The sequence below is a fragment of the uncultured Devosia sp. genome (assembly GCF_964244875.1).
GTDB lineage: Bacteria > Pseudomonadota > Alphaproteobacteria > Rhizobiales > Devosiaceae > Devosia.
This window is the reverse complement of record NZ_CAXTKA010000014.1, coordinates 55,175-108,927: the sequence shown is the minus strand read 5'-3', so window position 1 is coordinate 108,927 and position 53,753 is coordinate 55,175. Positions and strand designations below refer to the sequence as shown.

The window sequence follows — 53,753 nt, the reverse complement described above, 5'->3', positions numbered from 1 at the left end:
TCTTTGACGGCACCGCGCCGGGACATACGCTGGGCATCGATCTGCGCAATGCCACCCAGGTCGTGCTGTCCATCGCGCCCGATGCTGTGGGCGATCCCGCCCTGGTTCAACACCGCGCCGACCTCGACGCCGCGACCAACCTGTCCTGGCTCTGCTATTATTCCACCATCGGCGTCTATGGCGATTTCGGTGGCGCCTGGATCGACGAGACGGCGCCCCTGGTGCCGCGCAACGCCCGGTCCGACCGCCGCGTCGTGGCCGAACAGGCCTGGCGCGACTATGCCGCCGAGCGCGGCGTTCCCCTGGCCATTTTGCGCCTGGCGGGGATTTACGGGCCTCGCCGCTCCGCCTTCGACAAGCTCGCCGATGCCACCGCGCGCCGCATCGACAAGCCCGGCCAGGTGTTCAACCGCATCCATGTCGCCGATATCGGCCGCGTCACCGCACTGGCTGCCGCTGCGCGCCTGGACGGCATCTTCAACCTGGCCGATGATGAGCCGGCCCCGCCCCAGGACGTGATTGCCCATGCCGCCGGCCTGCAGGGCGTACCGCTGCCGCCCGAGCTGGCGTTCGAGACGGCCGATCTCACGCCCATGCAGCGCTCGTTTTATGCCGATAACAAGCGCGTCTCCAATGCCCGCATCAAGAGCGCGCTGGGCATCGATCTGTTGTATCCAACCTATCGCGACGGGCTGGCCGCAATTGCCCGGGAGCAGCGCCCATGACGGCGCCGCAACCTGCCAGATCGGCGCCCCAGCCCGTCGTGCTGGACGGGCACTATGCGCGGCTGGAGCCGATCGGGCCGCAACACGCCGCCGATCTTTTTGCCGCCTCGGTGCCCGAACGCTATCGCTGGCTGTTCAGCCATGCCCCCCAAAGCATCGGCGAACTGCAGGCGCGGATCGCGGCGGACGCGGCGGGACCCAACCGCTATGTCGCGGTGATCGACAAGACGACGGGCCGGGCGGAGGGCCAGCAGGCCTGGATGCGCATCTTTCCCGAACATGCCTCGATCGAAATTGGCGGGGTCTATTGGGGCCCCGCAATTGCCCGCACCCGTGTGGCGAGCGAAGCGTTGTTCCTCTTTGCCCGCCACGCTTTCGATGATTTGGGCTATCGGCGCTTCGAGTGGAAATGCAACAATCGCAACGCGCCCTCCAAGGCCGCCGCCTTACGCTTCGGCTTCCAGTTCGAGGGGGTGTTCCGCCAGGACCTCATCATCAAGGGCGAAAGCCGCGACACCGCCTGGTTCTCGATCATCGACGGCGAGTGGCCGGCTTTGCGAGCCGAATATGAGCGCTGGCTGAGCCCGGATAATTTTGACGCCGATGGGCTGCAGAGGACCAGGCTCGACGCGGGCTCCCGCCCTACCTGAACGTCAGCGGCGCGGCCGCTGCATAGGCGGTGTCGGCCAGGCGATCCACCCTGGCCTGGTCCTTGCCATAGACCTTGACCACCAGTTGCTGGCCATCGCTCCACAATTGATAGCTTGTCGAATAGTCGCCTGCCGCCGTGAGCGCGCGCGTCTTGAAGCCCACTGCCGACGCAAAGTCCACCGCCTCGGTGCCATAATAGGCCGCACCATGGCCCATCTGCTTGGCATTGGCCTGACCGATATCGGTGTAGGTCTGCGCGCTCGTCTGGCCCGAGCGCACCCGCTCGCCCGTACCGTCGTCGGCAACGGTCTGCACCTGCAGCATCAAATTGCCATCGCAGGACGTACACAGCCCGATATAGGAGCCCTCCCGCACGCCGGCGATCCAGTCGGGTGCCGCAACCCCCTTGATGCGCAGGCTCGACCAGTCCGGCGCCAGGAACTCCGCCGCGGCGGGCAGGGGAGCCAATGCGGCAAGGGCGGCGAATGCGGCGGCAAGCTGAGTCATACGTTTGGTCATGAATGTTCCAGATCTGTGTGTGGTCGGGGCAAGACAATAAGCGGGCAATGGCGGCCTTCCTGTGTTCGGGCTTCAAGTCGGCTGGCCTTCCACCAGCCCCAGCACTGCCGCTCGCAGCTTCACCAGATCGTCCGGTCGGCTGAGGCGATGGTCGCCATCGGGGATCAGCGTCAAGGTGACCGGATCGTGCAGGATATGCGTCACCAGCCGGATCGCCGCTGCCTGGGGCACGTCGACATCCTTGCCCCCTTGCAGGATCACCACCGGGCATCCCGTTTCGATGACGCCGCCGAACAGCAGATGGTTCGCCCCATCTTCGATCAGCGCGCGCGTGATGCGGTATGGTGTGCTGGAATAGTACGATGGCCGGTCGACATGGCCCAGGCTCTGCAGGGCGTCGCGCTGGTCGGGGGTAAAGCCTGCCAGCATCAGCTCGTGGGTCATATCCACGCCCGGCGCGATCAGCACCAGCCCCTGGGCGCGCTGTGTGCCCGTCGCCAGCATCGCCTTGACCAAAAGCAGCGCGATCCAGCCACCCATCGAGGAGCCCACGATCACCTGCGGCCCGCTGGTGCCGGCAAAGACCGCCTGCGCTTCCTCCAGCCACCGGCTGATGGTGCCCGCATCGAAATCTCCACCCGACAGGCCATGCCCCGAATAGTCGAACCGGGTCACCGCCAGCCCCTTTTCGGCCCCCAGTGCATCGAGCGCCATGGCCTTGGCGCCGACCATGTCGGAGCGGAACCCGCCCAGCCAGAACAGTCCCGGCGCGGATCCGGCGCGCGCCTGGATGGCGATCGATCGCGCCGCCGGGCCGTTTCCCACCTGCAGGGTTCGCCGTTCGATATCGGGCATGGGTCCCTCCAACTGTTTCGGGCGGAATTTTGTCGGTGTTTGCCTGTTGACTTATGCCCGCGCTAACACGATTTTATGGCCTCTTTCACCATTTGCTTTGTCGATACAAGGAACGTTTGCCATTCGTCGTCCCATGAGACCAGTTGCGCCCCAGAAAGATGGGCCGCCCTCGAACGAAGATATCACCAGCCCCGATGTCCAGCTCATCGATGCTGAAGGCGAGAACCGGGGGATCGTCAATACCCGGGCTGCGCTCGCCGAGGCCCAGGAACAGGGTCTCGATCTGGTTTTGATCTCTCCCAATGCCGTGCCGCCGGTCGCCAAGATGCTCGACCTCGGCCGCTTCAAATATGCCGCGCAGAAAAAAGCTGCCGAGGCACGCAAGAAGCAGAAGGTGATCGAGGTCAAGGAAGTCCAGCTCCGTCCTAATATTGATACCCACGATTACGAGACCAAGATGAAGGCCGTCGAGCGCTTTCTCGACGATGGCGATCGCGTCAAGGTCACCATGCGCTTCCGTGGCCGCGAAATGGCCCACCAGGATTTGGGCATGCAGCTGCTGGTCAAGGTCAAGGAACAGATGGACCCCATTGCCAAGGTCGAGTCCCAGCCGCGCTCCGAGGGCCGCCAGATGGTCATGGTGCTGGCGCCCAAATAATCGCCGTTGACTGGAATGGAAAAGGCAGGCCGCGGGGCCTGCCTTGTTGTTTGCGCCAGGCGCATCGCTCAACTGGCCACCGTGGTCCAGACCGGGGCGATGTCCGTGCCCCGGCCGAACCTGAAGGCCAGGCGGATGCCGAGCATGGCGAGCGGCTCGAGCAGGCGCGCGCCATCGAGCCCCCCGGTGCGTTCCACCGCAAAGCCCGACAGCGTCACCAAAGCCGCGACGGCCTCTACCGCGCCCTCGTCATCGCCGGCGAGATATACCGGCACGCGCGCCGTCTGCTCGGCGGGCAGGTCGAGCAGGCTGGCAAAGATGGTGTTGTAGCCCTTGACGACCAGCGCTTCAGGCGCCGTCGCCTGCAATTGCTCCGCTGCCGAACTGGTGTGGCCGACGCTGAGGCCGGACAGATCGCTGTTGAGCGGATTGACGATATCAAGCAGGATTTTGCCCTTGAGGGCGCGATTGGCACCCGCTTCCAGCGCCGCGGCAAACGGCATTGCCAAAATCACCACATCGGCCTTGGCGATGGCGGCATCCTGGTCGAGCACCGTGACGCCGGGGGGCAGGGTGGCGGCAAAGGCCGTGGCGGTGGCGCCGTCGCGGCCGGCAAGAATCAGGTCGGTCTTGCCCGCAAAGCGCTTGGCCAGCGCCTTGCCCATGCTGCCCAGGCCGATGATGGCGAGTATGGTCATTTGAGGTCTCCTTGGTGCGATAGTGGATGACCCCAAGATGAGCCGTCCTCATTGCCAAGAAAATTGCATGGATTGTGCGATCTTAATTGCATAGAAGTATCGAATGACCGATCTCGAAGCGCTGGGCACCTTTGCTGCCGTCGTGCGCAGCGGCAGTTTCACCGCCGCTGCCCGCCAGCTCAACGTATCGCCCGCCATGGTCGGCCGCCGTATCCAGGCATTGGAGCAGCGCCACGGCATCAAGCTGATCGAGCGCACCACCCGCAGCCAGCGCCTGACCGAGCTCGGCCATGAATTCCTGGCGCGGAGCGATGCCGTGATCCTGGCCGCCCAGGCGCTGGACGAGATCACCCAGACCGGCCCGCTCAGCGGTCGCGTCCGCCTCAGCGCCCCGGCGACCTTGGGCACGCGGCGGCTGCCCTCGGCCATGGCGCAGTTTACCGCCGCCCATCCGGGCATTGTTCTGGAAATGAGCCTAAGTGATCGGCGCGTGGACCTGGTGGCCGAAGGCTATGACGTGGCGGTGCGCGTCGGCGTCCTGCCGCCCTCGAGCCTGATGGCACGACGGATCGGCACCTATCGCTTCGCCTGTTGCGCCGCGCCCGCTTTCCTGGCGCGCCACGGCACGCCGCGCCATCCAAGCGAGCTCGAGCGTGCGCGGTGCCTGCTCAATCTGAACCTGCGGCCGCGCAATCGCTGGATTTTTCACGACGCCGACGACGTGCCGCTGACCGTCGAGGTGGGTGGCGGCATCGAGATCGACAATGGCGAGGCCCAGCGCGCCATGGCTGTCGACGGCGCCGGCATCGTCTATCTGCCGCGTGACCTGGTGGCGCCCGATCTGGAGCGGGGCGCACTGGTCGAAATCCTGACCGCGTGGTCGCTGCCCACAAGGCCGGTCTATGCCGTGCATCCCTCGCGCCATCTAGTGCCGCGCCGGGTTACCGCCTTGATCGACGCGCTGGCGGACGCGTTTCGCGGCAGCTAGGGCAAAGCGATAGAACAGAGGTTCTGCCGCCTCAGCCCAGCCAGCCCTGGGCCGTATCGACCTCGGCAGCAAGGGGAATTGCCGGTTGTGCGCCGGGCTTGAGGCAGGCCAGGCTTGCCGCCACTGCCGCCCGCTTCATCGCCGCCTTGAGGTCCAGCCCGGCGTCCAGCCCGGCCGCCAGGTAGCCGCAGAACGTATCGCCGGCGCCCACCGTATCGATCGGCGTGATCGGCAGCGCCGGCACGCGGATCGTTTCGGATTGCGTCGCGGCCCGCGCCCCGTCCCCGCCCAAGGTGACGATGACGGTCTGCTCGTGCCGGGTCGCCCAATCGCGCATCGCCGCATCGAGGTCGTCGATCCCACGCCCGCTGAGCAGGGCGAACTCGGTTTCGTTCGCCACCAGGATCGAGGCCTTGTGGGCCAGGTTTGGCGTCGTATCGAGATAGGGGGCGGTATTGAGAATGGTGACCAGGCCACGCTCCCGAGCCAGGTCCAGCGCCCGCTCCGTGGCGGCCTGCGCAATCTCCTGCTGCAGCATCACCACGCTCCCCTTGGGCAAGGTGTCGAGCGCCTGCTCCGCATCCTGGGCCGTGACCGTGCCATTGGCGCCCGGCAGCACGGCAATGCAGTTCTCGCCCCTGGCATCCACGAAGATCATGGCCACGGCGGTGGCCCCCGGTGAAACCTTGAGGCCCGAAAGATCCACCCCGCCGGCGCGCAGCAGCGCCAGCGCACCGTCGGCAAAGGCATCGTCGCCCACCGCCGAGACATGGCGTACCTCCGATCCCGCCCGTCGCGCCGCCAAGGCCTGGTTGGACCCCTTGCCGCCCGGCGCAGTGGCAAAGACACCGCCCAGAACGGTCTCGCCGGGCTGGGGCAGGCGTGGCACAGTCCCGATCTGGTCGAGACCCGTTGAGCCGAAAACAGTAATCATCTGGTCGCTTTCAAAACCGAGTTATCCATCCTGCCTGGGCGCATGGTCGAGCACGCGTTCCAGCGCCGGATCGAGCAGGGCTGCATCGGGCAGGTCGATGCCGAAGATGGTGACCAGCGTTTCGCGCAATGCCGCGACGGTTTCGAGCCTGCGCACGACCGGCGCCTCGTCCTTGTTGCGCACCGTCAGCCGGTTGCCCGCCAGCGTGATCCGCTGCCCGCCGGGCGACAAGGCGACCCCGAGTTCCCGGGTGAACTTGGACGACGGATCGCCGGACACCAAAGCATTGGCCGCCGCGTAATCGGCATCCTGCTGTTCATCGAGCGTGAACACGTAAAGGGCTTGCCAATCCTCGTCGAGCTTGACTTCCAATTGCCAGTCGGGCGCCCCCCCGGTCAGCCGGAAAGTTTCGTGCGGCGTTGCCTGCTCGATATCGGCGCGCAGCTTGAGCGGCGCGGTCAGGCTGAGGCCACCAAAGCCGACATCGGCCAGATACGTGGTGCCACCGATATCGACCGCCAGCACCATGTGCGTTGCCGGCCGTGCGATCGCCTCGGGGTCCATCCGGACCACCCGTGCCGCAAGGCCCCGTACCGAAAAATCCAGCTCCCGCAAGACGCTCATCAACAACGTGTTGTGCTCAAAGCAATAGCCCCCGCGCCGCCCGGCCAGCAATTTGCGCTCGAGGCTGTCCTGGTCCAGCCGCACCGGCAGGCCGAGCAGCGGATCGAGATTTTCGAAGGGAATGGTTGCCGGATGCAGCGCATGCAGCAGTTCCAGTGTCGGCAAGGTCGCCGCGATCGAGCCGGCAAAACCGATCCGCTCGAAATAAGCGTTGAGATTGACCTTCCGACTCATCGACAACCTTTGCCGCTTCTGGCGTGTGGCGCGCAATATGGTGCAAGGCGAAGGGCTTTGTCACCGTCCGACGCGCATTTGGGACGTTAAACGGGACGGCAGGCGGCCTGTTGGCTTGATCCACCTGCGGCAGGCCAGGCGCTCACCCCTGCTGCCGGCGCACCCGGATCACCACGTCGACATGGCTCATCACCATCCCCTGGGGCACTTCGGGCAGCGCCTTGAATTCGACGGCCGTGGCCGGGATGTCGATCATCCGCTGTTCGTCTTCGACGTAAAAATGATGATGATCGGAGGTATCGGTATCGAAGTAGGAGCGCGAGGCATCCACGGCCACTTCGCGCAACAGGCCCGCTTCGTGAAACTGATGCAGCGTATTGTAGATCGTGGCTAGCGAGACATTGACGCTGGCCTGGTTGGCTTCGCCATGCAACTGCTCGGCGCTGACATGGCGGTGCGGGCCCCCGAACAGCAGCTCGGCCAGCGCCACGCGCTGGCGGGTCGGGCGCAGGCCGGCCATGCGCAACACCGCTGTCAGGCAGGGCTTGCGCGAAGGCAGGGACCGCATGGTCTGGTTACGATCTGGCATTGGGTCCTTTGGTGCACGAAAAGGGCCGGAAACAAGCCTTCCTTATAGTCACCGGTCACGCCGTGTACAAGCGGCGCGCTGCCGCATTGCGCCGCCCCTGGCGCGCGGCGCCTCTAGCCGGCGTTACTTGACCCCCCGGTGTGGCCCCTCTACTAGGATCGCCAAGGTTAATCGGGAGCTTTGGATGGCGGATCGCGCGAACGCATTCGGGTATGAAGAACTGCTGGCCCATGGTCGCGGCGAATTGCCGGGCCAGATGGATGCTCGCCTGCCCGCGCCCCCCATGCTGATGTTCGATCGGATCACCAGCATTGCGGCCGATGGCGGCGCCTATGGCAAGGGCTATGTGGTTGCCGAACTCGATCTGCATCCCGACCTGTGGTTCTTCAACTGCCACTTCATCGGCGATCCGGTGATGCCGGGATGCCTGGGGCTCGATGCGCTCTGGCAAATGACGGGCTTCTTTCTGGGCTGGTCGGGCTCGCGCGGCCGCGGTCGCGCCCTCGGTGGCGAGATCAAGTTCACCGGCCAGGCGACCATCGACAAAAAGCTTCTGGAATACCGCATCGACATCAAGCGGCATATGCGTTCGCCCCTGCCCTTCGGCATCGCCACGGGCACCGTCAAGGCGGATGGCGAGGTCATCTATGTCGCCGAAAATCTCCGGGTCGGGCTTATTCCTGTCGCATGAATATACAAAAGCACCTGCTAAGGGGTGCAATGACCAAATTCGTTACAAGATAATAAGAGACGCCTGCCAAGGCGCCCGACAAAGCGACGGAGCTAGGCCAAGATGAGACGTGTCGTCGTCACCGGCATGGGTATTGTGTCCTCGATCGGCAATTCGCTGGCCGAGGTCACCGAAAGCCTGCGGACCGCCAAACCCGGCATCATCTTCGCCCAGGACTATGCCGACCTGGGCTTCCGCAGCCAGGTCAAGGGCGACCCGCGGCTCGATCCATTCGCGATTCTCGATCGCCGCGTCACCCGCTTCATGGGGCGTGGCGCCGCCTGGAACTACCTCGCCATGCAGCAGGCCATCGCCGATGCGGGCCTTGAGCCAAGCGACATTTCCGATCCCATGACCGGCATCGTCATGGGATCGGGCGGCACCTCGACCCGCACCATTGTCGAGGCCGCCGACGTCACTCGCGAAAAGCTGTCGCCCAAGCGTATTGGCCCCCTGGCCGTGCCCAAGGCCATGGGCTCGACCGCATCGGCCACGCTCGCCACCGCCTTCGGGATCAAGGGCGTCAACTATTCCATCACCGCCGCTTGTGCCACGTCCAAGCATTGCATCGGCAATGGCATGGAACAGATCATGCTGGGCAAGCAGGATATCGTTTTTGCCGGTGGCCATGAGGACCTGGACTGGACCTTGTCGAACCTGTTCGACGCCATGGGCGCCATGAGCTCCACTTTTAACGACACGCCGGAAAAGGCCTCGCGCTGCTACGATGTCAACCGCGACGGCTTTGTCATTTCGGGGGGCGCCGGCGTGCTGGTGCTGGAAGAATTCGAGCATGCCAAGGCGCGCGGCGCCACCATCCATGCCGAGTTGATCGGCTATGGCGCCACCTCCGACGGGCTCGACATGGTCGCTCCCTCGGGCGAAGGGGCCGAGCGCTGCATGCGCATGGCGCTCAGGAATGTCCGCGACAAGGTCGACTACATCAATCCCCACGCCACCTCGACCCCGGTGGGTGACGCCAAGGAAATGGAAGCCATTCGCGCCATTTTCGGCAATGAGGACAAGTGCCCCCCCATTTCCGGGACCAAGTCGCTGACCGGTCATTCCCAGGGCGCCACCGGCGTGCACGAGGCGATCTATTCCATCCTGATGATGCGCCAGCGCTTCATCTGCGAAAGCGCCAATATCGAGGACCTCGATCCTGCCTTTGCCGACATGCCCATCCTGCGCCAGCGCCGCGACGATGCCGATCTGGGCGTGGTGCTGTCCAATTCCTTCGGCTTTGGCGGCACCAATGCGGCCCTGGTGTTCAAGCACCCGGATGCCTGAGCGGATCTCTCTTAGTAATTGAATTCGGAAAACCGCGCGGCCTTGCCGTTATAGACCAGCACCCGCCCGATCAGCGGCTCGCCGATGGCGCAGATCAGCTTGATGGCCTCCATGGCCATCAGCGTGCCGATCACCCCGGTCAGTGGCCCCAGCACGCCATTGGCTTCGCATGAGGGCAGATCGCCGTCCTCTGCCTCGGGCGGATACAGCGCCTCAAAGCGCGGCCCGCCCAGATGGGGCGCAAAAATCGTCAATTGCCCATCGAACATGGTGACCGCCCCGGCGACCAGCGGTTTTGCCAACGCTGCGCACGCCGCCGCCACCACGCGCCTCGTGGCCAGACTGTCCGAGCCGTCCAGCACCAGGTGATACTCGGCGATTAATGCCTTGGCCGTGTCGGCATCGACGCGCGCGGTGTGGGCGATCACCGCCACATGGGGGTTGAGCGCCGTGGCGAAACCCGCCGCGCTTTGTGCCTTGTTGAGGCCGATGCCGGCCGTGCTATGTACGATCTGACGCTGCAGATTGGACACCGCCACCGCGTCATTGTCGGCAATGCCCAGCGTTCCAACGCCCGCTGCCGCCAGATAGGCGATCCCCGGACTGCCCAGCCCGCCCGCGCCGATGACCAGAACCTTGGCCTGCGCCAAAGCCTGTTGCCCGCCCCCGCCCATGCCCTTGAGCACCAGGTGGCGCGCATAGCGCCGGCTTTCCTGCGCACTGAACGCCATGCCGCTACGCCGCGCCCGTCGAGCCGAACCCGCCAGCCCCGCGCAGGGTCTCGTCCAACGTTTCCTGCAGCCTGAAGACGGGGGCGCTGACCGGGGCCACCACCAGCTGCGCAATGCGCTCGCCCCGCCGCACCACGAAGTCCTCATTGCCCAGATTGATCAGGATCACCTTGATCTCGCCGCGATAATCCGCGTCGATCGTGCCGGGCGCGTTGAGCACCGTCACCCCATGCCGGGCTGCCAGTCCCGAGCGCGGCCGAACCTGCGCCTCGTAGCCCTGCGGCAGCGCCATGCAGAACCCGCAGGGGATCATCGCGCGCTGGCCCGGCGCCAGCACCACGGCGTCTCCGTCCCCCAGGGCCGCGGCCAGGTCGGCACCCGCAGCGCTCACGCTTTGTGGCGCGGGCAGCGGGAGCCCATGCCCATGCGCGAGCCAGACCAGGCCGATCGAAACGCCGTTGCCGACCATTATTGTACCCGCACCACGGCATAAAGTTCGTCGGGCAGGGCCACCGTGCCGTTGATCAGATCGAGAAAGGGAATGACCTGTTCGGCCGCTGTCCGGTCGGGCGACAGCGCCATATTGGTGTCGGTGACCTCACGGCCCGAAAAGCGCAGCGTGATGGCATGGCCGGTAAAGATCGCCTCGATCATTTGCCGTGTCTCTTCGTCCATGGCGTCATCGACCCCGATTTCCCCTTTCATCTCCACGGTGGGAAGCGCCACGCGCACCAGCCCCGGTCCAGCCGGGGTAAAGGTCACGGTCTTTTTCTCATTGCCCAGGGTCAGCTCGGCAAAAGGGCCGTTCTCGATGATGACGCAGGTGGCGCTGCCATCGGCATTTTCGGTCAGTGTGCCGGTGGCGCAAAACTCGCCGTCCGCAGCCGTATCGCTTTTGGCTTCGGCGGCATTGGTCTTGATCATGGCATAAAAATCGGCGCCCATCTCCTGCGTCATCACCGCCCTGGCGGTGGTTGGGCTGGTCACGGCAATGTCCACCTTGGCGTCAAGACACCCGGCAAGCCCGGCAGCCAGCACGAGAATGCCGGCCAGCCGGCCGGCAGATTGCAAACCCATTCCACGCCTCCGCGATCGGCCCCATGCCATCGGCCACGCCCGGCGCGCAATCTAGGAGCAAGGGCCGGGGGCGGCAAGGCGCTGACGATTGATTGTAGCGGCGCCTCGAGCCTCAGGACGTCGCCACCCGCCAGATGATCACCGCGACCAGCGCCATCGCCAGCCAGCCCAGCGCCAGCACCATCGGACGCGGCAACATCGCGCCATTCGGCTTTTCGGCCTGGTAGTCGGCCAGTATCGCCTCGGTCTGCGCCAGAATGACCGGCACCCGCCGCGCCGCATCGGCAAAGACCCGCAACCCGTCCTTGACGTCCTCGATCTTGCCCACCGGGCCTTCCTCGCGGCGCAGCCAGTCGCCCACCACCGGCTCGGCGATGGTCCAGATATCCAGGTTGGGATCGAGCGCACGTGCCACCCCTTCCACCAGCACCATGGATTTTTGCAGCAGCACCAGTTCGGGCCGGGTCTGCATGTCGAACAGGTCGGTAATGACGAACAATTGCCCCAAGACGCGCGCCATCGAAATGTCCTGCGCCGTGCGTCCATGCAGCGGCTCGCCGATCGAGCGGATCGCCAGCGAGAAATCATCCACCGATTGCGCCGCCGGCACATAGCCGATGTCGAAATGGCGCTGCGCCACCAGCCGGTAATCGCGCGTGATGAAGCCGAACAGGATATCGGCAAGGAACCGCCGTTCCCCCCGGTTGATCCGGCCCATGATGCCGAAATCCACCGCCACTATCGCATTGGTGCGCGGATCGGCGAACAGATTGCCCGGATGCATGTCGGCGTGGAAAAATCCGTCGCGGATCGCATGCCGTAAAAAGTTCTGTAGCAGGCTCCTGGCCAGAGCCTTGCGATCCACCCCCGCAGCGTCCAGCGCTGCCGTGTCGCGGATGGGGATGCCGTCGACCCAGGTGGTGGTCAAGACGTTTTGCGCGGTATGATCCCAACTGACGCTGGGAATGACGAAGCCTTCGTCGTCCTTGATGTTCTGGGCAAATTCGCTGATCGCCGCCGCTTCCAGCCGCAGATCGAGCTCCAGCCGCGCCGAGCGGTCGAGCGTTTCCACCACCTGTGTCGGCTTGAGCCGCCGCGTCGAGCGCACCAGCCGCTCGGCCAGCCTGGCGCCGGCATAAAAGCTTTCAATATCGGCCATGAAGCGTTGCGCCACGCCGGGCCGCAGGATCTTGACGGCCACGACTTGGCGCAGCCCGCTCGCCGCAACCAGCCTGGCGCGATGCACCTGCGCGATCGAGGCCGCGGCAATGGGCGCGGACAATTCCGTCAGCTCAGCCGCCTTGGCGCCCAGCGCGTCCAGCAGGATGGTGGGTACCAGATCCGCGTCGAACGGCTCCATCTTGTCCTGCAGCCCGGCCAGATCCGCCGCCACCTGGGGACCCACCACGTCGGGCCGCGTCGCCAGCGTCTGGCCGAACTTCACGTAAGTGGGCCCCAAAAGGTTGAGCGCCCGGTTCAGCCGCTCCACATGGCCCGTGCGCCGCACCGATCCGCGCTCGATTGCCCGGCCCAGCCCGATTCCCAGGCGCAGCGGCATGGGCAGGTCTCGCGCCACGATGATGGACAGCGCGCCTTCGCGGGCCAGCACATAGCCAGCCCGAACCAGCCGGAAATAGGCGGAAATCAGCATCTGAACCTAGATCTTCCAGCCGGAAAACAGCGCCGCGATATTGCCGCTGAATGGGGTATGCCTGGCCCGTTTGAACCCGGCGCCCGTCAGCATGCCGGTAAAGGCCTCAGGCGTCGGGAACTTGCGGATCGAGTCCACCAGATACTGGTAGGGCTGGCTGTCCCCGGTCACGAGCCTGCCCATGGGCGGGATCACCCGATCGGAAAAGGCCTGGTAAACACTGTCCAGTCCTGGCACGTCGACCTGGGAAAATTCTAGCACCAGGATGCGCCCGCCACGCTTGAGCACGCGATGAGCCTCCCCCAGCGCCTTTTGGATGCGCGGCACGTTGCGGATGCCGAAGGCGATCGTATAGGCATCAAAGCTGTTGTCGGGAAACGGCAGCTCTTCGGCATTGGCTTCGGTAAAGCTCGCCTGCGCCCGATAGCGCCAGCCTTTGGCACGCTCGGTGCCCACGCGCAGCATGTCCGCATTGATGTCGGCGATGACCACTTCGGCATAACCCATCGAGGCGTTGATGATGCGCTCGGCGATGTCGCCGGTGCCCCCCGCCATGTCCAGCACGCGATAGGGCCGCGCACCCGCCTTGGGCGGGGCCAGATCGGCGACCATGGCGGTCTTCCAGACCCGGTGAATGCCCCCGCTCATCAGATCGTTCATCAGGTCGTACCGGTCGGCGACCCCGTGGAACACCGCGTTGACAAGCCCCTGCTTGTCCTCTAGCGCCACCATCTGCTCGCCGAAATGGGTCGTCTCGCTGACCTGTGTCATTGGCTCTCGCCTTTGTCCGTTTGCGTTGGCCGCACCATAGCGAAGCCCCATGGCGTTTGCCATGGCGCAAAGCCGCACAGGTGGAGGACGTCTGCAATGCCGGAATTGCCCGAAGTCGAAACCGTCCGCCGGGGCCTCGAACCCTGGCTTGTCGGTGCCACCATCGAAAAAGTGCGCCTGCATCGGGCCAATCTGCGCTTTCCATTTCCCGAGGGCCTGGCGGCGGCACTTGCAGGCCAAACCATCACCAGCGTCGGCCGTCGCGCCAAATATCTGCTGATCGGCTTGTCCAACGGCAAGACCGTCCTCAGCCATCTGGGTATGACCGGCTCCTGGCGGTTTGCCGAACACGCCATCGACAAGCCCCCGCGCTACTACGAAATCGAGCCGGTGCCCAGGCACGACCATATGGTTTGGGCCCTGTCCCATCCCAGCCACGGGCCGTCCCACCTGATCTATGCCGATCCGCGCCGCTTCGGCTTTGTCGATCTCTATGACGATCTGGCCGACAGCCCCTATCTGACGGGCCTGGGTCCCGAACCCCTGTCCAACAGCTTCAATGCCGATGCACTGATCGCGGCGTTCCGGGGCAAGAAGTCCCCCATCAAGGCAGCGCTGCTCGACCAGCGCGTGGTTGCCGGCCTGGGCAATATCTACGTTGCCGAAGCGCTGCACCGCGCCCACATCCTGCCCACCATCCATGCCGGCACCATGCTGACGGCCAGGGGCAAGGCCAAGCCGGCCGTCGAGCACCTGGTTTCTGCCGTTCGCCAGGTGCTGATCGAGGCCATCGAAGTGGGCGGCTCGACGCTGCGCGATTTCCGCAACGCCGATGGTGGCTCGGGCTATTTCCAGCATCGTTTCGCCGTCTATGATCGCGAGGGCGAACCCTGCCCGACCCCGCTTTGCACCGGCACCGTGGCCCGTATCGTCCAGTCCGGCCGTTCGACGTTTTACTGCCCGGTGTGCCAGCACAAGCCTTAGGGAATCCGGTTGACGAGCAGGGGGCTTTCCCCTATAGACCGCCCGAATGGCGGCCGTTCTGATGCCGCCGCTTTCATTTTCACCCCGGACGTGTGTCGCCTGATCGCGATTTCGGCCGGAGGAACGCGCCCAAGAGGACCACGATGGCCAACACTCCTTCAGCCAAGAAGGCCACCCGCAAGATCGAAGCCCGCACCGCGGTCAACAAGTCGCGCCGTTCGCGCGTGCGCACCTTCATCCGCAAGGTCGAGGAAGCCATCGTCGCCGGCGATCACAGCCTGGCCGTGGAGGCGCTGCGCGCCGCCGAACCCGAGATCAACCGCGCCGCCACCAAGGGCATTGTTCACGCCAATCTTGCGGCCCGCAAGGTCAGCCGCCTCAATAGCCGCGTCAAGGCTTTGAGCGCCTGATCCGACGCGACGACAAGGGAGCGGACCACTGGGTCCGTAACTGGACAAAGGGCTCCGCAAGGGGCCCTTTTTGTTTATCGGCAACACGGAAGTGTTTTTCGCTGCTGGCTGTCATATGACATTGCGGTGACGGCGACGCCGACTCACCCCATGCATGGGTGCTATGCAGGTTTTTGCTGTAATACCAATGGCTTAACAGTCAAAATGTTGCCTTCGTACACAATGCCGGCCCGGCCCACCCGGATAATTTTACCCGCTTCCAAAATAAATTTCCTGCCACCTTCCACAGCATTCCGCACCGAATCTGCGTTGAGTCACAGAGCCTTGCTTTGGCCTCTTTTTGACCAGCGCCGAATGGATTTTATCAGGCTCCAGAGTCAACCCCCCCACGAAAGATTCATCTGTTGCAGCCCTAAAATCCAGCCTTTAAGGTAATCTCGTCAGCTTGAGAAAAGACGGCTTCAAAGTACGTTTTACCAAAGCTGGCAGGGTCTGTTGTGGGGCATTGAAGTGAGTTGGGGCGGCGGCAGCGATGTCTCGCCAATGGTGCCGATAACGGTTGCATGACAGCATCATGGTGCGGTGTGGGTCAATCCGGTCGGGCATTTATCGAGTAACCGCTGGCCGGCTCCGGTCAGGTTCAAGTGATAGTGCAAGCAGGTTGAACGGCGGCTGACCGCCGGAAAGAATTTTCGTCCCCAGTTTGGGGGCAGGCGAAGCTTTGGCTGGCCGCTTGGAGCGCCGGCGTGACGAACAGGGCGCCGGCTGGTTTTTGCGGACCGCGGCGAAGCAGCAATGGGGCACACCGATATGATCACTGCACAGACCAGCGCCGGGGGCGAGGATTGGGGCCGCACGGATCGGGCCTCCTCGACACCAGCAACCAAAGGCGATGCGTCCGTGATGAACTCAACCGATTGTCTGTCCGAAGCCCAGCGCGACCTCTGGAACCGGGTTCGGGCGCGGCTCAAGGCTGGTGTCGGCGAGGATGTGTTCACCTCCTGGTTCGCCCGGCTGGAACTGGAAGAGGTCGTGGACGATCTCGCCCATCTTTCGGCGCCCACCCGGTTCTTGTGCTCCTGGGTACAGTCCAACTATGCGGACCGCATTCTGCAGGCTTTCCAGCAGGATTCCGCGGTTATTGCCCGTCTGCAGGTCACCTTGCGTGTCAACGGCCAAGCCCGTCCGCGCCTGGCACCCCAGCCGGTCGAGGCCGCCAGCCCCGAGGTGCCGCCTGCTGTTGCCCCGCAGGTCACCGCCATGCCGCGCCTCGTGCGCGACAACACCGCGCAAAAGGGCGACGCCCTGTCCGGCAGCGCCATCGACGCGCGCATGACCTTTGACAGCTTCGTGCCCGGCGGGCCCAACGAAATGGCGCTCGGCGTCGCCCGCCAGATCGCCCAGGCGGCGGCCAATAACAGCGTGACCTTCAATCCGGTCTATATTCATTCCACCGTCGGCCTGGGCAAGTCCCATCTGCTCAACGCCATCGCCCACGCTACCCAGCAGGCCGACCCGTCCAAGAACATCGTTTATCTGACCGCCGACCACTTCATGTACCATTTCATCACGGCCGTGCAGCGCCAGTCGGCGCTCGGCTTCAAGGAATGGCTGCGCCGGGTCGATCTGCTCTTGATCGATGACATGCAGTTCCTGCAGGGCAAGTCCGCCACCGAGTTCGGCCATACCCTGGGCACCCTGCTGACCGGCGCCAAGCAGGTCGTAGTCGCGGGCGACGCGCCGCCGCGCGATCTGGAAATGCTCGACGAACGCGTCCGCTCGCGCCTGTCGGGCGGGCTGGTGGTGCCCATTTCCACCTTCGATATCGAGCTGCGCCGCGCCATCGTGCAGCGCCGGGCCGACCAGGCCACCGCCCGCTTCGGCATGCATTTCCCCACCCCGGTGATCGACTATATCTCGCGCGTCGTGGTCAGCCATGGCCGCGATCTCGACGGCGCCGTCAATCGCCTCGTCGCCGCCAACCAGCTGACCGGCGAGTTGATCACCGTGCCGCTGGCCGAAAAGACCTTGGGCGATCTGATCCGTTCGCACGAAGCGCGCCGCGTACGCATCGAGGACATTCTCAAGATCGTTTCGCGCCACTATAAGGTGCCGCGCAATGAACTGCTCTCGGCCCGCCGCTCGCGCGATGTGGTTCGTCCACGCCAGATTGCCATGTTCCTGGCCAAGGCGTTGACGAGCCGCTCCCTCCCCGAAATCGGCCGGCGCTTCGGCGGACGCGACCACACCACCGTGCTGCATTCCGTCCGCAAGGTCGAACAGATGATCAAGGACGACGTGGAACTGGCCCAGGAGATCGAGCTGTTGAAGCGGATGCTGGAGGAGTAATTCTGCGCTCGCTGATAACTCCTAACCCCTCACCCTGCTTGCTCCGCTGAACGCGTCGCAAGCTGTCCCTCTCCCACAAGGGGCGAGGGGTGACGACTGAGAATTCTCGGCTCTTTCCCCTTCTCCCCTCGTGGGAGAAGGTGCCCGAAGGGCGGATGAGGGGGCCTTGCTTGCCTACCGCGGCAGTTCCCGCCCCATGAATTCCGCGAACTTTTCCTTCCAATCCGGATGCCAGCGCGACAGCGCCGGGCGGTTCTCGATGATGTCCATCGCGTTCCAGTAAATGCGCTTGTGATCAGTCGCGTTGGGGGTATCATCGTCCGGGCAGAGGATGAAAAACTCGTCCCGCCCGATGGCCGCTTCCATGAAGCCGATTACCTGTTCGGGCAGCCAGGCGCCTGCCCGGTGCTCGGCCTCCCCGGTCGTGGTCCAGCCCGGGATCAGCAGATGGGCGCTGACCCGGCCGCCTTCCCGCTCGCGCAGGTCGCGCGCCAGGTTCTGCGTATAGGCGTTCACGGCAGCCTTGGAGGTGTTGTAGGCCGCATTGCCGGGCGGGTTGGTCAGGCCCTGCTTGGAGCCGGTATTGACGATCGCGCCCGCCCGCCCCGAAGCCAGCATGCCGGGCAGGAATGCCTGCACTCCATTGACGGGCCCAAGCACATTGACCGCCAGCGTCACCTGCCAGTTCTCGATCGGATCGAGCGTGCCCCCGGCGCCGCCGGAAACAAAGGCGGCGGCATTGTTCATCAACAGGGTCGGTGCCCCGAACCGCTGCGCGACGCGATTGGCCAGGTGGACCATGGCGCCGGCATCGGCCACGTCCAGCGTTTCGGCCATGACATTGTCGAGGCCGACAAGGCCGGCCAGTTCGGCGGCGATCGTGCCCAGCTTGGCCGCGTTGACATCGACCAGAACGATGCGCATGCCGGCTTCGGCCGCCCGGCGCGCCGCAGCCCGCCCGATGCCGCTGGCGCCTCCGGTGATGACGGCAACGCCGTCCCTGGTAAAACTAGCGGCCATGATCGATCCTGCAGCGTTAGGGAAACTGGCGCACCCTAACCCAAGATCACCGCCCGTGCAGCTTTCCTCGTCGGACAAATGCCGCAGCCGCATGCGGCCATTTGCCGTGGGCAAGTGCCGGCGCGCCCTTGCCTTTGCCCCCACATCTTGTAAAGGTCCAAACCCCGGTGCTCCGGGGTTTTCCCAACACCGAACCGCCGCCTGTTGCCAAGGATTTTTCGATGAAGGTCACGCTCGAACGCAATCATCTGCTCAAATCGCTGAGCCATGTGCATCGGGTCGTGGAACGGCGCAATACCTACCCGATCCTGGCCAACGTGCTGTTCAAGGCCCACGACGATATGGTCGAACTGCGCGCCACCGACCTGGACATCGAGGTCACCGAAAGCGTGCCCGCCATGGTCGGTACCCCAGGCACCACCACCGTGCCCGCCCATACCCTTTATGAAATCGTGCGCAAGCTCAGCGACGGCGCCGAAGTCCGGCTCGAAACCGATGGCGCCGAAAACATGGTGCTGACTTCGGGTCGCTCGCGCTTCAATCTGCAGTGCCTGTCGCCCGACAGCTTCCCTGATTTGAAATCGGGCAGTTTCGGCCACGAATTTTCCCTGCCGGCCTCGGCTTTGCGCGAGCTGATCGAGCGCACGCAATTCGCCATTTCCAACGAGGAAACCCGCTACTACCTCAATGGCATCTATTTGCACACCGTGGACATTTCCAATGCTGGCATCGTGTTGCGGGCCGTAGCGACCGATGGCCACCGCATGGCCCGCGCCGAGATCGAAGCGCCGTCCGGCGCCGGCGGCATGCCCGGCATCATCGTGCCGAAAAAGACCGTCGGTGAAGTTCAAAAACTGCTCGATGGCGCCGATGGCGAGGTTGCCGTGGAAGTGTCCGAAACCAAGATCCGCTTCAAGCTCGGCTCGGTCGTACTGCTCTCCAAGCTGATCGAAGGCACTTTCCCCGATTACGACCGGGTGACGCCCAAGAACAACGACAAGCAGATGAACGTCGACCGCGCCGCCTTTGCCACGGCAGTGGATCGCGTTTCCACCATCGCCTCCGAACGCGGCGGCAAGGCCGTCAAGCTCTCCGCCAAGGATGGGCTCCTGGAACTCTCGGTCACCAATCCCGATCACGGCACGGCCTCAGAAGAATTGGCCGTCGAATTCGACACCGACGGCTTCGAGATCGGCTTCAATGCCCGCTACCTCCTCGATATCGTTGGCCAAATCCGCAGCGACAGCGCGGTGTTCATGTTCAACGATGCCGGCTCGCCCACGCTGGTGCGTGAGGATGGCGAGGCCAAGGCACTGTATGTGCTGATGCCGATGCGGGTTTGACGCGGCTACATCTGCGTTTGAACCAGCATCGCACCCCTCACCCGCCGCGTTGCGGCGACCTCTCCCCGGAGGGGCGAGGTGAGGCAGGGGCTCGTTCGCTCGTCTGGCATTTGACCATCGAGTTTTCCCATGCGTCCCCTCGCCCCTTCGGGGAGAGGGCCAGGGTGAGGGGTCTTCGACACCAGCCATGACCCGCCACATTTCCCGCCTCCGCCTCACCGCCTTCCGCAATTACGCCACCGCGGCGCTTGATCTGGACGAGCGTCATGTCGTCCTCACCGGCCCCAATGGCGCCGGCAAGACCAACCTGCTCGAAGCCATTTCGCTGCTCTCGCCCGGCCGGGGCCTGCGTCGGGCCAGTTTCGAGACCGTCCAGGCGCAGGGCTCCGATATCGGCTGGGCCGTTGCTGCATCGATCCAGACCGATGACGGCCCCGCCGATATCGGCACCGGCGCCGGCCTCGACGATGGCGGCCGGCGCGTGCGCATCAATGGCGCCAATGCCCGCTCGGTCGAGGCGATGAGCGATTACCTGCGCGTCCTTTGGCTGACCCCGGCCATGGATGGCCTGTTCTCGGGCCCCGCCAGCGACCGGCGTCGGTTCCTCGATCGGCTGGTGACCACGCTCATCCCCGGCCATTCCGCCGCCGTAGGGGATTTCGAAAAGGCCATGCGCCAGCGCAATCGCCTGCTCGAGGATGGTGGGGAAGCGCGCTGGCTCACGGCAATCGAAGCGCAGATGGCCCAGTCTGCCACCGCCATCCACCATGCCCGCACCGATAGCCTGGCGCAACTGCAGGCGTTGATCGCGCAAAGCCTTGAAGGCGACAGCTTTCCCGCGGCCCATCTGGCATTGTCCCCGTTGTTCGAGGATCGCCACGAGCCTCTGTCCTCCTCGGCGCTGGAAGCCGAACTGACGGCGCTCTGGGCCCGCTCCCGGAGCCTTGATCGTGCCGCTGGACGCACCATATCTGGGCCTCACCGCGTTGATCTGGAGGTAACCCATGCCCAAAAGGCCATGCCGGCGGCTCTGGGTTCAACCGGCGAGCAAAAGGCGCTGCTGATCGGGCTTGTTCTGGCCCAGGCGCGTCTGGTCAAGCTGCGCACTGCGATCACCCCGTTCCTGCTGCTCGACGAGATCGCCGCTCACCTCGATCCGGACCGGCGCCGGGCCTTGTTTCTGGCACTGGATCGACTGGGCGGCCAGTGCTTTCTGACCGGCACCGACCCCTTGCTGTTCGAGGCCCTGGCCGATCGGGCGCAGCCGATTACGGTACGGGATGGACGGCTCTATCCGGGCACTGCCCAAGCCTGACGCTATCCCCTGGCAAACCGGCCGAAAAGGCCAATTTGCTTGGGGTTTAGGTCCCTATCGAGTACAAGATTTTCACCGTAATTGAGTTGATTCGAAGCCCATGACCGATACCGATAAATCCTTGCCCTCCGAATACGGCGCCGACAGCATCAAGGTGCTCAAGGGGCTCGACGCGGTGCGCAAGCGCCCGGGCATGTATATCGGCGACACCGACGACGGCTCGGGCTTGCACCACATGGTCTATGAAGTGGTCGACAACGCCATTGACGAGGCCCTGGCCGGCCATGCCGATCTGGTGACGGTGACCCTCAATGCCGATGGCTCGGTTTCCGTGACCGACAATGGCCGTGGCATTCCTGTCGACCTTCACAAGGAAGAGGGCGTCTCGGCCGCCGAGGTCATCATGACCCAGCTGCATGCCGGCGGAAAGTTCGACCAGAATTCCTACAAGGTTTCGGGCGGCCTGCATGGCGTGGGCGTGTCCGTGGTCAATGCGCTGTCGGTCTGGCTCAAGCTCAAGATCCGCCGCAATGGCGACGTGCATGAAATGAGCTTTACCCACGGCGATGCCGATGGTCCACTCGAGATCACCGGCAAATATGAAGGGCGCAACGGCACTGAAGTCAGCTTCATGCCATCCCAGGATACCTTCACCATGGTGGAGTTCGACTTCAAGACGCTCGAGCATCGCCTGCGCGAACTGGCCTTCCTCAATTCGGGTGTCCATATCCTTCTGGCCGATCGCCGCCATGCCGATCCGGTTGATATCGACCTGTTTTACGAAGGCGGGCTCGAGGCTTTCGTGCAATATCTGGACAAGGCCAAAACCCCGATCATCAACAAGCCCATCGCCATCCTGCTGGAAAAGGATGGGATTACCGTCGAAGTGGCACTGCAGTGGAATGATTCATACCACGAGAATGTTTTGTGCTTTACCAACAACATTCCCCAGCGCGATGGCGGCACGCATTTGGCTGGCCTGCGCGGGGCGCTGACGCGCCAGGTCACCGGCTATGCCGATAGCTCGGGCATCAGCAAAAAGGAAAAGGTCACCCTGACCGGTGACGACACCCGCGAGGGGCTGACCTGCGTGCTCTCGGTCAAGGTTCCCGATCCCAAATTTTCCTCCCAGACCAAGGACAAGCTGGTCTCCTCCGAAGTCCGCCCGGTCGTGGAGAACGTCGTCAACGAAAAGCTCGGCCAGTGGTTCGAGGAACATCCCACCGAAGCCCGCCTGATCGCCAGCAAGGTCTCGGAAGCCGCCGCCGCCCGCGAGGCCGCCCGCAAGGCGCGCGAATTGACCCGCCGCAAGGGCGCGCTGGAAATCTCTTCCCTGCCCGGCAAACTGGCCGATTGCCAGGAACGTGATCCCGCCAAGTCCGAAATCTTCATCGTCGAGGGTGATAGCGCCGGCGGCTCCGCCAAGCAGGGCCGTGATCGCTCCACCCAGGCGGTCTTGCCGTTGCGCGGCAAGATTTTGAACGTCGAGCGCGCCCGTTTCGATCGCATGATCGGCTCCGACCAGGTCGGCACGCTGATCACCGCGCTGGGCACCGGCATCGGCCGTGAGGAATTCAACGTCGACAAGCTGCGCTACCATAAGATCATCATCATGACCGACGCCGATGTCGACGGCGCCCATATCCGCACCCTGCTGCTGACGTTCTTTTACCGCCAGACGCCCGAATTGATCGAGCGTGGCCACATCTATATCGCTCAGCCCCCGCTCTATAAGGTCAAGCGCGGCCAATCCGAGCAATATCTCAAGGACGAGCGGGCCCTGGAGGATTACCTGCTCTCCAGCGGGCTCGAAGAGGCGGTGTTCACCACCCGCGACGGGCTTGCCCATGCCGGTGCCGATCTGCTCGGCATCCTGCAGCAGGCGCGCGACATCGTTTATGCCATCGGCAATCTCAATACCCGCTACAACCGCAGCCTGGTCGAGCAGGCCGCCATTGTCGGCGGGCTCGATCCCGAGGGCCTGTCCGATCCGACCCGCATCACCGTCACCATGGAGCGTGTCGCCAACCGGCTCGACCGCATCTCCGACGAGCTGGAGCGCGGCTGGACGGGTCTGGTGACCGATGAGGAAGGGCTCAGCTTCTCGCGCACCGTGCGCGGCGTCGGCGAAACCCACCAGCTCGACCAGGCGCTGCTGCAATCGGCCGATGCGCGCAAGTTGCGCCAATTGGCCGAACGGCTGGACGAGCTGTATGGCGGTGTTCCCACGCTGACCCGCAAAGGCGAGACGACGCAGATTTTTGGCCCGGCCTCGCTGTTCAAGGCCGTCACCGATGCCGGCCGCAAGGGCGTGTCCCTGCAGCGCTACAAGGGCCTGGGCGAAATGAACCCCGGCCAGCTCTGGGAAACGACGCTCGATCCGAACGCGCGCACTTTGCTCAAGGTCGAAATCCGCGAAACCGACGAGGCCGACTCCATCTTCACCGCCCTGATGGGCGACTTGGTCGAGCCCCGCCGCGACTTCATCCAGGACAACGCCCTGAGCGTCAGCAATCTGGATGTTTAGCCTGCGGCCATAAGCAAGGCTAGTCGGACGGAAGACGCGGGGTTTTCATCGCCGTTCGAAGGCTTGGGTTATATTCCTCGCCCCCGTATGCTATGCTTTGGTGATGAGCGATCTGACGATAACCGCTGAAAACGATGCTGAAATCGCCTTTATGGCGAGCCGCTATCTTTGGTGGAAGCCGGTGGAGCAATCGGGTTTCTCGCGCCTTCGCAAGATCGCGCAGATCATGCATCTTGGCAGCTATGAGGAGATTCGCCACCTTGAGCTTTTGCTTGGCGAAGATAGCCTTGCCCAGGTGATGGTCAAATCCGAGGCCGGGTGGTTCGACGATCGCTCTTGGGATTTCTGGCGTGGACGCTTGTCGCTGTCCGCCAACCGCTCCATACCGAATGAACGACCAAAGCGGACATTCCGGCATGCCCCGGTGCTTTGACCCAAAGTTCAGCATATTGCCCCCGGCCCAGCGGGAAATCTGGGAACACCTGAGACCGGCCGCCGCACTGGGTCTGGTTCTCTACGGCGGTACCGCAATTGCCTTGCAACTGGGACACCGCGTATCGGTGGATTTCGATTTTTTCAGCTTCGAGCCTTTGGACAAGGCGGAATTGCAAGCTAAATTCTCCTTCTTGCCCGATGCCGAACGGTTGCAGGACAGTCCCGACACTCTCGTTGTATCCGCCAGGATGCCGTCCGGCTTCGTGAAACTATCCTTTTTCGGCGGCATGGGTTTTGGGCGGTTGCACGACCCGCTTCAGTCAAGCGATAGGGTCATGTTGGTGGCGTCGCTTGATGACCTGTTGGCCACCACGTTGAAGACTATCCACGACCGCGCGGAAGCCAAAGACTATCGCGACATTGCCGCGATGCTTACCGCCGGCATTTCATTGCCGCAAGGCCTGGCCACATTCAGGGCCATGTTTCACGGGGAGCCGCGCACAGCCCTCCTGGCCATAGGATATTTCGGCGACGGCGATATCGGCTCGCTGACCAAGACTGAAAAGCAAACGCTGATATCCGCTCGCGACCGGGTGCGCGATCTTCCGGAAATTTCGCTGATTGCCGGGTCTTTGGCCACAGCTGTCACCGACTGCGACGACGCTGATCGCGTGTTCTAGCCGAAGGGACAAGTCGCTCCGCGCGGGCGTCCAATTGGTTTGATCACCACCTCCCATGGCTTTCCCGCTCGCCGAAACCGACGAGCGGGCGAAGATGCTAGCCCCGCAAAAATGCCAGCAGATCCGCGGTGAACCGCTCCTTGTGCGTGGCGAACAGGCCGTGAGGGGCGCCTTCATATTCGATCAGCGTGGACTGCGCGATGCCCTTTGCCGCAGCACGGCCAGCGGCGTCGATCGGGACGGTCTTGTCGGCCGTGCCGTGAATGATCAGTGTCGGCACTGAAAAGGCGGCGAGATCGGGCCGGAAATCGGTGGTGGCAAAGGCTGCCGCGCAAGCCAGCGTCGGCTTGAGCCCGGCGGTCATGGCAACGGTCCAGGCATTGTCGACCATCTCCTGGCTGACCGAATGGTCCAACAGGCTGACCCCGAAAAAGCTCTTGAAGAAATCGGCGAAGAATTTGGCGCGATCCGCTTTCATGCCCTTGGTCATCCCCTCGAACACGTCCTGCGGCGTGCCGTCGGGATTGTCGGCGGTCTTGAGCATATAGGGCACGACCGAAGCGATCAGCCCGGCCTGGCGCAGGCCCTTGCCGCCGTGGCGCGACATGTAACGCGCGACCTCCCCGCCACCCATCGAAAAGCCGACCACCGTGGCGTCTTCGGCGCCGGTTGCGGCAATCACATCGGCCAGGTCGTCGGCCAGGGTATCATAGTCGTAGCCGGACCAGGGCTGGTCCGAACGGCCGAAGCCGCGCCGGTCATAGGCGATGGCGCGCATGCCGGCATCGGCAATGGCAACCGCCTGGTCGTCCCAGCTATCGGCCGACAGGGGCCAGCCGTGCAACAGGATGACGGGTCGCCCGCTGCCCCAATCCTTGACATAGAGTTCGGTGCCGTCACGGGTCTCGATCTTGGGCATGAGTGTTCCTTCTGCGCTATGATGCTGGCGAAACCCGGCGGCGCCACTTTGCGTTCCAGCGCCGCCAATCTGCCGGCCATCTTGTGATCGCCCAAGCCTTGTTGCCGGCCCGCAACACCGCCCTCGAACCGCTCGCAACCCACATAAACCGGCCACAATTTGTCCGGACAAGCAGAAGCCAGCGCGCCTGCGGCTCATTATCGTCGCGTCTGACGCGGGACGCGGTATTCAGCCTTCACATTGCAACAAGCTCGGTTTCCCGATTCAGTGGAACGGAGTACAAGGCGCTAGGCTCTCAGGGTTACGATTGATGGATTTTCGTTTGACCGCCGATGACCGTGTTGGCGCCCAAGGCAAAAAGGGCGGCGGCAAGCCCGTGCCCCAGGCCAAGCGGGGCAGCCGCGAGCGGGTCGAGCCCTCCATGGGACAGTCGGTCGGCGTCTTTGTCGATGACGAGCGTTCGGGCGGCACGCCGTCCAATCCCAAGAAAACGCCCAAGCGTGGCACCGCCAGAACGGCGCGCGCCAAGACGCCCAAGAAGCGGCGCTCGCGCACCGGTGGCTTGCTTATGGGCCTGTTTTATTGGGGCTTCATCTTCGCCATCTGGGGCGGCATCGCCCTGATCGGCGTCGTCGTTTACTATGGCATGCAATTGCCCTCGTCCAACACCTGGGCGGTGCCCGAACGCGCGCCCAATATCCGCATTCTGGCTGCCGATGGCCAATTGATCTCCAATCGCGGCCAGACCGGCGGCGAGGCGACGGTTCTGCACGAGCTGCCCGCCTATGTACCGGCCGCCTTCATCTCCATCGAAGACCGGCGCTTCTACGATCACTTCGGCGTCGATGTCATCGGCCTGGCTTCGGTGGCGCTGGAAAGTCTCAAAGCCGGCGGGGTGACCCGCGGCGCCTCCACCATCACCCAGCAGCTCGCCAAGAACCTCTTTCTCACACCCGACCAGACCTTTGCTCGCAAGGTGCAGGAAGCCATTCTGGCCGTCTGGCTGGAGCAGAATTATTCCAAGGACGAGATCCTCGAGCTCTATCTCAACCGCGTGTTCTTCGGCCACGGCGCCACCGGCATCGAGGCGGCGGCACAAACCTATTTCGGCAAATCCGCCCGCAATCTGACGCTGGGTGAGGCGGCTTTGCTCGCCGGCTCGCTCCAGGCCCCCTCGCGCCTCAATCCCAAGGGCGATCCCACGGCCACCGCCACCCGCCAGCGGCTCGTGCTTAATGCCATGGCCGAGGAAGGCTATATCAGCAAGGACGAAGCCACCGCCGCCCAGATCGATCCCAACCAGACCGTGCGCACCAAGGTGGCCGGCTCGGAATCCTATGTGGCCGATTGGGTGGAATCGCTGATGCAGGCCTATATCGGGGAGGTCGACGGCGACGTGATCGTCTCCACCACGCTCGATTGGCGCCTGCAGAAGGAAGCCGAAGTCATCGTGCGCGAAATGGTCGCCTCCGAAGGCCCCAAGCGGCATTTCACCCAAGGCGCGCTGGTCGCCATGGATGTCGATGGCACCGTGCGCGCCATGGTGGGCGGCGTCGATTACCAGGCCAGCCAATACAATCGCGCCGTCACCGCCAAGCGCCAGCCCGGCTCTACCTTCAAGCCGTTTGTTTATCTTGCGGCCATGGAAAAGGGCTATACCCCAGATACCCTGGCCGAGGATGCCCAGTTCGAATACCAGGGCTGGAGCCCCCGCAACGCCTCCGGCAAATATGCCGGCACCGTGACGCTGCGTCAAGGCCTGGCCTATTCGCTCAATACCGTCACGGCGCGTCTTGCCATCGACGTCACCCCCCAGGTGGTCATCGATACCGCCACGCGCATGGGCATTTCCTCGCCGCTGACGCCGGTGCCCTCCATCGCGCTGGGCACCCAGGAAGTGAACCTGCTCGAGCTCACCAGCGCCTACGCCCCCTTCGCCAATGGCGGCATGGGCGTCATTCCCAATGTGATCACCAAGATCGCCACCGCCGATGGCAAGGTTCTTTACGAAGCCAGCACGGCCGGTCCTGGCCAGGTCATAGCGCCCAATATCCTGGGTGAGATGAACGATATGTTGGAAACCGCGGTCGAAGTGGGTACCGGCAAGGGGGCCAATCTCAATGGCTGGACCTTTGGCGGCAAGACCGGCACCAGCCAGGAAGCCAAGGACGCCCTGTTCGTTGGCTATACCTCCCACATGGTGACCGGCGTCTGGCTCGGCAATGACGATGCCACCAAGACCACGCTGTCGGGCGGTAACGTCCCGGTGGCGATCTGGAGCCAGTTCATGACCAAGGCCCATGAAGGCCTGCAGATCGCGCCCATTCCCGGCGGCACTTATCAGAACGCCAGTTTGGGCGTGCCCCAGCCGGTGATCGACCCGGCCACCGGCCAGGCGGTGATCGATCCGGCAACGGGCCAGCCCATGGTGCAATATGTCGATCCGGCAACCGGCCAGCCGGTCCAGCCCGGGGCACAGGCTGCCCAGCAGGTCGATCCGGCCACGGGGCTGCCCTATCCGCAGATCGACCCCGCCACCGGCCAGCCGGTCCAAGGCGCCATGATCGACCCGGCGTCGGGCCAGCCCTATGCGCAGTCCCAGATCGACCCGGCCACAGGGCAGTTCGTGCAACCCACGATCGATCCCAATACCGGCCTGCCGATCCAGAGCCAGCCGGCGCAAAGCCAATATTACGATGCCAACGGCCAGCCCATCCAGGGCTATCAGGTCGATCCCAATGCGGGCCAGCAACCCAGCCAATATGTCGATCCCAATACCGGCCAGCTCTATGATGTCGGCGTGGATGCCAATGGGCAGCAGGTTCTGCTGCCGCCGGCCACGGTGGGCCAGCAGCCAGGCGGCTTTGATCCCAATGCCGGCCAGCCGACCGATCAGCAAAGCCCGCGCTCGCAACGCACCCTGATGGATTTGATCTTCGGCGATCAGCAGAACTAGCCGCATCCGCCAACGCGACCCACTCGGCGTTCGCGGCGGCGCTATGCGCGAAAACTGCCGATATCGGCAAGATTATCGTTCAACACCGCGCAAAAATGCGCTCAAATCAAACTGGCTGCATGCGCTGGCGTAAGCCTCGGGCCGGACGCCGCCGCTGGCCTGCCGCGACCGAGCGGAGCTGTAATTTTCTATGGGAGTTAAGCACGATGCCGACAACTGAACCCGAGCTGCATTGGTCCAAGCCCGACGGCATGCTGCCCAATAGCCGCTTTCCACTCCTGGTGCATCGCAACGGCATTGCCGGCGGTGGCGAGGATGCGGTCCGCGAGCGGCTGAGGAGCAATGACTGGTTCAACAACTGGAGCTACCCGGGCATCTACACCTACCATCATTTCCACTCCACCACCCATGAATGCCTTGGCGTTGCCCAGGGCTGGATGGACGTCGTCCTGTTCGGTCCTGGCGGTCTCTCGTTGCGCGTCCAAGCCGGCGACGTCATCGTCCTGCCCGCCGGCGTATCGCACTGCATGGTCGGGCAGTCCGATGACATCGTCATGGTGGGCGGCTATCCCGAAGGCCGCGATTGGGACAACATGCAGCAGGCCCACACCACCGAGGATTTGCGCCGCGCTGCCGCCAAGCGCATCATGATGCTGCCCATCCCGGCGCGCGATCCGGCGACCGGCCAGGCTATGCAGGCGTGGATCGACGCCCCGTCATCGGTCGATTCCGACCTCAACGACTTCCGCGACGGGCTTGATCCGAGCTAGGGCGGTCAGGGCGGCGCTCTAGGAGCCGTACAACATCAGTTCACGCCCATGCGCCTTGAGCCAGGCCCGCCCCCGCTCCATGTCGGGCAGGGTCCGCTTCACATTGGCCCAGAATGCGGCCGAATGGTTCATTTCGCGCAGATGGGCCACTTCATGGGCAGCCACATAGTCCAGCACATGCGGCGGCGCGATGATCAGCCGCCAATTGTAGTTGAGATTGCCGCTCGAAGAGCACGATCCCCAACGGCTCGACTGGCTGCGCAGCTTGATCGTGCGCACCACCACGCCCAACCGTTCGGCATGAACCGCGCTCTGCCGCGCCAGATCGATCGCCGCCTCCCCCTTGAGCCAGTCGACCAGCCGCCGCGCCTGGTGCTCGGGGTCGCCGGGCACCAGAAGGATCGGCACGCCGTCCTCCTCGCTTACGTTCACCCGGCCGCGTACCTTGCCGGTGCCCACGATGCGATGCGCTATGCCACGCACCGGCACTACGCCGCCGTCTCCCAGATTGACCGCCGCCGGCGCCCGCTGCAGCCTTACCGCCAGCCAATCGCTGTGGCGCAACAAGAACGCCTCCGCCTCCGCCCATTTGCCATGCGGCGGCAAGGTCAGCACCGGCACCCCGTCATGGGGAAGCGACAGCCGATAGCTGCGCGCCCGGGCATGCGTGCGCACTGCGACGCTGACCACCCGGCCGTCGATGCGCAGTTCGGTACTGGCGGGAATCGCAGGCTTGGCCTTGAAGAACACGGGAGCGGTGAACCTTTCCAGCGGGAATCATCGGGTGCATTTTAGCACGGACAGGGTTGCACGCTCGATAGGTCCCCTGCCATCGGGAGCAGGCAATCGCACATGGCCTGGGCACGATCCGGCCAGGACCCCCACCCATCCTCCCCCTTGAGTGGGAGGATGGGTGGGGGTGCGAGAGCCTCGATACAGCGATGGTAAAACCCCCACCTTGATCCTCCCCCTGGCACGGGGAGGGATCGACTGAGGCATTTTGCCAAGAGCCGTGGCTACTTGCTATAGCCCGCCTTGACGGGAAAGGCTCGAACCCAAAAAAAGGGCGCCCCTTTCGAGGCGCCCGGTCTCAATCGCTTTAGAACGATTGCCTCATAAGGAGCCGGCTCAGGCGTTGTTGCCGTTGCCCCAGCCGTTGTTATCGCCATTATTGTCCGGCTTGTTCTGGTCATAGCCCTGCCGATTGCCGCGGCGCTCGTTCATGAAGCGGTCGAACTCTTCACGATCCTTGGCCTTGTTGAGATTGGCCATGTACTCGTGGAAGGCTTCGATTTCCGCATCGAGCCGCGCGCGTTCTTCTTCGAGGCGGCGCAACTGTTCGGCGCGGTAGTCGTCGAACGCGGCATTGCCGCTCGAGGACTGCGCGAAATTGTGGCGGTTGGCGTGATGGCGGCCCTGATTGGGTGCGCACCAGTCACGGCCCTTGTTCCAATAGGCTTGCGCCTTGTCGGCGGAACCGCCAAAGCGTTCGCCCCAAAGGATATAGCCCAGAACCAGAAGGCCGACCGGCCAGAAGAAGATGAAGCCCAAAACCATCGCGGCGATGGTGATCGGCGACCATTGAGGTTTGATAAGCGCTGTGTTCATTGCGGTGATCTCTTTTCCCAGTCACGAATGCAGCAGAAGTGGCCCCGTCCCGGGTAGGATCAAGCATGTGCCCGCAAATTTTCGCCCTTGAAATTGCCAATGTCGCGCACCATGCGAGCGTGGTGGCGCGATCAGAACCAAGGAAAACCCGGTGACCTTGACACCAGTCGGCGGTCTGCCGCCACCCACCGCCGCGCGCCCGCTGCGCCTCGAAACCCTGGTGCTGCTGCGCTGGCTGGCCATTGCGGGCCAGACCATCGGCGTACTGTTCGTCGCCTTTGGCCTGGGTTTTCCGCTGCCGATGGCGCAATGTCTGGCGCTGATTGCGCTGTCGGCTGCGGTCAATATCGTCCTGGTGATGCGCTTTGGCTATAGCTATCGCCCCACCTCCATGTTTGCCGCCGGCCAGATCGCCTATGATCTGGCGCAACTGGGGTGTCTTCTGGCCTTGACGGGGGGCTTGCAAAATCCTTTCGCCATCCTGCTCCTGGCGCCGGTCTCGGTATCGGCCACCACCTTGCCGCAACGCGCTACCCTGGTCCTGGCCCTGCTTGCGGCGGCGATCGCCTCCCTGCTGTCGATCGTGCATTTGCCGCTGCCCTGGGACCCGAGCGCGCAGATCATCTTCAACCGCATCTATGTCATCGGCATCTGGGTTTCGCTGATCTGTGGCGTTGTCTTCATCGCCGCCTATACCATGCGCGTCGCTCATGAGGCCCGCCAGATCGGCGATGCCCTGGCGGCGACCGAACTGGCGCTGTCGCGCCGCGAACAGCTCAGCGCGCTCGACGGGATGGCCGCCGCCGCCGCCCACGAATTGGGCACCCCGCTGTCCACCATTGCCCTGGCGGCCAAGGAAATGCGCGGCGAGGCGGCGCCGGGCAGCGATCTGGCGGCCGATATCGAACTGATCATCGAGCAGGCGGCCCGCTGTCGTGCCATTCTCGCCAAGCTGCGCAATCTGGGGTCGGACGGCATGGATCCCTTCGCCGAAGCGCCCCTGACCGACCTTCTGGCCGAAGTTGCCCGCCCCCATGAGGGGCGCGGCAAGACCATCCTGTTTTATTCCGAACCGGCAGCCGGCCCGGCGCCGGTGTTTCAACGCAGTGTCGGCCTGCTCTATGGGCTGGGCAATCTGATCGAGAACGCTACCGATTTCGCCCGCCATTCGGTGCGTGTCGAGGCCAGCTGGGATCGCGCCGCCATCAGCGTCACCATCACCGATGACGGCCCCGGTTATGCGCCCGAACTGATCGCGCGCCTGGGCGAGCCCTATCTTACCAGCCGGCCGCGCGACCCGCAGGCGCACGACGCCGAACTGCCCGGCGGGCTGGGCCTGGGTATTTTCATCGCCAAGACCTTGCTTGAACGCACCGGCGGCCGCCTGGCCTTCCACAATATCGCCCCCGCTGGCCACGCCCAGGTGCGCATCGTCTGGCCCCGCTCGGCCATCGAGCCGCAAGCGCGTTAGGCTTGCACCGTGATCCGGGACCGCTATGGGGGTTTCACTCGGCGCTGCGACATCGTGCCCCTTGTGGCGTCGTCGCCGGAGGCAAACCTAAGCGGATGTAAATCCGCCTTTTCCCAGCGCGAGGTTGCTTATGGCCCATCTGCATTTTGACGTTTCTGCTGCAAACGCTTATGTGAAGTCCATGAGTACGATCGAAGAGCTTCTGGCGACCGACCCGTCCCTGCTGCTGGTGGATGACGACGCCGCCTTCCTGTCGCGCCTCGAGCGGGCCATGCAACGGCGCGGCTTTGAGGTGCGCATTGCCGCGACCGTTGCCGCCGGCCTTGCCGCCGTCGCCGAGCGTCCGCCCGCTTACGCGGTGGTCGACCTGCGCCTCGAGGATGGCAATGGCCTCGAAGTGGTCCAGGCGCTCCACACCAAGCGGGCCGATGCGCGCGCCGTCGTCCTGACCGGCTACGGCAACATCGCGACCGCCGTCACCGCGGTCAAGCTTGGCGCCGTCGACTATCTCAGCAAGCCCGCCGACGCCGACGACGTCATCAATGCCTTGCTCGCCACGGGCGAGGACAAGCCCGAGCCACCCGAAAACCCGATGTCCGCCGATCGCGTGCGCTGGGAACATATCCAGCGCGTTTATGAATTGTGCGACCGCAATGTTTCCGAGACGGCGCGTCGCCTCAGCATGCACCGCCGCACCCTGCAGCGCATCCTCGCCAAGCGCGCCCCGCGCTGAAACCGACCCTATCGTGGTCCCGGGTCCATCAATCCATGCACCCGATCGGCGCCCATGCGCGCCAGCTTGAGCAGCAGCGCCTTGCGCCGCGCCGGGGGCAGGGGAGTATCGGGGCTGTCCCGCAAGATCGCCCCGTCATGCCCATCCGCCACGATCAGCCCTTCGCTCTCAGGAAAGATCGCGCCGTCCAGTTCCGGCGGCTTGGCGAAAAAGAACTTGTCGGAAAATTCGCGGTATTCGGGCCACTTCCGGTCGACCTGGAAATCGAGCAGGCTCGACTTGATCTCGACGATCCAGATTTCCCCCTTTGGCCCAACGCCCAGCACGTCCGCCCGCCGCCCGTTGCGCAGCGGTACCTCGGCATAGCAGCATAGATCATGCACGTCGCGCAGCAGCCGCATCACCCCCCGCTGCACCCGCAGCGCCGTCGCTGATTGGCGCAGGTCGATGATCGGGGGCAGCTCAGCCATGGCTGGACGCCGGCTCCACGCCCGCGCTGATCACCGGCCCCTTCGCCGCCAGCGCCCGGCAGGCAATCAGCCCCAGGATCAGGATCGGCAGGATCACCAGATAGGACGAGCGGATACCCAGATATTCGGCCACAAACCCCAAAAGCGGCGGCCCGAGGAAAAAGACGATGAAGGTCACCTGGCCCAAGGCCGCCACGTTCACGGCTGAAGGACGGTCCGTGCGCTGTGCCGCCGCCGAAACCGCCAGCGGATAAACCGCGCTGCAGCCGGCGCCCATGAGGGCAAAGCCGGCCAGCGCCAGCCACGGCACCGGCGCGAACGCCACCGCAAGCGCGCCCAGGATTGCCAGCCCCATCAAGCCAGTTGCGACCAGGCGGGGCCCGAACCGGTCCACCACCGGATCGGCGAAGAGGCGCATCATCGCCATGCAAAACGAAAACAGCGTCAGCCCCAGCCCGCCAACGAACGGATCCACGGCGAACACGTCGCGCATATAGATGCCCGACCAGTCGATACCTGCGCCCTCGACCAGAAATGCTGCAATCCCGATCATGCAAAGCGGCAGCAAGCCCCAATGGGGAAAGGCGATCCGGGGCGTCTCGCCCTGGTGCGCGCTGGCCCGGGCCGGCGCATCGGTCATGCCGGCGATCATGTACAGGCCCACGACGAACACCACGCCCACCGCGATCAGCAGATGGAGCTGGATTGACAGGCCCGCCCCGCGCACCAGGGCGCCCAACAGCGCAGTGATGAAAAACCCCAGGCTCCACATGCCATGGGCCCGGTTCATGTAGCTTTTGGCATATTGCGCTTCGAGCCGATCGGTCTGCACGTTGAGATTGATCTCCAGCGCCCCGGCCAGGAGCCCGGCGACGAACAGCGCCACGAACACCGCCAAGGCCGAAGGCAGCCAGGGAATAAGCGCATAGCACGCCGCGGTGCCCAAGACCGTCACCAGTGCCGTGCTGCGTGATCCCAGCCGTTCGATCAGCGGCGCCGAAAGGGTCAGCGAGATCAGCGAGCCGATGGCCATGCCGATCAGGGTCAGGCCCAGCTCGCTCTTGCTGACCTGCAATTGGGTTTGCAGGTCCGGCATGCGCGACAGCAGCGCCCCCAGGGCAAAAGCGAACATGAAAAAGCACGCAAAGATGCGGTGATGCGGGGCGATTGTCATGCCGTCTGTATCTTTCCAAAGCGCGGCGCCAGCGAACCGGCGGCAACAAGACTCAGCGCCACCAGCGGCAGCCCGAGGCCGAAGGCCCAGCGAATGCCGGCATGTTCAGCCACAAAGCCCAGCAACGGCGGCCCGAGCAGGAAACCCACGAACGAGATTTGCGCCAGTGCCGCAACGTTGACCGCCGCGGGCCGATCGGCGCGCTGCGCCGCCGCCGACATCGCCAGGGGAAAAATCGCGCTGGTGCCCACCCCGAGCATGGCAAAGCCCACCAGTGCCAGCCAGGGCGCATTGGCGAAAAATACGGTCAGCGCCCCCAGTCCCAGAATGCTCAGCAGCACCCGCGCTACCGCGACCGGATTGCTGCGCTCGACGAACCCGTCGGCCAAAAACCGCATCACCGCCTGGGCGCCGGCGCCTAGCGCCACCGCGAACCCGGCCACAAAGGGCTCGGCCGCGAACACGTCGCGCATATAGATTGCCGACCAGTCGATGCCGGCGCCCTCCATGATCATCGCCGCCATGGTGACGCAGACCAGCACCAGGATGGCCAGTGTTGGCCGCGCGAAGCGGGGACCGGCATCGGTACTGCCGCCGCTGCGGTGCTCGGCCGGCTCGAACCGGCCCATGATGATCGCGGTGGCCGCGAAAATCACCGGCACCATGATGGCCAGATGCAGCTGCGGCGACAGCCCGGACTGGGCGATCAGCGAGCCCAAGAGGCCGGCGCTGAAAAAGCCGATGCTCCAGAATCCATGCGCCCGGTTCATGATGCGCCGCCCGATGGCATGCTCCACCCGGTCGGCCTCCAGATTGACGATGACTTCGATCACCCCGATGGTCAGCCCCACCGGCAGCAACAGCAAAAACAGCATCACCGGCGATGGCGCCCACACGGCCAGGGCGTAAAAGACCGCCAGCACCGGCAGGGCGGTCAGCAACGCGCGCCGGTGCCCGACTTTTTCGATCAGCCCGCCGGCAAAGGTCAGCGAAATCAGCGTCCCCACCGCAGCCCCGATCAGGGCCAGACCGAGCGCACCCTCGGCCACGCCCATGGCGCGCTGGATGTCGGGCAGGCGCGGGAAGATGCTGCCCATGCAAAATGAATACACAAAAAAAGCAGCGTAAACCCGCAATTGCGGGGGCATGTCGATACCCAGTTTCATGGCTGAAACGAACTCGCGAACCGAAAACGAAGCGACTCTACAGGGATTCGCCACGCAGGCTAACAGCGTCGCTCAACTGCTGCACGCTCGTCTATTGCAACGTTGCAGCAAACACAATGGGTTGCAGCAAACACAATGGCGACGTGCCTCAAGCGGAATGGTCGTCGCGGATCACGTTGACGCCGGTGAGCACGCTGCGCACGATTTCCAGCCGCCGGAATTGTCCGCCCAGCCGGCTTTCGGCCGGGCGTCGCAGCGCCGTGACCCGGTCGCGCCGGTCGGGTCCGAAATAGCCCGAGGTCTCGAAATAGGTCATGGTCCGCCCCACCTGCCGTTCCATCCGCTCGGCCACCCGCTGATGGGTGAACGGCATGGTGATGATGTCGTCGAACCCCAGATTGATGCATGCGGCGATGGCCTCGGCCGATGGGCTCTCCGAAAAATAGATCATCGGCGAAAACCGCACCCGCCGGCTGGGGCAAAAGCGGATCGCCTCCGCCGCTTGGCGCAGGCTGGCGATCTCGGGCACTGCCGCGAACAGGAAAAAACACACGGGCGTGTGCAGCGACTGGCTTTCCGCAAGGCTGGCCCCGCCATAGGGCAAGACCGAGGCGAACCCGATCATGCGCGCCATGTCGGTCAAGGCAGCGCCTGCCCCGTCCTGCGGGCCGACGATAAACGCTGTAGCTTTCATCAAGGTCGCGTCCCGACCAGATTTGCATTCCCGCGTTTATTCTACCGGCTCAATGCTAAAGCCAGCCTAACGCTGTAATAGGTATATTGCCGGGACTGATGCCGCCAAAGCAACGGGCCGCTCCGGGGAGGAGCGGCCCGATCAGGCACAGGCAAGCGCTTAAATGCGCTCGATGCACACAGAGGTCGTGCCGCGATTGCGGAAACCCAGCTTGCCGGCGGCGGCGCTCGACAGATCGATGATGCGGCGGCCATGGAATGGCCCGCGATCGTTGATGGTGACGGTTATCTGGTTGCCGCTGCGCTGGTCGGTGACGCGTAGTTTGGTACCAAACGGCAGCGATCGATGCGCTGCGGTCATGGCATTCTGGTTGAAAATTTGCCCCGAGGCGGCCCGGCGGCCGTCAAATCCGGGACCATACCAGGAGGCACCGCCGCATTGGGCAAAGGCACCAGCCGTTGAAACACAAAGGACTGCACCAGCAAGTGCGGCGGCGAACATGGTCTTTTTGATCAAGCGTCTAATCTCACTTCAATTGAGGTGAGCGGACTCCTAATCAAGGCGATGGGCCACAATATGGACCAATCGCCTTGATTGGTCCTAACCGGCATGCTGTTGCCCATATGCTGCGCCGATCAGGCAACATGCTGCTAGGGCGAGCACAATCTGCAGACACGATCTTGGGACATGAATCCAATATCAAGCTGATCGACTGCTTTCAGTCAAAAAAATCTTCGCCATCAGGGATTGGTTTTGCGTCGTGCGACTTTGGGGCAACAGTTCCACCTAACGTGCCTCAGGCGCGATTTCCGGCGGTCTTCCCATCTGACTTATGGCCGTTTTACCCGGTCGGGTGCTCCAATATGACCTGATTGTGGCAAGTTCGCCGGGCCGTTATTTGACCAATTGATAAAAAATTGGAGCTGCGCTAGCCTTCCCCTCGGGAATGCAGCAGCAAGGACGCGATGATGGCATCAGGTGGTCTCAAGCAGGGTATCGCGCCCGGCCGGTTGGATGCAGGCCAATATGCCGCCAATTTCGCTGATCTGCATCCGCCGCTGGACCGGCATGAAGCCTATGTCGAGGCCGATCGCTGCTATTTCTGTTACGATGCGCCTTGCATGAACGCTTGTCCGACCACGATCGACATTCCCCTGTTCATTCGCGAAATTGCCACCGGCAACCCGCTGGGCGCTGCCGAGACCATTTTCGAGCAGAACATTTTGGGCGGCATGTGCGCCCGCGTCTGCCCCACCGAGCAGCTTTGCGAAGAAGCCTGCGTGCGCGAGGAGGCCGAGGGCAAGCCGGTCAAGATCGGCATGTTGCAGCGCTACGCCACCGATATCGCCATGCGCGACAATGTGCAGTTCTTCGAGCGCCCCGAGCCAACCGGCAAGAGCGTTGCCGTCGTCGGCGCCGGGCCGGCCGGACTTGCCGCCGCCCATCGGCTGGCCACCAAGGGCCATTCTGTCGTCATCTTCGATGCCCGTCCCAAGGCCGGCGGTCTCAACGAATATGGCATTGCCTCCTACAAATCGACCGACGGCTTCGCCCAGGCCGAAGTCGACTATGTCACCGCTATCGGCGGTATCGAGATCGTGCACGGCCAGGTGCTTGGCCAGGACATGACGCTGCCGCGCCTGCAGGAAACCTATGATGCGGTGTTTCTTGGTATCGGGCTGGGCGGCGTCAATGCGCTGCGCGCCCAGAACGAGAGTGCGCAAGGCGTCGCCAATGCGGTCGATTTCATCGCCGAACTGCGCCAGTCGTCCGATCTGGCGGCGCTGCCGGTGGGCCGCAGGGTCGTGGTCATTGGCGGCGGCATGACGGCGGTCGATGCGGCCGTGCAATCCAAGCTGCTCGGCGCCGAAGAGGTGACCATGGTCTATCGCCGCGGCAAGGAGCATATGGGCGCTTCAGCGTTCGAGCAGGACCTCGCGGCCGCCAAAGGCGTCACCATCCGGCACTGGATGGCCCCCAGGCGCGTCCTCGCCGATGGCGCCGGTGTGACCGGCATCGAGCTCGCCTATACCCATCTGGTGGACGGCAATCTGCTCGAAACCGGGGAAACCGTCATCTTGATGGCCGACCAGGTGTTCAAGGCCATCGGCCAGACGCTGGCCACCGATGGCGATGGCGCCGAACGCGCCGGCGGCAAGATCATGGTCGACGCCGAGGGCCGCACCTCGCTGCCCGGCGTCTGGGCCGGCGGGGACTGTGCCACCGGCGGCGATGACCTCACCGTCACCGCCGTCGCCGAGGGCCGCGACGCGGCCGAGAGCATGCACCGTTTCCTCATGGGAGGCAGCAATGGCTGATCTTCGCGCCGATTTCGTCGGCATCAAATCGCCCAACCCCTTCTGGTTGGCCTCCGCTCCACCCACCGACAAGGCCTACAATGTGGTGCGCGCCTTCAAGGCCGGCTGGGGCGGCGTGGTATGGAAGACCCTTGGCGAGGAAGGCCCGCCCGTCGTCAACGTCAACGGCCCGCGCTACGGCGCCATCTTTGGCGCCGATCGGCGTCTTCTGGGACTCAACAATATCGAATTGATCACCGACCGGGCCCTGCAGACCAACCTGCGCGAGATCAAGCAGGTCAAGATGGATTGGCCCGACCGCGCCATGGTCGTCTCCATCATGGTGCCCTGCGAGGAGGAGGCCTGGAAGGCCATCCTGCCTTTGGTCGAGGAGACCGGGGCCGATGGCATCGAGCTCAATTTCGGCTGCCCGCACGGCATGAGCGAGCGCGGCATGGGCGCGGCCGTCGGCCAGGTGCCCGAATATGTCGAAATGGTCGTGCGCTGGTGCAAGCAATATTCACGCATGCCGGTGATCACCAAGCTGACCCCCAATATCGCCGATATCCGCCAGCCCGCCCGTGCTGCCAAGCGCGGCGGCACCGACGCGGTCTCGCTGATCAACACCATCAATTCCATCGTCGCGGTCGATCTCGACGATTTCGCCCCGGTTCCGACCGTGGGCGGCAAGGGTACGCATGGCGGCTATTGCGGCCCGGCGGTCAAGCCGATCGCCCTCAACATGGTCGCCGAAATCGCCCGTGACGAGGAAACCTTCGGCCTGCCCATTTCGGGCATTGGCGGCATCACCACCTGGCGCGACGCCGCCGAATTCATCGCGCTGGGCGCCGGCAATGTGCAGGTCTGTACCGCTGCCATGACCTATGGCTTCAAGATCGTCGAGGAGATGATCTCGGGCCTCGGCAACTGGATGGATGAAAAGGGACATCCCAACATCGAATCCATCACCGGCCGCGCCATCCGCAACGTCACCGATTGGAAATATCTCGATCTCGAATACATTGCCAAGGCCAAGATCGACCAGGACCTGTGCATCAAATGCGGGCGTTGCCACATTGCTTGCGAGGACACCTCGCACCAGGCAATCGCCAAGCAGAAGGACGGCAAGCGCTATTTCGAGGTGATGAACGACGAATGCGTCGGCTGTAACCTGTGCGTCAATGTCTGCCCGGTCGAGGATTGCATCACCATGGAGGCCCTGCCGGTCGGCGCGCTCGACGAACGCACCGGTCGCGTCGTCACCGGCACTTACGCCAATTGGACGACCCATCCCAACAATCCCGGCCACGACGCGCCAATGGGCGACGTCTCCGCAGTCGAGCCGGCGGAATAGCCGATCGTTTCGCCTGCTGCCGAAACCAACCGGTTGGCTTCAGCACTGGAAACCCTCAGTTTCCGCTTTCGCGGACACTCCGGCATCAGCAATATGGCTCCCGGGTCGCCAGCAAGTGCGACGGGGAGCGTCATCACTTTATCTGCAACACTGATCGTGCTCGGCCGGGTGGTTTTCGGCCTGTTCTTCGTGATTGCCGGCCTGCGCAATTTTGCCGGTTTCCGCGCCCGCATTCCGTCGACAACCAATTATGGCTGGGACCTGCCGCCGCCGATCGTGGCCTTCGGCTTTGCCATGCAACTGGTTGGTGGCCTGTCGCTCATATTTGACGTCTGGACTGTTTACGGCGCCGCGCTGCTGATCGTTTTCCTGGTGCTGGCCACCGCCATGTACCACAATCTGTTTCTGTTCGAAGGCAAGGCGCGCGATCCGCATCTGTATCTGGTGCTGGTCAACATCACCCTCGTCGCCGGACTGCTGCAGATCATCGGCGTGTCGCTCTAGAACAGCACACGGTCCAGGCTCCACTCGCCCGCCCCGGTCGCCACCAGCACGACGAGCCCCGCGACCAGAAGCATTTCAGGCGCATAGAGCACGTTCTCAAGCTTGTGGATGCCCGATCCCTCCAGCTTGGGAATGGCTACCGTGATGAGGGCCACGGTGCTCAAGGCCAAGAGCCCGAAGGCCGCGAGAGCCGTGACCAGGCCGAGCACCATCGCAAGGCCGCCGAGCAATTCAACCAGCGACAGCGGCATCGCCAAGGTCTTGGGAAAACCGCCGGTCTGCAGTGACTGCGCCATCTTCTCCTTGCGCTCCGGATCGGTCAGCTTGAAGTAACCCGACAGCGTAAACATCACCCCTATGACCAGGCGCAACATCAGTAGAGCGGGGTCGATCAGCGCTGGAATGCCTGCGAGCCAATAAGCCATGACGGTGTTTTTCCCTTGGCCTTGCCAAACGAAGCGCCGGCGCTTTCGTTGCGCCGGGATCGAGATCGGACACATCGTTTGATGCAGCGCGGGAAGTCGGCGACACGCTGCATCCGGCGCGTGTTCAAGACCACCGCCGACATGGCTATATCAGTTTTGCCCTGATGCGCTGCGAGACCGCGTCGATCACGGACACCGTGACCAGGATCAGCAGGATAATGAAGGCCGCTTCCTGCCAATTGTTGATGCGCATACGATCGGAAAGCTGCAGCCCGATACCACCTGCCCCGACGATGCCGAGGATGGTGGCCGAGCGCACATTGGATTCAAAGAAGAACAGCACATGGCTGGTCATCACCGGCAAGACCTGCGGCAGCACGCCCAGCCGCATCACCTGCAGCCCGTTCCCACCAGCAGAGCGAACGCCATCAACGGGTTTCTTGTCGACATTCTCGATGGCTTCGGCAAAGAGTTTCCCCAGGACCATGACATCGCCGATTGCAATGGCGAGGACCCCGGCAAAGGGGCCAAGACCGACGGCTGAAACGAAGATCAACGCCCAGACCAGACCGTCAATCCCGCGGAACGCATCAAAGAAGCGGCGCAGGCTGAAATGGAAGAGCCAGTTCGGCACGATGTTCTTGGCGCCAAGAAACCCCAGCGGTACCGCAATTGCCGCGGCAATTATGGTGCCGAGGAACGCCATGGCGAGGGTTTCCAGCATGGCCTGGCAATAGGCCCACAGCCCATTGCCGGGCCAGGGCGGGATCATCAGCCCCACAAGCAGGCCGAGCTTGCTGAACCCGTTGACGAGGCGCATCGGCGAAGCATCGATCCACCAAAGGCCAAACGCCAGGGCGGCAAGAAAAGCCAGCCACGAGCTCCAGTCACGCAGCCGTGCCGGCAAGGATCGCCTGAAAATTTCGGGATTGGAGCGCTTGAGGCGGGCAATTTCGGCGTATGGCGCAGTGCTCATGGCTCAGGCCCTCTGCGTCAGGTCGTGGCCGATCAGGCGATGGCGGATGGCCTCGCAGCTGATGTCGATCACCGAGGTGGTGAGGATCAGCATCAGCATGATGGCGGAAATATCGGTGTATTCGAACTGCCGGATGGCGACGTAGAGCTCCTGGCCAATGCCGCCGGCGCCGACGATGCCGAGGGCCGAAGCGCCACGGACATTGATCTCGAAGCGCAGCAGCAGATAGCTTGCATAGTTGGGCAGCGCCTGCGGCACGACGCCCAGGCGTACGATCATCGCCCAATTGCCGCCGGCAGCGCGCACCCCCTCGATTGGTCCGGGATCGACATTTTCATTGACCTCGGCAAAGAGTTTTCCGAGCGAGCCGGCCGTGTGAATGGCAATCGCCAACACGCCGGCGAATGGCCCCAGGCCAAAAGCGAAAACAAAGATCATCGCAAACACCAGCTCCGGGACGGTGCGGCAAAATTCGAGCATGCGCCGCGCGGCGAAGTAGATCCCTTGGCTTTGCACGAGATTGCGCGAGGCGAAAAAGCACAGTGCCAACGCTAGAATACCGCCGAGTACCGTCCCCACAAACCCCATGAGAATGGTCTCGAGCAGCAGCCGTGTCCAGAAGCGCAGGCCCCAATACCAGTCGGCCAGATCGCCGAAAAAATTCTCGACCGTCAGCGTCGGCAGCGTGCCGGCAATATAGTTCCAGGCCATGGGCAAGCCTTTGACAAGGCCCGGAACGCTGAAATCGCTGACATTGACCGAGCCGATCAGCGCTGCTGCAAAGAGCGCGCCATACAGCAGCGTCCATGTTCGCCGGGCAAGTTGCTGCTGGCGATAGCGGCCTTCAAACGAGAGCAGACGCTCTTCGCGCGTCGTTGAGGACAGTCGAGCATGCACGGGGGTCAGAGTGGACATCGGTCCTCCCAAAAGAAAACCGGCACGCCTGGGCGCGCCGGCCTCTGAACTCATCAGTTGCCGTTCTTGCGGCGCTCCTGGGCATTGAATTCGGTGATGGCGATCACGTTGAGATAGTCGTCGTGCTTGGCCTCGATATAGCCGCTCGAAGTGCCGTTGCTATAGGTAGCGAAGCCCTCCGGGTCCTTTTGGGGGAACGCCATCAGCGCGGTCTTGAACGCGTCCTGCAACTCTTGCGGCAGCGTGGTCAGCATCATCACCGGCGTGTTCGGGATGACCGGCGACGTCCAGATGATGCGGGTCGAGCCGGCCGGGATCAGGCCCTTCTTTTCCATGTTCTGGATCGTGCCGGACTCTTCGTTGCGCCAACTGGTGGCGACGGCCTCGAAGGTGCCGTTGACCAGCGCCATGACGCTCTGCTCATGGCCGCCCGAAAAGGCGACGTCGCTGAAATAGTCATCTGCCGAGGTATTGAGTTCGGTCGCGAGATAATAGGACGGGACGGCATAGCCCGAGGTCGAGTTCGGATCGGCAAAGGCGAAGGACTTGCCCTTGATGTCTTCGAGCGTCTGGTAAGGGCTGTCGGCGCGCACGGCGATGACCGAATAATAGCCCAGATTGCCTTCGTTATCGAGCGTGACGGCAACCGGCGCGATATCCTCGCCCATGACTTTGCGGGCCAGGGCGTACGCGGCCGGACCGACGGAGGCGAACTGCACGTGACCCGAGCGCATGGCCTCGACCACGGCGGCATAGTCCGTGCCGCGAACGATCTTGACCGGCACGCCGAGTTCGCGGCTGAGATAGTCGGCATAGGGCTGGGTGCGGGCGATCGCATCGGTTTCATTCTCGCTGGACGAGATGCCGATGGTGAGTTCGGGAAATTGTGAACGCCAGTCCTGGGCCAGAGCCGGCGAGACAAGGGCGAGCAAAGCCAGTGCAGCCGCAAGGCCGCGACGCGTCAAGGTAAACATCGATGTAGCTCCGAGTTGGGGAATGAGCGGCGCTAGTGCGCCGTTTCCATATGTCGTCCGCCGGCTTGGCCTGCCGGACCGGTTGCAGCCATGGTCGAGGTCAGGTTTTCGTCCACGGCTGTTTGGGTATCGTCACCATAAATCTGCTGGATCATGGCGCTGGTGAGCTGGCGCGGCGTGCCGTCGAAGACGACGCGCCCCTGCGCCATGCCCACAATGCGGTCGCAATAAGCGCGCGCGGCATCGAGCGTGTGAAGATTGGTGATGACGGTGATCTTGTCCTTTTGGTTGATGGTGCGCAGCGCATCCATCACCAGACGGGCATTGCGCGGATCGAGCGACGCGATCGGCTCGTCGGCAAGAATGAGGCTGGGTTTCTGCATCAGAGCGCGGGCGATGGCGACACGCTGCTGCTGGCCGCCCGACAGAGTATCGGCGCGCTGCAAGGCTTGCGACAACAGATCCAGGCGGTCGAGTGCCAGGGCGGCATTGGCCCGATCGGTCTCCGCAAAGCGCTTGAACATGATTGGCAGGGTTGCGGCCGTGCCGATACGACCGATCATCACATTGGTCAGGACATCCAGCCGGTTGACGAGGTTGAACTGCTGGAAAATCATGGCGCAACGCGCCCGCCAGGCCCGCAACGCCTTGCCATTCAAGGCACCCACATCAACCTCGCCGAAGGTGATCCGGCCCTCGCCGGTGCTGGCAAGGCGGTTGATCAGGCGCAGAAGCGTCGATTTGCCGGCACCGGACCGGCCGATAATGCCCACCATCTGGCCGGGCGGGAAAGACAGCGACACGCCGTTGACCGCAATCGTGTCGCCGAAGCGCTTGGTGACGTTCTTCAATTCCAGCATATCGCACCCGCGTGTCTCTATGCCCGAACCATAATCAGTCTCGATGACATGATTAACTCATTCGAATGACATCCGCGTGACGCGTGGAAAGTGCCGGAAAGGCAAGTGTGCCGTCGGCATAGACCGGGCGTCCGCGCGACAGCGTCGCATGGACGCGGCCCACGCCGACATCGCTGGCGATCAGCAGATCGGCGCGCAGGCCGATACCGATCTGACCGCGGTCTTCGAGGCCCAGGGCGCGAGCAGGATTGAGCGAAGTGAGGCGTGCAGCGCCGGCAAGGCCATCGGGATCGGTCTTGGCCAGGACCAGAATGGCGGGCAGCATGGCGCTGGGGTGATAGTCGGCGGCCAGCAGGTCGAGCACACCGGCCGCATGGGCCTGCCGCGCCGAAAGATTGCCCGAATAGGATTGGCCACGCAGAGCATTGGGAGCGCCCATGGCATTCAGCATGCCACGCCTATGGGCTTCCTGAGCGGCTTCGAGCGTCACCGGGAACTCGCTGATATTGGCGCCAAGCGCGTCCATCAGCGCGACTTTTTCGATCGTGTCGTCGTCATGGCTCGCAACGGGCACGCCGTGCAATGCGCAATATTGGGTGATGGCGCGCAGGGTCGCCGTCATGTCGCCGGCCGTAGCCTTGCGGTCGCGGATGCGCTGCTGCAACTGCTCGGCCGCCGCCTCGGGCGAAATGCCCTTGTTCTTGGCAAGATTTGCCGCCTGCAGGGCAAGATCGCGATACTGGCCCTGTCCCGGCGTATGATCACAGAGCGAAACCAGATCCACCGAACCTTCGCCGACCAGTTCCTTCACCACCGACAAAGCAGCCGGAAAGGTGACTTCGAACCGCGCGTGAACCCGGTGATCGATCAGCAGCGTCGGTCGCGCGGCAACGACGGCGCGGATCATCTCGCTCGTGAAGTCATAAGAGCGCATGTGCCCATAGGTCGAGCCCGGCGCGAAGGACAGCGAGGCATAGGCCGTGGTGACCCCGCTGGTCGCGAGCTTGGTATCGAGATCGCGCAGACCCATTTCCATCGGCATGCGAACGCCGGGCCGTGGCTCGATTTCGCGCTCGATCATGTCGCCATGCATGTCGATCATGCCCGCCATCAGCAGCAGGCCTTCGCCCTCGACATCGGCCTTGGCGACCGGCGTCTGGCTGATCTCGGCGATCACGCCATCTTGGATACGCAAGGCGCCGTTTTCGAGGACTTTGTCGGCCAGCACGATCCGGAAGTTAGAAAGCCACATGGTCTTCTCGCTCGCTTTGGTCGGCAACGACCTTGGTATTGAGATTGATGTCGCGGTCGATCAGTTGCGACACGTCGCCAGGGTGATGAAAGACCCCGATAATGGCGACACCCTGTCCCTTGAGGTCGGCCAGGCGCCTGACCAGCGCGGCGCGGGCGCCGACATCGAGCGAAGCCGTGGGCTCATCGAGCAGCAACAGGCGCTGTGGCAGGATCAGCGCGCGGGCCAGGTTGACCTTCTGCTGCTCGCCGCCCGAAAAAGTGCTGGGATAGGCCCGCCAAAGTTCCGGCCGCACGCCGAACTGCTCCAGCCAGTGCTGTGCCTGGTCCAGCGCCTCGGCCTGGTTGACGCCGGCAAGGCGCAGTGGCTCGGCCACGATATCCTGTGCCGCGACGCGCGGACGGGCGTTGAGAAACTGGGTGACGAAGCCGATCTCCTCGCGGCGGAGCAGCGCGATATCGACGTCCGCGGCATTGGCCAGGTCGATCTCGCCATGCCTGGAGCGATACCAAAGGTGGCCGCCAACCGGCAGATAACTGCGCCAGATCGTGCGCAGCAGGGTCGATTTGCCGGCGCCATTATGCCCGCGCAGCAGCAGGAATTCTCCGTCGTGCAGGTCAAAGCTGATCCCCTCGAAAGCGTGCAGCAGGCTATCGAGATGATACATGCGGAAGGTCTTGGCAAGGCCTTCGACACGCAGCAACGGCTGGGGTGACGTCATCGTGCGACCTCAAAGCTTGGCGTGGACGAGTTGCTGGGAATAGGGGTGCTGGGGGTCTTGAAACACCTGGTCGGCCAGGCCTTGCTCCACCACTTCGCCATGGCGCATCACCATGACCCGGTCGGCCATGGTGCGGATGACGCCGAGATCATGGCTGACCAGCACCATGGTGATCCTGCGATCACGCTGCAGGCGCTTGAGCGTATCGAGCACCAGCGCCTGTACCGACACGTCAAGACCGGTGGTTGGTTCGTCAAGCAGCAGCAAAGCCGGCTCCAGCGCGATGGCCTTGGCCAGTTGCACACGCTGCTGCATGCCGCCCGACAGCTCGATCGGCCGCGTATCCATGCGCGAAAGCGGGAATTCTGAAGCATCGAGCGCTTCGCGCGCCTTGGAGCGGAGTACGTCAAAACTGCGCTCACCGGCGATCAGCAGGCGCTCGGCGACATTGCCGCTGGAACTGTGGCGCATCAGTAGCCCGAGATGGGGGTTCTGATAGACGATGCCGATATGGCGCGCGCACAGCATGCGTCGCTCGTAGCGCGGCAAGTCAAACAGATTGCCATCTTCGCGCTGTGGCAGTTGCAGATGGTAATCGCCGCTATCGGGCGTATCCTCGAGGTTCATCATGCGCAGCAAGGTCGACTTGCCCGAGCCGCTTTCCCCCACAATGCCCATGACCTCGCCGGGATAGACGCATGCATCGACCTGGTGCAGGGCGCGCACATCGCCATAGGACTTGCAGATATCGTGCATGGCGAGCAGCGGTTCGGCCCGCATCAGGCGCGGGGCGACGCGCTCCAGAGCCGGAAGACCCAGATCAAGGCTCATGCCGAAAACTCCCCGTTGCGATACCAGGTGCTGCCGATTTCGCCGTGCCCGCCGTCCGCCTGCTGGATGGCCTTGATACCCAGATTGCTGTCGGACACTTCGAAAGCCGACCCGCCGTTATCAAGGGGCAGCTCATTCATGAAAAAGCCCGAGACGCCGGAGCGGCGGCAGGTGAGCTCGGCATGGTCTTCGACGCGATAGGGCCGATCCGAGAAAACCAGCGGCTCGACCCGGGTAAAGGGCGGCACGGCAAACAGCCGCTTTTCCCGGCCTGCCGAAAGAAAGGTCAGGTGCTTGGCCATGTTCAGCTTGGGCACGTCCCAACGCGGAATGGGCGATGGCGTCATCACGTGCCGACCATTGACCATGCTGGGATAGCTCGCGCCTTGCATGATGCGGCCTTTGCGCACGATCTGCTCGTAAAGGGTCAGCCAAAGCTTGCCGTAATCGGCATCGGCATGCATCTGCCGGGCGATGGAGATGTTGGGCTCCACGCCGCGCAGCGGCTCGGGATTGGGAACCTGAAGCACGAGGATCTGGTCTTTGCCCATCACCTCTTCGGGCACGCGGTGACGCGACTGCACGATCGAAGCGGCTAGCGTATCCCAGGTTTCCGCAGCGCCCGAGACGCGGCTGATGAAGCGGCGGATCGAGGCGGCGTTGACGCCGTCATCGGCGCCCTGATCGATGACCTTTACCGTGGAGGCCGGATTGACCAGCGTCAGCGTCACCTGCAGGCCGCCGGTGCCCCAGCCGCGCGCCATGGGCACTTCGCGGCTGGCATAGGGCATCTGGCAGCCGGGCACGGCGATGGCCTTGAGCATCTTGCGCCGGAGTTCGCGCTTTGCCGAAGCATCGAGAAAGCCATAGCTGGTTGCGGCCCAGGGCTTGGTGAGAGAAGCAAGGCTCATTCTGCGGGCTCCGTCTGGCGCGTGGCTGCCGGCGCCGCACTGGCTGGCGCTTGTTTGGCCTTGGCGTCACGCATGGCATCCAGCACCGACTGGAAGGTGACGTAGTGCGGCAGCTTGAAATGAATGCAGAAGCCGGAAGCCTCCACGCTTTCGGTATGGTACAGGTAAAACTCTTCATGCACGGGTGAGCCGACCGGAGCTTCGGCCGAATTGAGGTCCAGCGTGGCTGCGGCGATGACCTTGACTTCGTTCCAGCCAAAGGTCGCGGCAAAGCCGAGTTCCAGATAGCCCCCCTTTTCCTTGGACGTGACCTCGGCTTGGCTGACCCGCACGCGTCCGGCGGAAAACTGCGTGCCGGCCGGATGGCGCACCACGACTTCGGCCTCGGCAAGGCGCAATTCATTGACCGTGGGATGGGCATTGCCATAGCCACGCATGGCCGAATAGCCAAGCGCCAGCACGCCGCCCGTTTCGGCCCGCGCCAAGCTTTGTAGTCGATGGGCCCGTGAGGCCGGGAACAACAATGGCTCGCGCGTCAGGTCTGGAATATCCTCGGGTGCCAGATCGGACGCTTTGGCCGCCGAAACCAGGCCTTGATGACGCTGCCAATCGGCCAGCGAAGGTTGATGCGCCGGCGCAGCCCTGGCCGCCGCGTCCACAGCCGGCGGTGCATAGGGTTTGCCTTCCAGAACGTCGGTGGCGAGCACCCGATGCGAGTAATCCAGCGTCGGCCCGAGAATCTGCCCGCCCGGAATATCCTTGAATGCCGCCGAAATACGGCGCTGGGTCAAAAGCTCGTGCTGCCGCACCGGCCGGGCAATGGCGATGCGCGGCTGGGTTGTACGCCAGGCCCGCAGCACCAGCACGGCTTCGGCCAGCTCGCCTCCGGTCTGCGCCAAGGCCAGCGCCGCCAGCTCTTCGCTATAGAGCGAGGCCTCGCCCATGACCCGGTCGACGAGATAGGGCATGGTCTGCCCGATGGCCTGGACGCGTGCGGCATCGATCGTGCCGAGATCCTGGCGGAACAGGCGCTCCGCCTGCTCGATGGCCGTTTCGCCACCGCGGGTTGCGACATAGGCCATCAGAGCACCTCCACCTGGGTCGAGCGGGGAATGCCGATAACCGAGCGGCCATCGACAACAAGCATGTCAAAGCCTTCCGGATAGGCGCAGAGCCTGGCCCGCATGGCCCAAAAGGCCGGCGAAACATCCAGAATGGCCTCTTTGCTGCCATCAATCCCGGGCCCGGACAGTCTTAGGCGCTGCCCGATGCCGTGGCGCGCAACTGCCCCGAGCGTTGCCCCATCATCGGGGTAAAGCGCATTGCCGCAGCGCAGGGTAATAAGCCACTGTTCGGCGTCATCGAGGCACGACACAAACACATGATCGGCATCGCCAGGATCATCGGACAGCCGTGCCCCTGTCGCCGTTGCCCGAGCCCGCAACTCCGGCTCATCGGTAAAGACGGTGCATTCCAGATCGACAAGTGTCTCGATAAGCCCGCCAAGGCCGGCATCCGGCAAATGGCGGCCGTCTCCGGGGCGCGCCATGGCCCACATCAGCGCTTCGAAAGTTGCGTTGGCACGCACTTCAACCATGTCTGGAGGAGCAATCGTCAGCATCAGAACGTCTCCATTTCGACGCGCGTCGCTTCGACCTGCCGCATGCGCAAGTCGTCCACGTCGGCAAGATGGGCCTGCTCGTCGGCAAGAAACCGGGCAGTGGCTGGCTCTCGGCCCAATGCCGCCATGCGCAGATCGACGACGGCCATGGCCATGGCGCGCTCCAGATCCCGGCCGGTCACCATGCCGTAACCAACATGGCCAAGGCTGTCGGTGATATGGGCCTCGCTGACCAGCACTTCGCCCAGGTGAAAATCGACATTCTCGACCGTGTCGCGCATCGGCACCATGACCAGCCCGGTGCGGTTAGCCACGACGGCAATCTCGCCCACGTCATCAAGCAGGCCTTCGGCGAACTGCTTCAGGCGTTCCGGCCGCGCCCGCGCCAGGATATCGAGCGCCGCCGCATGATCGGGGCCGCCCCCGGTGGTCTCGTTATACATCGCTGTCTCTTTCGGTGCTGATGGCGCTCGGATGGTCGCTTTCAAAGGTGAACTGCACCCGGTCGCCGGCCCATACCGCCTCGGAAAACCCGATCGGCTGGCCGTCGAGATCGGCGTCGATTTTTTGCACCACCAGGACCGATTGGCCCGCCCGCAGCATCAACATGGCAGCCTCGTTTTCGGAAGCGATGCGCGTGAAGACCGTGGTGCGCAGCCGGCGATAATCGGTAATGCCATAGGTGCGATAAACCTCGGTGATCGAGCCGATGGCGCGCCGCCGCTCCGGCAGCTCGGGAAATCGTCCGGCGTCATGATAGCCCCAGCCCATGCTGATCGGCAGATCATTGGCAAAGCTGCGCCAGGAGCGCGCAAACACCGGTGCCTCTGGGGCAATGCGTAACGCCGCCGCCACGCGACCGCTTGCCGGAATTGTCATGTCCGCCAGCGTCTCGCCCGAAGCGGTGAGCCCCTGCGACAGCAGGTTTTCGCGAAAACGAGTCCGCGAACCGATGACATAATTCAGCAGCGGCGCCCGCTCGACGAAGGTGCCACGGCCATGCTCGATCCGTAGCTTCCCTTCGGCCACGAGCGCCGCCAGCGCCTTGCGCAGCGAATGCCGGCGGGTGCCATAAAGCGTGCACAGATCAGGCTCGGACGGCAGCCGCGTGTCGGGTGCCAGCCGTCCTGCAGTGATCTCGGCATTGATCCGGTCCCGGGTTTGCTCCCAGGAATAACCTTGATTGCGCATCGCACCAACTCATTCGAATGAGCCGGTGATAGCCGCTCAGGATGACACGTGCATGACGATTTTAGCGGACTTTCCATTGGTTGGGCTTAACGGGTATCGGGTACTCCAAGGTGTCGATTGGGCCCATCAAACACAGGACCAACTAGCGTGCGCCTGTATCATTTCAGCGACGATCCCGCGATCGACACCTTCATACCACGCCCGGTCCGGATGCCCTCGCAGCGCCTGCCCGGCATGGAGTGGCTCAACGGCCCGCTGGTCTGGGCAATCCAGGACAACCTCGATTTTCTCTATCATTTCCCCCGTGATTGCCCGCGCATCCTGATCTGGGCCACGGCTCGAACCAGTGCCGCTGACAAGGCCAAGTGGCTGGGCTCCTATCGCGCTGCAGCCTATATCGAGCGCAAATGGCTGCCGGATTTCACCGCCGCGACCCTACACCGCTACCAGCTGCCATCGAAAGGTTTCGAGGACCTGCACGATGCCGGCATGTGGGTCAGCCGTGCCCCGGTCTCGCCCCTGAACCGGATCACACTCGCCGACTTGCCGGCCGCTCTCAGTCTCAAGACCGTCGACCTGCGCATTGTCGAAACCCTGGTGCCTCTGCAAGAGCTGTGGACCACAACCTTGCACACCAGCGGCATCAGGCTGCGCAATGCCACCGGCTGGAGCTGAATTTTCCCGATATGCGTCACCGAAATCGTGTTTGAAAGAATGGCGGAGAGAAAGGGATTCGAACCCTTGAGACGGTTCCCCGCCTACACACTTTCCAGGCGTGCGCCTTCGACCACTCGGCCATCTCTCCGCATCGCTCTGGCGGCCGGTGGAAGGGTCCGGCGCGTGGCCAATGGCCGGGGCGAGCGGGCGCAATATACGCATCGACGCTTGCGATGCAAGCGATCACAGCTGCGGCAAGAGGATTGTTTTGTCCACCCGCGCGCCCATCTTGTGGGCAGAACCCCGACCGTGGCACAACGACAGCGCAGCAAGGGGCAAAGGCAGGCCATTGGAATGCTCCGGATGCGCGGGACGGTGTGATGCGGCTGCTGGTGAGAATTGCGGGAACCTGGCTTGTTGGCCTGGCGCTGGTGCTGGCGGTGATCGATGGCACCAAATCGCTGGGGGCGAGCAGGCTGGCGCCGACCAGCCTGGCGCAAAGCTGGAAAAGCCTCAATCCGAGCAGCCTTGTGGCGGTGGAGAGCTTTTTCGACAGCCGGTATTTTGCCAACCTGCTGGATGGCGCGATGGCGGGATTGCTGAGCTACCCGACATTCGCGGTGGCTGGGGTGACGGGAATTGTATTGATCCTGCTGGGCCGCGCGCCTCGGCGCGAGCGCTATCTCCATCAGGACCAGATTTAAGCTGATCGTGTTACGCTGCAGAAAGGAAAGCCGATGTTTTTCAAAAGCAAGCCTACCGCCGTTCCGAGCGCCGAGCAGGCACTGCCCGGCCGTGCTGCCGAAATGCAGGTGGGCGCAAGCCATTTCGTGAACCAGCATCCGCTCAAGGGACCCTATCCGGCTGGTTCCGAGACAATCTACTTCGGGCTGGGATGCTTCTGGGGCGCTGAACGGCTGTTCTGGCAGCTGCCGGGCGTCTATGTGACTGCCGTCGGCTACCAGGGTGGATCGACGCCCAATCCAAGCTATGAGGAAGTCTGCTCCGGCCAGACCGGACACACCGAAGCGGTCAAGGTCGTTTACGATCCCGGCCAGGTCAGTCTTGAGGCATTGCTCAAGACGTTCTGGGAAGAGCACAATCCCACCCAGGGCATGCGCCAGGGCAATGACGTGGGCACGCAATACCGTTCGGCGATCTATACCACGACGCCCGAACAGGCCGACGCGGTGGACAGGAGCCGCATGGCTTACCAGGCCGCGTTGCAGGCCAAGGGCCTCGGGGCGATCACGACCGAGGTCGCGCCGGCAGGTCCGTTCTATTATGCCGAGACCTATCATCAGCAGTACCTGGCTAAAAATCCGCGCGGCTATTGCGGGTTGCAGGGGACCGGCGTGGCCTGCCAGATCGGCACCGGGGCTGCCGCCTAGCATGATCGATCGGGCAGGCTTCGAGCATTTTGCGGCAAGCCTGCCCGGCGTCACGTTTGTCGAACAATGGGACAGCTTCGTCGCCAAGGTCGGGGGCAAGGTATTCGCCTTGTGGAACACCGGC

Annotated in this window: 58 protein-coding genes and 1 tRNA gene (2 of these 59 running past the window's edge); 25 read left to right on the top strand and 34 right to left on the bottom strand. The window is 63.7% G+C overall.

Going from position 1 to position 53,753, the window contains the following annotated elements:
* Positions 1–725 carry the 3' portion of an NAD-dependent epimerase/dehydratase family protein gene (locus tag ACFE8X_RS15400; RefSeq protein WP_375452371.1) on the top strand. Its footprint begins 148 nt before the window's first position, so only the last 725 of its 873 coding nucleotides appear in the window; the start codon falls outside the window, past its left edge; the stop codon is at positions 723–725.
* Entirely contained in the window at positions 722–1,375 is a 654-nt protein-coding gene (locus ACFE8X_RS15395) for a GNAT family N-acetyltransferase (RefSeq protein WP_375452370.1), read from the top strand. Before ACFE8X_RS15400 ends, ACFE8X_RS15395 begins: the two co-directional genes overlap by 4 nt.
* On the opposite strand, the gene ACFE8X_RS15390 is transcribed toward ACFE8X_RS15395, so the two are convergent.
* Both ACFE8X_RS15390 and ACFE8X_RS15385 read right to left on the bottom strand, forming a co-directional pair.
* Positions 1,368–1,895 (bottom strand): hypothetical protein, encoded by a 528-nt coding sequence (locus ACFE8X_RS15390; protein WP_375452369.1) that lies wholly within the window; start codon positions 1,893–1,895, stop codon positions 1,368–1,370. The genes ACFE8X_RS15395 and ACFE8X_RS15390 overlap by 8 nt on opposite strands.
* A gap of 72 nt (positions 1,896–1,967) precedes the next feature.
* Positions 1,968–2,750, bottom strand: a complete 783-nt coding sequence (locus tag ACFE8X_RS15385; RefSeq protein ID WP_375452368.1) for an alpha/beta hydrolase — start codon at positions 2,748–2,750, stop codon at positions 1,968–1,970.
* A gap of 121 nt (positions 2,751–2,871) precedes the next feature.
* Here ACFE8X_RS15385 and infC point away from each other — a divergent pair, with 121 nt between their 5' ends.
* Positions 2,872–3,408, top strand: a complete 537-nt coding sequence (gene infC / locus ACFE8X_RS15380) for a translation initiation factor IF-3 (RefSeq protein WP_375452382.1) — start codon at positions 2,872–2,874, stop codon at positions 3,406–3,408.
* A 68-nt stretch (positions 3,409–3,476) separates the two neighbouring features.
* On the opposite strand, the gene ACFE8X_RS15375 is transcribed toward infC, so the two are convergent.
* Complete coding sequence (locus ACFE8X_RS15375; RefSeq protein ID WP_375452367.1) at positions 3,477–4,106, bottom strand: NADPH-dependent F420 reductase; 630 nt, start codon at positions 4,104–4,106, stop codon at positions 3,477–3,479.
* 103 nt (positions 4,107–4,209) lie between these two features.
* Here ACFE8X_RS15375 and ACFE8X_RS15370 point away from each other — a divergent pair, with 103 nt between their 5' ends.
* Positions 4,210–5,094, top strand: a complete 885-nt coding sequence (locus ACFE8X_RS15370; protein ID WP_375452366.1) for a LysR family transcriptional regulator — start codon at positions 4,210–4,212, stop codon at positions 5,092–5,094.
* A 31-nt stretch (positions 5,095–5,125) separates the two neighbouring features.
* Here ACFE8X_RS15370 and ACFE8X_RS15365 read toward each other — a convergent pair whose 3' ends face one another.
* The 3 genes from ACFE8X_RS15365 to irrA all read right to left on the bottom strand — a co-directional run bounded on the left by ACFE8X_RS15365 (position 5,126) and on the right by irrA (position 7,454).
* Complete coding sequence (locus ACFE8X_RS15365; protein ID WP_375452365.1) at positions 5,126–6,028, bottom strand: ribokinase; 903 nt, start codon at positions 6,026–6,028, stop codon at positions 5,126–5,128.
* Positions 6,029–6,049: 21 nt separating this feature from the next.
* Positions 6,050–6,886 (bottom strand): arylamine N-acetyltransferase, encoded by an 837-nt coding sequence (locus ACFE8X_RS15360; RefSeq protein WP_375452364.1) that lies wholly within the window; start codon positions 6,884–6,886, stop codon positions 6,050–6,052.
* Between the two features lie 142 nt (positions 6,887–7,028).
* Positions 7,029–7,454: an iron response transcriptional regulator IrrA gene (gene irrA, locus ACFE8X_RS15355; RefSeq protein ID WP_375452381.1), complete on the bottom strand. Its 426-nt coding sequence runs from the start codon at positions 7,452–7,454 to the stop codon at positions 7,029–7,031.
* Positions 7,455–7,659: 205 nt separating this feature from the next.
* On the opposite strand from irrA, the gene fabA reads away from it, so the two are divergent.
* Together fabA and fabB are read left to right on the top strand one after the other, a co-directional pair.
* Entirely contained in the window at positions 7,660–8,166 is a 507-nt protein-coding gene (fabA, locus tag ACFE8X_RS15350; RefSeq protein ID WP_375452363.1) for a 3-hydroxyacyl-[acyl-carrier-protein] dehydratase FabA, read from the top strand.
* Positions 8,167–8,268: 102 nt separating this feature from the next.
* Positions 8,269–9,495, top strand: coding sequence for a beta-ketoacyl-ACP synthase I (gene fabB, locus ACFE8X_RS15345; RefSeq protein ID WP_375452362.1), 1,227 nt, complete (start codon positions 8,269–8,271; stop codon positions 9,493–9,495).
* An 11-nt stretch (positions 9,496–9,506) separates the two neighbouring features.
* On the opposite strand, the gene moeB is transcribed toward fabB, so the two are convergent.
* The 5 genes from moeB to ubiE form a co-directional block, all read right to left on the bottom strand.
* Entirely contained in the window at positions 9,507–10,226 is a 720-nt protein-coding gene (gene moeB, locus ACFE8X_RS15340) for a molybdopterin-synthase adenylyltransferase MoeB (protein ID WP_375452361.1), read from the bottom strand.
* Positions 10,227–10,230: 4 nt separating this feature from the next.
* Positions 10,231–10,695 carry a dUTP diphosphatase gene (dut, locus tag ACFE8X_RS15335; RefSeq protein WP_375452360.1) on the bottom strand — a complete coding sequence of 155 codons (465 nt, stop codon included), beginning with the start codon at positions 10,693–10,695 and terminating at the stop codon, positions 10,231–10,233.
* Positions 10,695–11,303, bottom strand: a complete 609-nt coding sequence (locus ACFE8X_RS15330; RefSeq protein WP_375452359.1) for a hypothetical protein — start codon at positions 11,301–11,303, stop codon at positions 10,695–10,697. Before ACFE8X_RS15330 ends, dut begins: the two co-directional genes overlap by 1 nt.
* 112 nt (positions 11,304–11,415) lie before the next feature.
* Complete coding sequence (ubiB, locus tag ACFE8X_RS15325) at positions 11,416–12,954, bottom strand: 2-polyprenylphenol 6-hydroxylase (protein ID WP_375452358.1); 1,539 nt, start codon at positions 12,952–12,954, stop codon at positions 11,416–11,418.
* Between the two features lie 6 nt (positions 12,955–12,960).
* Entirely contained in the window at positions 12,961–13,725 is a 765-nt protein-coding gene (gene ubiE / locus ACFE8X_RS15320) for a bifunctional demethylmenaquinone methyltransferase/2-methoxy-6-polyprenyl-1,4-benzoquinol methylase UbiE (protein ID WP_375452357.1), read from the bottom strand.
* A gap of 96 nt (positions 13,726–13,821) precedes the next feature.
* On the opposite strand from ubiE, the gene mutM reads away from it, so the two are divergent.
* From mutM to dnaA, 3 genes are all read left to right on the top strand, one after another.
* Positions 13,822–14,709, top strand: coding sequence for a bifunctional DNA-formamidopyrimidine glycosylase/DNA-(apurinic or apyrimidinic site) lyase (gene mutM / locus ACFE8X_RS15315; protein ID WP_375452356.1), 888 nt, complete (start codon positions 13,822–13,824; stop codon positions 14,707–14,709).
* A gap of 143 nt (positions 14,710–14,852) precedes the next feature.
* Complete coding sequence (gene rpsT / locus ACFE8X_RS15310; protein WP_375452355.1) at positions 14,853–15,119, top strand: 30S ribosomal protein S20; 267 nt, start codon at positions 14,853–14,855, stop codon at positions 15,117–15,119.
* A gap of 903 nt (positions 15,120–16,022) precedes the next feature.
* The gene (gene dnaA, locus ACFE8X_RS15305; protein ID WP_375452380.1) at positions 16,023–17,468 is read left to right on the top strand and encodes a chromosomal replication initiator protein DnaA; all 1,446 of its coding nucleotides are present in this window, start codon (positions 16,023–16,025) and stop codon (positions 17,466–17,468) included.
* A gap of 174 nt (positions 17,469–17,642) precedes the next feature.
* Here dnaA and ACFE8X_RS15300 read toward each other — a convergent pair whose 3' ends face one another.
* Positions 17,643–18,488 (bottom strand): SDR family NAD(P)-dependent oxidoreductase, encoded by an 846-nt coding sequence (locus tag ACFE8X_RS15300; RefSeq protein WP_375452354.1) that lies wholly within the window; start codon positions 18,486–18,488, stop codon positions 17,643–17,645.
* Positions 18,489–18,709: 221 nt separating this feature from the next.
* On the opposite strand from ACFE8X_RS15300, the gene dnaN reads away from it, so the two are divergent.
* The 5 genes from dnaN to ACFE8X_RS15275 all read left to right on the top strand — a co-directional run bounded on the left by dnaN (position 18,710) and on the right by ACFE8X_RS15275 (position 24,788).
* On the top strand, positions 18,710–19,831 hold the full coding sequence (gene dnaN / locus ACFE8X_RS15295; protein WP_375452353.1) for a DNA polymerase III subunit beta: 1,122 nt from the start codon (positions 18,710–18,712) through the stop codon (positions 19,829–19,831).
* Positions 19,832–20,018: 187 nt separating this feature from the next.
* Positions 20,019–21,146 carry a DNA replication/repair protein RecF gene (gene recF / locus ACFE8X_RS15290; RefSeq protein ID WP_375452352.1) on the top strand — a complete coding sequence of 376 codons (1,128 nt, stop codon included), beginning with the start codon at positions 20,019–20,021 and terminating at the stop codon, positions 21,144–21,146.
* Between the two features lie 100 nt (positions 21,147–21,246).
* Complete coding sequence (gene gyrB, locus ACFE8X_RS15285; RefSeq protein ID WP_375452351.1) at positions 21,247–23,673, top strand: DNA topoisomerase (ATP-hydrolyzing) subunit B; 2,427 nt, start codon at positions 21,247–21,249, stop codon at positions 23,671–23,673.
* A 103-nt stretch (positions 23,674–23,776) separates the two neighbouring features.
* Positions 23,777–24,106 (top strand): hypothetical protein, encoded by a 330-nt coding sequence (locus tag ACFE8X_RS15280; RefSeq protein WP_375452350.1) that lies wholly within the window; start codon positions 23,777–23,779, stop codon positions 24,104–24,106.
* The gene (locus tag ACFE8X_RS15275; protein WP_375452349.1) at positions 24,063–24,788 is read left to right on the top strand and encodes a nucleotidyl transferase AbiEii/AbiGii toxin family protein; all 726 of its coding nucleotides are present in this window, start codon (positions 24,063–24,065) and stop codon (positions 24,786–24,788) included. The genes ACFE8X_RS15280 and ACFE8X_RS15275 overlap by 44 nt, the downstream gene beginning before the upstream one ends.
* Positions 24,789–24,885: 97 nt before the next feature.
* On the opposite strand, the gene ACFE8X_RS15270 is transcribed toward ACFE8X_RS15275, so the two are convergent.
* On the bottom strand, positions 24,886–25,707 hold the full coding sequence (locus ACFE8X_RS15270) for an alpha/beta fold hydrolase (protein WP_375452348.1): 822 nt from the start codon (positions 25,705–25,707) through the stop codon (positions 24,886–24,888).
* Positions 25,708–26,017: 310 nt separating this feature from the next.
* On the opposite strand from ACFE8X_RS15270, the gene ACFE8X_RS15265 reads away from it, so the two are divergent.
* Together ACFE8X_RS15265 and ACFE8X_RS15260 are read left to right on the top strand one after the other, a co-directional pair.
* On the top strand, positions 26,018–28,663 hold the full coding sequence (locus ACFE8X_RS15265; protein ID WP_375452347.1) for a PBP1A family penicillin-binding protein: 2,646 nt from the start codon (positions 26,018–26,020) through the stop codon (positions 28,661–28,663).
* 206 nt (positions 28,664–28,869) lie between these two features.
* The gene (locus ACFE8X_RS15260) at positions 28,870–29,433 is read left to right on the top strand and encodes a cupin domain-containing protein (RefSeq protein WP_375452346.1); all 564 of its coding nucleotides are present in this window, start codon (positions 28,870–28,872) and stop codon (positions 29,431–29,433) included.
* 18 nt (positions 29,434–29,451) lie between these two features.
* On the opposite strand, the gene ACFE8X_RS15255 is transcribed toward ACFE8X_RS15260, so the two are convergent.
* Together ACFE8X_RS15255 and ACFE8X_RS15250 are read right to left on the bottom strand one after the other, a co-directional pair.
* Entirely contained in the window at positions 29,452–30,183 is a 732-nt protein-coding gene (locus tag ACFE8X_RS15255) for a M48 family metallopeptidase (RefSeq protein ID WP_375452345.1), read from the bottom strand.
* Positions 30,184–30,561: 378 nt separating this feature from the next.
* Complete coding sequence (locus ACFE8X_RS15250; RefSeq protein ID WP_375452344.1) at positions 30,562–31,041, bottom strand: DUF2852 domain-containing protein; 480 nt, start codon at positions 31,039–31,041, stop codon at positions 30,562–30,564.
* A gap of 151 nt (positions 31,042–31,192) precedes the next feature.
* On the opposite strand from ACFE8X_RS15250, the gene ACFE8X_RS15245 reads away from it, so the two are divergent.
* Positions 31,193–32,512, top strand: a complete 1,320-nt coding sequence (locus tag ACFE8X_RS15245; RefSeq protein WP_375452343.1) for an ActS/PrrB/RegB family redox-sensitive histidine kinase — start codon at positions 31,193–31,195, stop codon at positions 32,510–32,512.
* 181 nt (positions 32,513–32,693) lie between these two features.
* On the top strand, positions 32,694–33,245 hold the full coding sequence (locus ACFE8X_RS15240) for an ActR/PrrA/RegA family redox response regulator transcription factor (RefSeq protein WP_375452342.1): 552 nt from the start codon (positions 32,694–32,696) through the stop codon (positions 33,243–33,245).
* Between the two features lie 8 nt (positions 33,246–33,253).
* Here the strand turns inward: ACFE8X_RS15240 and ACFE8X_RS15235 are convergent, their stop codons facing one another.
* The 5 genes from ACFE8X_RS15235 to ACFE8X_RS15215 form a co-directional block, all read right to left on the bottom strand.
* Entirely contained in the window at positions 33,254–33,715 is a 462-nt protein-coding gene (locus tag ACFE8X_RS15235; protein WP_375452341.1) for an MmcB family DNA repair protein, read from the bottom strand.
* Positions 33,708–34,889: an MFS transporter gene (locus ACFE8X_RS15230; RefSeq protein WP_375452340.1), complete on the bottom strand. Its 1,182-nt coding sequence runs from the start codon at positions 34,887–34,889 to the stop codon at positions 33,708–33,710. The genes ACFE8X_RS15235 and ACFE8X_RS15230 overlap by 8 nt, the downstream gene beginning before the upstream one ends.
* Positions 34,886–36,055, bottom strand: a complete 1,170-nt coding sequence (locus ACFE8X_RS15225; protein ID WP_375452339.1) for an MFS transporter — start codon at positions 36,053–36,055, stop codon at positions 34,886–34,888. The genes ACFE8X_RS15230 and ACFE8X_RS15225 overlap by 4 nt, the downstream gene beginning before the upstream one ends.
* Before the next feature lie 148 nt (positions 36,056–36,203).
* Positions 36,204–36,752, bottom strand: a complete 549-nt coding sequence (locus ACFE8X_RS15220; RefSeq protein ID WP_375452338.1) for a hypothetical protein — start codon at positions 36,750–36,752, stop codon at positions 36,204–36,206.
* 156 nt (positions 36,753–36,908) lie between these two features.
* A complete protein-coding gene (locus tag ACFE8X_RS15215; RefSeq protein WP_375452337.1) occupies positions 36,909–37,265 on the bottom strand; it encodes a septal ring lytic transglycosylase RlpA family protein in 357 nt (118 codons plus the stop codon).
* A gap of 452 nt (positions 37,266–37,717) precedes the next feature.
* Here ACFE8X_RS15215 and ACFE8X_RS15210 point away from each other — a divergent pair, with 452 nt between their 5' ends.
* The 3 genes from ACFE8X_RS15210 to ACFE8X_RS15200 all read left to right on the top strand — a co-directional run bounded on the left by ACFE8X_RS15210 (position 37,718) and on the right by ACFE8X_RS15200 (position 40,904).
* A complete protein-coding gene (locus ACFE8X_RS15210; protein WP_375452336.1) occupies positions 37,718–39,067 on the top strand; it encodes an NAD(P)-dependent oxidoreductase in 1,350 nt (449 codons plus the stop codon).
* A complete protein-coding gene (preA, locus tag ACFE8X_RS15205) occupies positions 39,060–40,400 on the top strand; it encodes an NAD-dependent dihydropyrimidine dehydrogenase subunit PreA (protein WP_375452335.1) in 1,341 nt (446 codons plus the stop codon). Before ACFE8X_RS15210 ends, preA begins: the two co-directional genes overlap by 8 nt.
* 93 nt (positions 40,401–40,493) lie before the next feature.
* Positions 40,494–40,904 carry a DoxX family protein gene (locus ACFE8X_RS15200; protein ID WP_375452334.1) on the top strand — a complete coding sequence of 137 codons (411 nt, stop codon included), beginning with the start codon at positions 40,494–40,496 and terminating at the stop codon, positions 40,902–40,904.
* On the opposite strand, the gene ACFE8X_RS15195 is transcribed toward ACFE8X_RS15200, so the two are convergent.
* From ACFE8X_RS15195 to phnF, 13 genes are all read right to left on the bottom strand, one after another.
* Entirely contained in the window at positions 40,901–41,329 is a 429-nt protein-coding gene (locus tag ACFE8X_RS15195; protein ID WP_375452333.1) for a DoxX family protein, read from the bottom strand. The genes ACFE8X_RS15200 and ACFE8X_RS15195 overlap by 4 nt on opposite strands.
* Before the next feature lie 145 nt (positions 41,330–41,474).
* Positions 41,475–42,305: a phosphonate ABC transporter, permease protein PhnE gene (phnE, locus tag ACFE8X_RS15190; protein WP_375452332.1), complete on the bottom strand. Its 831-nt coding sequence runs from the start codon at positions 42,303–42,305 to the stop codon at positions 41,475–41,477.
* 3 nt (positions 42,306–42,308) lie between these two features.
* Positions 42,309–43,220: a phosphonate ABC transporter, permease protein PhnE gene (gene phnE, locus ACFE8X_RS15185; protein ID WP_375452331.1), complete on the bottom strand. Its 912-nt coding sequence runs from the start codon at positions 43,218–43,220 to the stop codon at positions 42,309–42,311.
* 53 nt (positions 43,221–43,273) lie between these two features.
* Positions 43,274–44,194, bottom strand: a complete 921-nt coding sequence (phnD, locus tag ACFE8X_RS15180) for a phosphonate ABC transporter substrate-binding protein (RefSeq protein ID WP_375452330.1) — start codon at positions 44,192–44,194, stop codon at positions 43,274–43,276.
* Positions 44,195–44,226: 32 nt separating this feature from the next.
* Entirely contained in the window at positions 44,227–45,054 is an 828-nt protein-coding gene (gene phnC / locus ACFE8X_RS15175) for a phosphonate ABC transporter ATP-binding protein (RefSeq protein WP_375452329.1), read from the bottom strand.
* Between the two features lie 52 nt (positions 45,055–45,106).
* Positions 45,107–46,306, bottom strand: coding sequence for an alpha-D-ribose 1-methylphosphonate 5-triphosphate diphosphatase (locus ACFE8X_RS15170; RefSeq protein ID WP_375452328.1), 1,200 nt, complete (start codon positions 46,304–46,306; stop codon positions 45,107–45,109).
* The gene (locus ACFE8X_RS15165; RefSeq protein WP_375452327.1) at positions 46,293–47,027 is read right to left on the bottom strand and encodes a phosphonate C-P lyase system protein PhnL; all 735 of its coding nucleotides are present in this window, start codon (positions 47,025–47,027) and stop codon (positions 46,293–46,295) included. The genes ACFE8X_RS15170 and ACFE8X_RS15165 overlap by 14 nt, the downstream gene beginning before the upstream one ends.
* 9 nt (positions 47,028–47,036) lie before the next feature.
* Positions 47,037–47,858 (bottom strand): ATP-binding cassette domain-containing protein, encoded by an 822-nt coding sequence (locus ACFE8X_RS15160; protein WP_375452326.1) that lies wholly within the window; start codon positions 47,856–47,858, stop codon positions 47,037–47,039.
* Positions 47,855–48,769, bottom strand: coding sequence for an alpha-D-ribose 1-methylphosphonate 5-phosphate C-P-lyase PhnJ (locus ACFE8X_RS15155; RefSeq protein ID WP_375452325.1), 915 nt, complete (start codon positions 48,767–48,769; stop codon positions 47,855–47,857). Before ACFE8X_RS15155 ends, ACFE8X_RS15160 begins: the two co-directional genes overlap by 4 nt.
* Positions 48,766–49,851 (bottom strand): carbon-phosphorus lyase complex subunit PhnI, encoded by a 1,086-nt coding sequence (locus tag ACFE8X_RS15150; protein WP_375452324.1) that lies wholly within the window; start codon positions 49,849–49,851, stop codon positions 48,766–48,768. The genes ACFE8X_RS15155 and ACFE8X_RS15150 overlap by 4 nt, the downstream gene beginning before the upstream one ends.
* The gene (locus ACFE8X_RS15145; RefSeq protein ID WP_375452323.1) at positions 49,851–50,390 is read right to left on the bottom strand and encodes a phosphonate C-P lyase system protein PhnH; all 540 of its coding nucleotides are present in this window, start codon (positions 50,388–50,390) and stop codon (positions 49,851–49,853) included. Before ACFE8X_RS15145 ends, ACFE8X_RS15150 begins: the two co-directional genes overlap by 1 nt.
* Positions 50,390–50,833, bottom strand: coding sequence for a phosphonate C-P lyase system protein PhnG (locus ACFE8X_RS15140; protein WP_375452322.1), 444 nt, complete (start codon positions 50,831–50,833; stop codon positions 50,390–50,392). The genes ACFE8X_RS15145 and ACFE8X_RS15140 overlap by 1 nt, the downstream gene beginning before the upstream one ends.
* A complete protein-coding gene (phnF, locus tag ACFE8X_RS15135; RefSeq protein ID WP_375452321.1) occupies positions 50,826–51,581 on the bottom strand; it encodes a phosphonate metabolism transcriptional regulator PhnF in 756 nt (251 codons plus the stop codon). The genes ACFE8X_RS15140 and phnF overlap by 8 nt, the downstream gene beginning before the upstream one ends.
* 147 nt (positions 51,582–51,728) lie before the next feature.
* Here phnF and ACFE8X_RS15130 point away from each other — a divergent pair, with 147 nt between their 5' ends.
* Positions 51,729–52,256, top strand: a complete 528-nt coding sequence (locus ACFE8X_RS15130) for a DUF6886 family protein (protein ID WP_375452320.1) — start codon at positions 51,729–51,731, stop codon at positions 52,254–52,256.
* A gap of 40 nt (positions 52,257–52,296) precedes the next feature.
* Here ACFE8X_RS15130 and ACFE8X_RS15125 read toward each other — a convergent pair.
* Positions 52,297–52,386, bottom strand: a tRNA-Ser gene (locus tag ACFE8X_RS15125).
* Positions 52,387–52,618: 232 nt separating this feature from the next.
* Between ACFE8X_RS15125 and ACFE8X_RS15120 the strand changes: the two genes are divergently transcribed.
* The 3 genes in view from ACFE8X_RS15120 to ACFE8X_RS15110 are tightly spaced (at most 33 nt apart) and all read left to right on the top strand, a layout consistent with a single transcriptional unit that may run on beyond the window.
* Complete coding sequence (locus ACFE8X_RS15120; RefSeq protein ID WP_375452319.1) at positions 52,619–52,942, top strand: hypothetical protein; 324 nt, start codon at positions 52,619–52,621, stop codon at positions 52,940–52,942.
* 33 nt (positions 52,943–52,975) lie between these two features.
* Complete coding sequence (gene msrA, locus ACFE8X_RS15115) at positions 52,976–53,629, top strand: peptide-methionine (S)-S-oxide reductase MsrA (protein ID WP_375452318.1); 654 nt, start codon at positions 52,976–52,978, stop codon at positions 53,627–53,629.
* A 1-nt stretch (position 53,630) separates the two neighbouring features.
* Positions 53,631–53,753: the start of an MmcQ/YjbR family DNA-binding protein gene (locus tag ACFE8X_RS15110; protein WP_375452317.1), read on the top strand. Its footprint extends 222 nt past the window's final position; the window shows 123 of its 345 coding nt (coding positions 1–123); it begins with the start codon at positions 53,631–53,633; its stop codon lies off the right edge, out of view.

Excerpts from the sequence above, each read along its gene's own strand:
- ACFE8X_RS15365 (WP_375452365.1), bottom strand. The coding sequence starts at position 6,028 with ATGATTACTGTTTTCGGCTCAACGGGTCTCGACCAGATCGGGACTGTG.
- ACFE8X_RS15275 (WP_375452349.1), top strand. The coding sequence starts at position 24,063 with ATGAACGACCAAAGCGGACATTCCGGCATGCCCCGGTGCTTTGACCCA.
- moeB (WP_375452361.1), bottom strand. The coding sequence starts at position 10,226 with ATGGCGTTCAGTGCGCAGGAAAGCCGGCGCTATGCGCGCCACCTGGTG.
- ACFE8X_RS15155 (WP_375452325.1), bottom strand. The coding sequence starts at position 48,769 with ATGAGCCTTGCTTCTCTCACCAAGCCCTGGGCCGCAACCAGCTATGGC.
- ACFE8X_RS15140 (WP_375452322.1), bottom strand. The coding sequence starts at position 50,833 with ATGTATAACGAGACCACCGGGGGCGGCCCCGATCATGCGGCGGCGCTC.
- mutM (WP_375452356.1), top strand. The coding sequence starts at position 13,822 with ATGCCGGAATTGCCCGAAGTCGAAACCGTCCGCCGGGGCCTCGAACCC.
- ACFE8X_RS15235 (WP_375452341.1), bottom strand. The coding sequence starts at position 33,715 with ATGGCTGAGCTGCCCCCGATCATCGACCTGCGCCAATCAGCGACGGCG.
- ACFE8X_RS15170 (WP_375452328.1), bottom strand. The coding sequence starts at position 46,306 with ATGTGGCTTTCTAACTTCCGGATCGTGCTGGCCGACAAAGTCCTCGAA.
- phnE (WP_375452331.1), bottom strand. The coding sequence starts at position 43,220 with ATGTCCACTCTGACCCCCGTGCATGCTCGACTGTCCTCAACGACGCGC.
- ACFE8X_RS15225 (WP_375452339.1), bottom strand. The coding sequence starts at position 36,055 with ATGAAACTGGGTATCGACATGCCCCCGCAATTGCGGGTTTACGCTGCT.
- phnE (WP_375452332.1), bottom strand. The coding sequence starts at position 42,305 with ATGAGCACTGCGCCATACGCCGAAATTGCCCGCCTCAAGCGCTCCAAT.
- ubiB (WP_375452358.1), bottom strand. The coding sequence starts at position 12,954 with ATGCTGATTTCCGCCTATTTCCGGCTGGTTCGGGCTGGCTATGTGCTG.
- dnaA (WP_375452380.1), top strand. The coding sequence starts at position 16,023 with ATGAACTCAACCGATTGTCTGTCCGAAGCCCAGCGCGACCTCTGGAAC.
- dut (WP_375452360.1), bottom strand. The coding sequence starts at position 10,695 with ATGGTCGGCAACGGCGTTTCGATCGGCCTGGTCTGGCTCGCGCATGGG.
- ACFE8X_RS15195 (WP_375452333.1), bottom strand. The coding sequence starts at position 41,329 with ATGGCTTATTGGCTCGCAGGCATTCCAGCGCTGATCGACCCCGCTCTA.
- ACFE8X_RS15360 (WP_375452364.1), bottom strand. The coding sequence starts at position 6,886 with ATGAGTCGGAAGGTCAATCTCAACGCTTATTTCGAGCGGATCGGTTTT.
- ACFE8X_RS15280 (WP_375452350.1), top strand. The coding sequence starts at position 23,777 with ATGAGCGATCTGACGATAACCGCTGAAAACGATGCTGAAATCGCCTTT.
- recF (WP_375452352.1), top strand. The coding sequence starts at position 20,019 with ATGACCCGCCACATTTCCCGCCTCCGCCTCACCGCCTTCCGCAATTAC.
- phnD (WP_375452330.1), bottom strand. The coding sequence starts at position 44,194 with ATGTTTACCTTGACGCGTCGCGGCCTTGCGGCTGCACTGGCTTTGCTC.
- ACFE8X_RS15265 (WP_375452347.1), top strand. The coding sequence starts at position 26,018 with ATGGATTTTCGTTTGACCGCCGATGACCGTGTTGGCGCCCAAGGCAAA.
- dnaN (WP_375452353.1), top strand. The coding sequence starts at position 18,710 with ATGAAGGTCACGCTCGAACGCAATCATCTGCTCAAATCGCTGAGCCAT.
- preA (WP_375452335.1), top strand. The coding sequence starts at position 39,060 with ATGGCTGATCTTCGCGCCGATTTCGTCGGCATCAAATCGCCCAACCCC.
- ACFE8X_RS15145 (WP_375452323.1), bottom strand. The coding sequence starts at position 50,390 with ATGCTGACGATTGCTCCTCCAGACATGGTTGAAGTGCGTGCCAACGCA.
- ACFE8X_RS15200 (WP_375452334.1), top strand. The coding sequence starts at position 40,494 with ATGGCTCCCGGGTCGCCAGCAAGTGCGACGGGGAGCGTCATCACTTTA.
- ACFE8X_RS15210 (WP_375452336.1), top strand. The coding sequence starts at position 37,718 with ATGGCATCAGGTGGTCTCAAGCAGGGTATCGCGCCCGGCCGGTTGGAT.
- fabB (WP_375452362.1), top strand. The coding sequence starts at position 8,269 with ATGAGACGTGTCGTCGTCACCGGCATGGGTATTGTGTCCTCGATCGGC.
- ACFE8X_RS15370 (WP_375452366.1), top strand. The coding sequence starts at position 4,210 with ATGACCGATCTCGAAGCGCTGGGCACCTTTGCTGCCGTCGTGCGCAGC.
- ACFE8X_RS15390 (WP_375452369.1), bottom strand. The coding sequence starts at position 1,895 with ATGACCAAACGTATGACTCAGCTTGCCGCCGCATTCGCCGCCCTTGCC.
- irrA (WP_375452381.1), bottom strand. The coding sequence starts at position 7,454 with ATGCGGTCCCTGCCTTCGCGCAAGCCCTGCCTGACAGCGGTGTTGCGC.
- ACFE8X_RS15150 (WP_375452324.1), bottom strand. The coding sequence starts at position 49,851 with ATGGCCTATGTCGCAACCCGCGGTGGCGAAACGGCCATCGAGCAGGCG.
- ACFE8X_RS15120 (WP_375452319.1), top strand. The coding sequence starts at position 52,619 with ATGCGGCTGCTGGTGAGAATTGCGGGAACCTGGCTTGTTGGCCTGGCG.
- ACFE8X_RS15160 (WP_375452326.1), bottom strand. The coding sequence starts at position 47,858 with ATGAGCCTTGATCTGGGTCTTCCGGCTCTGGAGCGCGTCGCCCCGCGC.
- ACFE8X_RS15330 (WP_375452359.1), bottom strand. The coding sequence starts at position 11,303 with ATGGGTTTGCAATCTGCCGGCCGGCTGGCCGGCATTCTCGTGCTGGCT.
- ACFE8X_RS15165 (WP_375452327.1), bottom strand. The coding sequence starts at position 47,027 with ATGACGTCACCCCAGCCGTTGCTGCGTGTCGAAGGCCTTGCCAAGACC.
- fabA (WP_375452363.1), top strand. The coding sequence starts at position 7,660 with ATGGCGGATCGCGCGAACGCATTCGGGTATGAAGAACTGCTGGCCCAT.
- ACFE8X_RS15395 (WP_375452370.1), top strand. The coding sequence starts at position 722 with ATGACGGCGCCGCAACCTGCCAGATCGGCGCCCCAGCCCGTCGTGCTG.
- ubiE (WP_375452357.1), bottom strand. The coding sequence starts at position 13,725 with ATGACACAGGTCAGCGAGACGACCCATTTCGGCGAGCAGATGGTGGCG.
- ACFE8X_RS15300 (WP_375452354.1), bottom strand. The coding sequence starts at position 18,488 with ATGGCCGCTAGTTTTACCAGGGACGGCGTTGCCGTCATCACCGGAGGC.
- ACFE8X_RS15240 (WP_375452342.1), top strand. The coding sequence starts at position 32,694 with ATGAGTACGATCGAAGAGCTTCTGGCGACCGACCCGTCCCTGCTGCTG.
- msrA (WP_375452318.1), top strand. The coding sequence starts at position 52,976 with ATGTTTTTCAAAAGCAAGCCTACCGCCGTTCCGAGCGCCGAGCAGGCA.
- ACFE8X_RS15250 (WP_375452344.1), bottom strand. The coding sequence starts at position 31,041 with ATGAACACAGCGCTTATCAAACCTCAATGGTCGCCGATCACCATCGCC.
- phnF (WP_375452321.1), bottom strand. The coding sequence starts at position 51,581 with ATGCGCAATCAAGGTTATTCCTGGGAGCAAACCCGGGACCGGATCAAT.
- ACFE8X_RS15260 (WP_375452346.1), top strand. The coding sequence starts at position 28,870 with ATGCCGACAACTGAACCCGAGCTGCATTGGTCCAAGCCCGACGGCATG.
- phnC (WP_375452329.1), bottom strand. The coding sequence starts at position 45,054 with ATGCTGGAATTGAAGAACGTCACCAAGCGCTTCGGCGACACGATTGCG.
- rpsT (WP_375452355.1), top strand. The coding sequence starts at position 14,853 with ATGGCCAACACTCCTTCAGCCAAGAAGGCCACCCGCAAGATCGAAGCC.
- gyrB (WP_375452351.1), top strand. The coding sequence starts at position 21,247 with ATGACCGATACCGATAAATCCTTGCCCTCCGAATACGGCGCCGACAGC.
- ACFE8X_RS15385 (WP_375452368.1), bottom strand. The coding sequence starts at position 2,750 with ATGCCCGATATCGAACGGCGAACCCTGCAGGTGGGAAACGGCCCGGCG.
- ACFE8X_RS15375 (WP_375452367.1), bottom strand. The coding sequence starts at position 4,106 with ATGACCATACTCGCCATCATCGGCCTGGGCAGCATGGGCAAGGCGCTG.
- ACFE8X_RS15230 (WP_375452340.1), bottom strand. The coding sequence starts at position 34,889 with ATGACAATCGCCCCGCATCACCGCATCTTTGCGTGCTTTTTCATGTTC.
- ACFE8X_RS15270 (WP_375452348.1), bottom strand. The coding sequence starts at position 25,707 with ATGCCCAAGATCGAGACCCGTGACGGCACCGAACTCTATGTCAAGGAT.